The organism is Serratia sp. CoH_134_PS_4, assembly GCF_058190535.1.
Genome location: NZ_JBXWKI010000010.1, coordinates 173,015 through 214,044 on the forward strand (window position 1 = coordinate 173,015; position 41,030 = coordinate 214,044).

Annotated in this window: 34 protein-coding genes and 2 pseudogenes (1 of these 36 cut by a window edge); 23 read left to right on the forward strand and 13 right to left on the reverse strand. The window is 50.4% G+C overall.

The genetic code is table 11. The features are described from left to right. Positions 1-69, forward strand: the final stretch of a protein-coding gene (locus tag AC2FCQ_RS16860; RefSeq protein ID WP_209635153.1) for a hypothetical protein. The gene continues 303 nt to the left of window position 1, outside the view; the window shows 69 of its 372 coding nt (coding positions 304-372); its start codon lies off the left edge, out of view; its stop codon occupies positions 67-69. A gap of 46 nt (positions 70-115) precedes the next feature. After that, a pseudogene (locus tag AC2FCQ_RS16865) lies at positions 116-1,307 on the forward strand (methionine gamma-lyase). 46 nt (positions 1,308-1,353) lie between these two features. Here the strand turns inward: AC2FCQ_RS16865 and AC2FCQ_RS16870 are convergent. The 4 genes from AC2FCQ_RS16870 to AC2FCQ_RS16885 form a co-directional block, all read right to left on the reverse strand. Continuing rightward, entirely contained in the window at positions 1,354-2,748 is a 1,395-nt protein-coding gene (locus AC2FCQ_RS16870) for an amino acid permease (protein ID WP_209635155.1), read from the reverse strand. A gap of 100 nt (positions 2,749-2,848) precedes the next feature. After that, a complete protein-coding gene (gene hutH, locus AC2FCQ_RS16875) occupies positions 2,849-4,384 on the reverse strand; it encodes a histidine ammonia-lyase (protein ID WP_265555775.1) in 1,536 nt (511 codons plus the stop codon). Then, positions 4,381-6,072 (reverse strand): urocanate hydratase, encoded by a 1,692-nt coding sequence (gene hutU / locus AC2FCQ_RS16880; protein WP_037424785.1) that lies wholly within the window; start codon positions 6,070-6,072, stop codon positions 4,381-4,383. Before hutU ends, hutH begins: the two co-directional genes overlap by 4 nt. Positions 6,073-6,556: 484 nt before the next feature. Next, positions 6,557-7,903 (reverse strand): MFS transporter, encoded by a 1,347-nt coding sequence (locus tag AC2FCQ_RS16885; RefSeq protein ID WP_209635160.1) that lies wholly within the window; start codon positions 7,901-7,903, stop codon positions 6,557-6,559. Positions 7,904-8,227: 324 nt separating this feature from the next. On the opposite strand from AC2FCQ_RS16885, the gene queE reads away from it, so the two are divergent. After that, complete coding sequence (gene queE / locus AC2FCQ_RS16890; RefSeq protein WP_209635162.1) at positions 8,228-8,899, forward strand: 7-carboxy-7-deazaguanine synthase QueE; 672 nt, start codon at positions 8,228-8,230, stop codon at positions 8,897-8,899. 139 nt (positions 8,900-9,038) lie between these two features. Here queE and queD read toward each other — a convergent pair whose 3' ends face one another. Then, positions 9,039-9,398, reverse strand: coding sequence for a 6-carboxytetrahydropterin synthase QueD (gene queD / locus AC2FCQ_RS16895; protein WP_490308616.1), 360 nt, complete (start codon positions 9,396-9,398; stop codon positions 9,039-9,041). A 437-nt stretch (positions 9,399-9,835) separates the two neighbouring features. On the opposite strand from queD, the gene cysJ reads away from it, so the two are divergent. The 3 genes from cysJ to AC2FCQ_RS16910 all read left to right on the forward strand — a co-directional run bounded on the left by cysJ (position 9,836) and on the right by AC2FCQ_RS16910 (position 14,204). After that, the gene (gene cysJ, locus AC2FCQ_RS16900; RefSeq protein WP_265555774.1) at positions 9,836-11,635 is read left to right on the forward strand and encodes an NADPH-dependent assimilatory sulfite reductase flavoprotein subunit; all 1,800 of its coding nucleotides are present in this window, start codon (positions 9,836-9,838) and stop codon (positions 11,633-11,635) included. Continuing rightward, positions 11,635-13,350 carry an assimilatory sulfite reductase (NADPH) hemoprotein subunit gene (gene cysI, locus AC2FCQ_RS16905; protein WP_209635167.1) on the forward strand — a complete coding sequence of 572 codons (1,716 nt, stop codon included), beginning with the start codon at positions 11,635-11,637 and terminating at the stop codon, positions 13,348-13,350. The genes cysJ and cysI overlap by 1 nt, the downstream gene beginning before the upstream one ends. A 119-nt stretch (positions 13,351-13,469) precedes the next feature. Next, positions 13,470-14,204 carry a phosphoadenylyl-sulfate reductase gene (locus AC2FCQ_RS16910; RefSeq protein ID WP_265555772.1) on the forward strand — a complete coding sequence of 245 codons (735 nt, stop codon included), beginning with the start codon at positions 13,470-13,472 and terminating at the stop codon, positions 14,202-14,204. Positions 14,205-14,264: 60 nt separating this feature from the next. Here AC2FCQ_RS16910 and AC2FCQ_RS16915 read toward each other — a convergent pair whose 3' ends face one another. Continuing rightward, a complete protein-coding gene (locus AC2FCQ_RS16915) occupies positions 14,265-15,338 on the reverse strand; it encodes an aminopeptidase (RefSeq protein WP_490308615.1) in 1,074 nt (357 codons plus the stop codon). Positions 15,339-15,599: 261 nt separating this feature from the next. Here AC2FCQ_RS16915 and cysG point away from each other — a divergent pair, with 261 nt between their 5' ends. The 5 genes from cysG to AC2FCQ_RS16940 all read left to right on the forward strand — a co-directional run bounded on the left by cysG (position 15,600) and on the right by AC2FCQ_RS16940 (position 20,421). Continuing rightward, positions 15,600-17,030, forward strand: coding sequence for a siroheme synthase CysG (gene cysG, locus AC2FCQ_RS16920; protein ID WP_490308614.1), 1,431 nt, complete (start codon positions 15,600-15,602; stop codon positions 17,028-17,030). A gap of 9 nt (positions 17,031-17,039) precedes the next feature. Continuing rightward, the gene (gene cysD / locus AC2FCQ_RS16925; protein WP_037424720.1) at positions 17,040-17,948 is read left to right on the forward strand and encodes a sulfate adenylyltransferase subunit CysD; all 909 of its coding nucleotides are present in this window, start codon (positions 17,040-17,042) and stop codon (positions 17,946-17,948) included. An 11-nt stretch (positions 17,949-17,959) separates the two neighbouring features. Next, positions 17,960-19,387 carry a sulfate adenylyltransferase subunit CysN gene (gene cysN, locus AC2FCQ_RS16930; RefSeq protein WP_209635175.1) on the forward strand — a complete coding sequence of 476 codons (1,428 nt, stop codon included), beginning with the start codon at positions 17,960-17,962 and terminating at the stop codon, positions 19,385-19,387. 1 nt (position 19,388) lies between these two features. Continuing rightward, a complete protein-coding gene (gene cysC, locus AC2FCQ_RS16935; protein WP_209635178.1) occupies positions 19,389-20,018 on the forward strand; it encodes an adenylyl-sulfate kinase in 630 nt (209 codons plus the stop codon). Positions 20,019-20,103: 85 nt separating this feature from the next. Further along, positions 20,104-20,421: a DUF3561 family protein gene (locus AC2FCQ_RS16940; protein ID WP_037424725.1), complete on the forward strand. Its 318-nt coding sequence runs from the start codon at positions 20,104-20,106 to the stop codon at positions 20,419-20,421. Between the two features lie 53 nt (positions 20,422-20,474). Here AC2FCQ_RS16940 and AC2FCQ_RS16945 read toward each other — a convergent pair whose 3' ends face one another. From AC2FCQ_RS16945 to AC2FCQ_RS16955, 3 genes are all read right to left on the reverse strand, one after another. After that, positions 20,475-21,197 (reverse strand): amino acid ABC transporter ATP-binding protein, encoded by a 723-nt coding sequence (locus AC2FCQ_RS16945; protein WP_209635299.1) that lies wholly within the window; start codon positions 21,195-21,197, stop codon positions 20,475-20,477. After that, the gene (locus AC2FCQ_RS16950) at positions 21,181-21,900 is read right to left on the reverse strand and encodes an amino acid ABC transporter permease (protein WP_209635297.1); all 720 of its coding nucleotides are present in this window, start codon (positions 21,898-21,900) and stop codon (positions 21,181-21,183) included. Before AC2FCQ_RS16950 ends, AC2FCQ_RS16945 begins: the two co-directional genes overlap by 17 nt. Before the next feature lie 215 nt (positions 21,901-22,115). After that, positions 22,116-22,886, reverse strand: a complete 771-nt coding sequence (locus tag AC2FCQ_RS16955) for a basic amino acid ABC transporter substrate-binding protein (RefSeq protein WP_490308613.1) — start codon at positions 22,884-22,886, stop codon at positions 22,116-22,118. 406 nt (positions 22,887-23,292) lie between these two features. On the opposite strand from AC2FCQ_RS16955, the gene ftsB reads away from it, so the two are divergent. Genes ftsB through truD form a run of 4 tightly spaced genes read left to right on the forward strand, consistent with a single transcriptional unit; the run spans position 23,293 to position 25,859 of the window. After that, complete coding sequence (gene ftsB, locus AC2FCQ_RS16960) at positions 23,293-23,613, forward strand: cell division protein FtsB (protein ID WP_037424733.1); 321 nt, start codon at positions 23,293-23,295, stop codon at positions 23,611-23,613. Positions 23,614-23,616: 3 nt separating this feature from the next. Then, positions 23,617-24,324, forward strand: a complete 708-nt coding sequence (gene ispD, locus AC2FCQ_RS16965) for a 2-C-methyl-D-erythritol 4-phosphate cytidylyltransferase (RefSeq protein ID WP_490308612.1) — start codon at positions 23,617-23,619, stop codon at positions 24,322-24,324. Positions 24,325-24,334: 10 nt separating this feature from the next. Beyond that, the gene (ispF, locus tag AC2FCQ_RS16970; protein WP_004950274.1) at positions 24,335-24,808 is read left to right on the forward strand and encodes a 2-C-methyl-D-erythritol 2,4-cyclodiphosphate synthase; all 474 of its coding nucleotides are present in this window, start codon (positions 24,335-24,337) and stop codon (positions 24,806-24,808) included. Between the two features lie 4 nt (positions 24,809-24,812). Continuing rightward, a complete protein-coding gene (gene truD / locus AC2FCQ_RS16975) occupies positions 24,813-25,859 on the forward strand; it encodes a tRNA pseudouridine(13) synthase TruD (RefSeq protein ID WP_209635185.1) in 1,047 nt (348 codons plus the stop codon). 38 nt (positions 25,860-25,897) lie between these two features. Here truD and AC2FCQ_RS16980 read toward each other — a convergent pair whose 3' ends face one another. After that, the gene (locus tag AC2FCQ_RS16980; protein ID WP_209635188.1) at positions 25,898-27,010 is read right to left on the reverse strand and encodes an acyltransferase family protein; all 1,113 of its coding nucleotides are present in this window, start codon (positions 27,008-27,010) and stop codon (positions 25,898-25,900) included. 277 nt (positions 27,011-27,287) lie between these two features. On the opposite strand from AC2FCQ_RS16980, the gene surE reads away from it, so the two are divergent. The 4 genes from surE (at position 27,288) to rpoS (ending at position 31,033) form a co-directional block, all read left to right on the forward strand. Next, positions 27,288-28,049, forward strand: a complete 762-nt coding sequence (surE, locus tag AC2FCQ_RS16985; protein ID WP_209635189.1) for a 5'/3'-nucleotidase SurE — start codon at positions 27,288-27,290, stop codon at positions 28,047-28,049. Continuing rightward, positions 28,043-28,669: a protein-L-isoaspartate(D-aspartate) O-methyltransferase gene (locus AC2FCQ_RS16990; RefSeq protein ID WP_490308611.1), complete on the forward strand. Its 627-nt coding sequence runs from the start codon at positions 28,043-28,045 to the stop codon at positions 28,667-28,669. The genes surE and AC2FCQ_RS16990 overlap by 7 nt, the downstream gene beginning before the upstream one ends. Before the next feature lie 325 nt (positions 28,670-28,994). Then, positions 28,995-29,981, forward strand: a complete 987-nt coding sequence (gene nlpD / locus AC2FCQ_RS16995; RefSeq protein WP_490308610.1) for a murein hydrolase activator NlpD — start codon at positions 28,995-28,997, stop codon at positions 29,979-29,981. A 53-nt stretch (positions 29,982-30,034) separates the two neighbouring features. Further along, complete coding sequence (gene rpoS, locus AC2FCQ_RS17000) at positions 30,035-31,033, forward strand: RNA polymerase sigma factor RpoS (RefSeq protein ID WP_012005280.1); 999 nt, start codon at positions 30,035-30,037, stop codon at positions 31,031-31,033. An 82-nt stretch (positions 31,034-31,115) separates the two neighbouring features. Here rpoS and mutS read toward each other — a convergent pair whose 3' ends face one another. Then, positions 31,116-33,677, reverse strand: coding sequence for a DNA mismatch repair protein MutS (mutS, locus tag AC2FCQ_RS17005; protein ID WP_490308651.1), 2,562 nt, complete (start codon positions 33,675-33,677; stop codon positions 31,116-31,118). 158 nt (positions 33,678-33,835) lie between these two features. Here mutS and AC2FCQ_RS17010 point away from each other — a divergent pair, with 158 nt between their 5' ends. Genes AC2FCQ_RS17010 through AC2FCQ_RS17025 form a run of 4 tightly spaced genes read left to right on the forward strand, consistent with a single transcriptional unit; the run spans position 33,836 to position 39,636 of the window. Continuing rightward, complete coding sequence (locus AC2FCQ_RS17010; RefSeq protein WP_490308609.1) at positions 33,836-35,287, forward strand: tyrosine-type recombinase/integrase; 1,452 nt, start codon at positions 33,836-33,838, stop codon at positions 35,285-35,287. Positions 35,288-35,310: 23 nt separating this feature from the next. Continuing rightward, entirely contained in the window at positions 35,311-35,643 is a 333-nt protein-coding gene (gapS6a, locus tag AC2FCQ_RS17015) for a GapS6a family protein (RefSeq protein ID WP_337279407.1), read from the forward strand. Then, a complete protein-coding gene (gene gapS6b / locus AC2FCQ_RS17020) occupies positions 35,643-39,008 on the forward strand; it encodes a GapS6b family protein (protein WP_490308608.1) in 3,366 nt (1,121 codons plus the stop codon). The genes gapS6a and gapS6b overlap by 1 nt, the downstream gene beginning before the upstream one ends. 19 nt (positions 39,009-39,027) lie before the next feature. Continuing rightward, the gene (locus tag AC2FCQ_RS17025) at positions 39,028-39,636 is read left to right on the forward strand and encodes a hypothetical protein (protein WP_490308607.1); all 609 of its coding nucleotides are present in this window, start codon (positions 39,028-39,030) and stop codon (positions 39,634-39,636) included. Between the two features lie 147 nt (positions 39,637-39,783). Here AC2FCQ_RS17025 and AC2FCQ_RS17030 read toward each other — a convergent pair. Together AC2FCQ_RS17030 and AC2FCQ_RS17035 are read right to left on the reverse strand one after the other, a co-directional pair. Next, a pseudogene (locus tag AC2FCQ_RS17030) lies at positions 39,784-40,097 on the reverse strand (cell wall-binding protein). A gap of 18 nt (positions 40,098-40,115) precedes the next feature. Continuing rightward, positions 40,116-40,394 carry a hypothetical protein gene (locus AC2FCQ_RS17035; RefSeq protein WP_490308606.1) on the reverse strand — a complete coding sequence of 93 codons (279 nt, stop codon included), beginning with the start codon at positions 40,392-40,394 and terminating at the stop codon, positions 40,116-40,118. Positions 40,395-41,030: the final 636 nt, after the last annotated feature.

Consider the following 41,030-nt stretch of genomic DNA (forward strand, 5'->3'; position numbering starts at 1 on the left):
CTGGTGCTGCGCACATTACAAATCATCGGCCAGCGTATAAGCAGCAGCGCACTGCCTACGGATGTTTGATCGCGCTAAGCGTCATTGCTTTCATTCACTCAGATAAGGAGTTGTTATGTCTGCCACCTTCAGGCAAGCCTTTGCAACACGCGCTATCCATCACGGTTACGATCCTCAGCAGTATCTGGGAGCACTTTGTCCTCCGGTGTTTATGAGCTCGACCTTTACCTTTCCGACGGCAGAATATGGCGGTGCTTGCTTTGACGGCAGCGAGCCGGGGTATTTTTATTCACGCATCGCCAACCCGACCCTCAACTTGCTGGAACAGCGAATAGCCAATCTGGAAGGCGGGGAAGCGGCGGTGGCGTTTGCCTCCGGTATGGGGGGCGATTACCGCCTGCTGCTGGACGCTGCTCAATCCGGGTGATGAGCTGATAGTCGATGAGACCATTTACGGTTGTACCTTCAGCTACTTTCATCATGGATTGGCGCGCTACGGCGTAAAAATCACCCATGTCGACCTAACCCGTCCGGAGCGGTTGGCGGCGGCGATAGGTCCACGCACACGCATGGTGTATTGTGAAACGCCAGCCAACCCGAATATGCGTTTGGTCAACATTACCGCGGTGGCTGAGATTGCTCACCGCCACAAGGCGCTGTTACTGGTGGATAACACCTATTGCACGCCGTATCTGCAACGGCCGTTGGAATTGGGGGCGGACATTGTGGTGCATTCGGCCACAAAATACATTGGCGGGCACGGAGATCTGCTGGCCGGGCTGGTGGTGACGCGTCAAGATTTGGCGCAGGATATCCGTTTAGTCGGACTCAAAGACATGAACGGTGCAGTGTTGTCGGCCCAGGACGCCGCATTGCTGCTGCGCGGGTTGAAAACCCTGCCGCTGCGTATGGAACGCCATTGCGATAACGCCCAATGGCTGGCGGAAATGTTGATGCAGCATTCGTCGGTAGAGCGCGTCTATTATCCCGGTCTGGAGGATTTCCCCCAATATGAGTTGGCACAGCGTCAAATGGCTCGGCCGGGCGGCATGCTGGCATTTGAATTAAAAGGCGGTATGGCTGCGGGGATCCGCTTCCTCAATGCGCTGCGTTTGATCTTGCGTGCGGTCAGCCTGGGGGATTGTGAGTCGCTGGCGCAGCATCCTGCCAGCATGACCCACTCGGCCTACAACCCCGAAGAGCGTCAGCGCCATCATATTAGCGACGGACTGATACGTTTATCCGCTGGGCTGGAAGATCTTAATGATCTTCAGGCGGATATCCGTCAGGCCTTGGCGTTGATCTGATGATAAAACCCGCTGATGCGGGTTTTATCATGGTGACATCATGCACTTAGGTGTTTTGTGTTGCAGTAGTGACAGGTGAACCCCCGCCTTTTTTACGCACCCACAACCAGTAAGCCACAGTAAGGAATGCCACCCACACCAGCCCAACGTACAGGGCAATGCGGCTGTCTTCGAAGTAACCGAGCAGGCCGATGACGAACAGCATAAATAGCGTCGCCAGCGCGGGGGCGACTGGCCACCACGGCACTGGGAAGCTCAGCTTACTGACCTCCTGCGGTGACAATGTGCGGCGCATGGCTATCTGCGACAGCAGGATCATCAACCATACCCAGACAGTGGCGAAGGTCGCGATGGAGGCGATGATCATAAATACCTGTTTTGGGATCAGGTAGTTGAGTACCACACCCAGCAGCAGGGCGATTGACATCACCAACACCGTCATCCAAGGCACGCCGCTGGAAGTCAGTTTAGAGAAACTTTTTGGCGCCTGGCCATCCTGTGCCATGCCGTACATCATGCGGCCTGCGCCGAAGATGTCGCTGTTAATGGCGGAAATGGCGGCAGTGATCACCACAACGTTCAGGACGTTGGCGGCAGAGCTAATACCCAGATTGCTGAAGATCTCAACAAACGGGCTGCCGTTTTGGCCGATGCTGTTCCACGGATAGATAGCCATCAGTACCAGCAGCGTCAGTACATAGAACAGCAGAATACGAATCGGCACGGCATTAATCGCCTTTGGTAACACTTTCGCCGGGTCTTTTGCCTCGCTGGCCGTGATACCGATGATTTCAATGCCGCCGAAGGCAAACATCACCACCGCTAGCGATGCGACCACGCCGCCGATGCCGTTAGGCATAAAGCCGCCGTGTTGCCACAGGTTACTGAGGCCGGTGGCATGCTGGGTCTGACCAAAGCCAAACAGCATCACCGCCGCACCACCGACGATCATTGCCACAATCGCTGCGACCTTGATCAACGACAGCCAGAACTCCATTTCGCCGAACACTTTCACACTGCATAGGTTGAGTGCGCCGATAAACATGATAATGCTGAGCACCCAGACCCATTGTGCGACGTCCGGGAACCACAGCCCCATATAGATGCCGAAGGCGGTCACGTCCGCGAGAGCGACGATCACCATTTCGAAGGTATAAGTCCAGCCGGTGAGGAAGCCGGCCAGCGGGCCAAGGTAGTGGCTGGCGTAATGGCCGAATGAACCGGACACCGGTTGATGCACCGCCATTTCACCCAGTGCGCGCATCACCATAAATACGGCTGCACCGCCTACCAGATAGGCCAGTAGCACAGCAGGGCCAGCCAGTTGGATTGCCCCGGCAGAGCCATAGAACAGGCCGGTACCGATGGCTGATCCGAGCGCCATAAAGCGGATATGTCGCGCGTTTAGTCCGCGTCTGAGTTGTGTTTTTTCGTTATGCATGTTGCTTCCCGTCACGTTTTTACGGCAGAGCAGGCACGCGCTATCCGCACCGGGTGGAACGCACCCGGTGGGACAGAACAAACTGCGTGATAGGTTTTATTTATGCTTGGCTAGGCAGCAGTGCTGCAGGCATCAGTGAGGTCAGATGACCGGCTGCCAACAGCAGGCTGGCAGCTTCAATGTCAGGGGCGAAGAAACGGTCCTTGTCGTAGTAACTGACCTGCTCACGTAATACGCGGCGTGCCTGTTCCAGACTTTCGCTGGTTTTCAAGCCTTTGCGCAGATCCAACCCCTGACAGGCAGCCAGCCACTCAACGGCCAGAATGCCGCGAACGTTATCTGCCATTTCCCACAGGCGACGGCCCGCCGCCGGCGCCATAGACACATGATCTTCCTGGTTGGCAGACGTCGGGATACTGTCGACGCTTGCCGGATGCGCCAGCGCTTTGTTCTCGCTGGTCAGCGCCGCGGCGGTAACCTGGGCAATCATAAAGCCGGAGTTTACACCGCCGTTGTCCACCAGGAACGGTGGCAGTTGTGACATGTGTTTATCCATCATCAATGAAATGCGACGTTCGGACAGCGAGCCGATTTCGGCAAATGCCAGCGCCAGATTGTCAGCGGCCATCGCGACAGGTTCGGCATGGAAGTTGCCACCGGACAGCACGTCGCCCTGTTCGGCAAAGACAAGTGGGTTGTCGGACACCGCATTGGCTTCGATTTCCAGCACTTCGGCGGCCTGGCGAATTTGCGTCAGGCAGGCGCCCATAACCTGAGGCTGGCAGCGCAGGGAGTACGGATCCTGCACTTTCTCACAGTTGCGGTGTGAATCAGACACTTCGCTGCGCTCGCCCAGCAAGTGGCGGTAGGCTGATGCGGCGTCGATCTGGCCGCGTTGCCCACGTACGGCATGGATGCGTGCATCAAACGGGCTGCGTGAGCCCAGCGCGGCTTCCACCGTCAGACTGCCGGTGACAGTCGCTGCGGCATACAGATCTTCAACGTCAAACAGGCCACGCAGCGCAAAGGCAGCGGAGACCTGAGTACCGTTCAGCAGCGCCAGGCCTTCTTTTGCTGCCAGCGTCAGCGGCTTCAGGCCCGCTTTAGCCAGCGCTTCAGTGGCAGGTAGCCATTCGCCCTGATAACGCGCCTTGCCTTCGCCCAACAGCACCAGACTCATGTGTGCCAAGGGTGCCAGGTCGCCTGATGCGCCCACGGAACCTTTGAGTGGGATATGCGGATACACTTCGGCATTGACCAGTGCCATCAACGCCTGGATCACTTCCAGACGAATGCCAGAAAAGCCGCGCGACAGGCTATTGATTTTCAGCACCATGATCAGGCGCACCAGATTGTCGTCGGTGGGCGCACCAACGCCGGCGGCGTGGGACAACACAATCGAACGCTGCAAATCTTCCAGATCTTCGCGGGCGATGCGGGTGGATGCCAGCAGGCCAAAACCGGTGTTAATACCGTATGTGGTACGGTTTTCCTCAACAATACGCTCAACGCAGGCAACGCTTTTCTGGATATCTGCGTATGCATTGTCGTCCAGCGTCAGGGTTACCGGGTGTTGATAAATTTCACGCAATTGCGCCAGTGTCAGTTGGCCAGGGCGGATAGTTAGCGCTTTCATGCTTTGTCTCCTTGAGTCGCAGCTACCATCGGCAGGTTCAAACCTTGCTCGCGGGCGCATTCAATGGCGATGTCGTAACCGGCATCGGCATGACGCATCACGCCGGTGGCGGGATCATTGTGCAATACACGGGCGATACGTTCGGCAGCTTCATCGGTGCCGTCGCAAACGATAACCATACCTGAATGCTGTGAGAAGCCCATGCCAACGCCGCCGCCATGGTGCAGAGAAACCCAGGTTGCGCCGCTTGCAGTGTTCAACAGGGCGTTGAGCAATGGCCAGTCAGATACGGCGTCTGAGCCGTCTTTCATCGATTCTGTTTCACGGTTCGGGCTGGCGACGGAGCCAGAGTCCAGATGGTCACGACCAATCACGATAGGTGCTGACAGCTCGCCGCTGCGTACCATCTCGTTGAAAGCCAGACCCAGCTTGGCGCGTTGGCCCAAACCGACCCAGCAAATACGCGCCGGCAGGCCCTGGAAGCTGATACGCTCACGCGCCATATCCAGCCAGCGGTGCAAGTGCTCGTCATCTGGGATCAACTCTTTAACCATCGCGTCGGTTTTGTAGATGTCCTGTGGATCGCCTGACAGCGCAGCCCAGCGGAATGGGCCAATGCCGCGACAGAACAGGGGGCGAATGTAAGCGGGGACGAAGCCCGGGAAATCGAAGGCGTTGTTGACGCCCATTTCTTTCGCCATTTGGCGAATGTTGTTGCCGTAGTCGAAGGTTGGCACGCCCATTTTCTGGAAGGCCAGCATAGCTTCTACATGTTCAGCCATAGATTGTTTGGCGGCGGTGACCACCTGCGCGGGTTCGCTCTGTGCGCGCTGGCGATATTCTTCCCAGCTCCAGCCTTTTGGCAGATAGCCGTTCAGTGGATCGTGGGCGCTGGTCTGATCGGTGACCATATCCGGGCGTACACCGCGGCGTACCAGTTCCGGCAGAATGTCGGCTGCGTTACCGCACAAGGCGATGGAGATGGCTTTCCCTTCGGCTGTGTATTTTTTGATACGGGCCAGTGCGTCGTCCAGATCTGTCGCTTGCTCATCGACATAGCGCGTTTTCAGGCGGAAATCGATGCGGCTCTGCTGGCATTCGATGTTAAGTGAACAGGCTCCGGCCAGCGTAGCCGCCAGCGGTTGTGCCCCCCCCATGCCACCCAAACCCGCAGTCAGCACCCAGCGGCCTTGCAGGCTGCCGTCGTAATGCTGGCGACCTGCTTCTACGAAGGTCTCGTAGGTGCCTTGTACGATGCCTTGGCTACCGATGTAGATCCAGCTCCCTGCGGTCATCTGGCCGTACATCGCCAGACCCTTGGCGTCCAGTTCGTTAAAGTGTTCCCAGGTCGCCCAGTGTGGGACCAGGTTGGAGTTGGCGATCAGCACGCGTGGTGCGTTGCTGTGAGTTTTGAAAACCCCGACGGGTTTGCCGGACTGCACCAGCAATGTTTCGTCATCTTCCAGGGTTTTCAGGGTCGCGACAATTTTGTCGTAGCAGTCCCAGTCACGCGCGGCGCGGCCAATACCGCCGTACACCACCAGCTCATGTGGGTTCTCCGCGACTTCCGGATCGAGGTTGTTCATCAGCATGCGCAACGGCGCTTCGGTCAGCCAGCTTTTTGCATTTAATTTTGTGCCGCGTGGCGCGCGTACATCGACATTGCGAACTTTGTTATTTGCAGTCACAGCATTTTCCTCAAACAGTATCGGTGCAGATCCCATGGTGCGGTGGGGGTAAATCACCACGCCATAACAATGGGTAGGTTTTATTAACATATACTTGTATGTACAAGCATATGCAACACCGACCAGTGGATGACGAAAATGGCATAAGAGAAAGTTATTTGTGTTTTTAATCAATAATATATTTATTTTGTAGGGGGTAAATTCATCAGGAAGGCACGGAAGAACAGTGAGCTATTCAACAAAAATGAATTAAAAATGGGTCAATTTTGAGCGTCAAATCACAATAATTTTACATACCTATTACAAGTTAGGGCGAGCGATAAAAAAGTCCTATCGCTGAAAGCAAAAAGCCCGCCAAATGGCGGGCGTGAGGCCGTTAGCAACCGGTTTTTTTGTTTCGTGTCAGGGGCGCTGCATGCTGCGCCTTGTCGCATAATCCATGAGTTAAATAGGGGTGAAGATGCCCGGCCCTATCGATTTAGCCTTATGCGGTTTTTTCAGCAGGTTGTAACACCGTTCGACGGGTCATTTTGAATACTGTGGCGATAGCCGCGATCAACGCCGGTACGCACAGGAACATCAAAATACTTTGTACTTCCCACTGCATGGCCAGTAGCTGCGCGCCCATCATAGTACCCGCCACGCCGCCAAAGCGACCAATGCCTTGCATCCAGGCAATGCCGGTTGCGCGGCTGTGGGTCGGATAGAAAGTAGCTGCCAGCGTTTGTAAGCCTGACTGTGCGCCATTCATGGTGATGCCCATCAGGAAAATAAAGGTACCCAGTAACACGATATGGCTGTCTTCGGTCGCCATTGCCACAATCAACAGGGCCGTAATGACAAAACCGCTCGACACCACTTTGTGGGCGTTCCAGCGATCCATCAGCCAGCCGGCGACCAGAATGCCGAGGGTACCGCCGAAGGTGAACAGCGATGTCAGGATCGCTGACTGCTCCAACTGATAACCCAGCCCCTGCATCAGGATCGGCATCCAGCTCAGTAGCACGTAATAAATCACCAGGCCCATAAAGTAGGTCAGCCACAGCATCAGCGTACCGGTCAGATAAGGGCGGGTGAACAGCAGCCCGACGCTGGTTTTTGACTGTGCCAGCTTCTCTTCATACAGGTAGAAACGCGATACCTTGTCGAGATCCTGGCTAACAAAGCGTTGGGCGATGCGTTTGATTTTTGCCACATCCTTACCGCGGTTAACCATGTATTTCACCGATTCCGGCAAGAACAGAATTAGCAGCAGGGTCAGTACCAACGGCGCGATGGCCCCCAGAAGTAGCACGCTGTGCCAGCCGTAGGCTGGAATAAGCCATGATGAAATCGCACCGCCACCGGCAGCACCCAGCGGGAAACCGCAGTACATGGTGTTAATCGCCAATGAACGGCAGCGTTGCGGTGCATATTCAGAAATCAGTGTGATGGCGTTCGGCATGGCTGCACCTAGCCCCAAACCGGTTAGAAAGCGCCACAGCGTCAGGCTATTGAGTGAGCCGGCATAGGCAGTCGCCAGGCTCGACAGGCCGAAAAACAGGCAAGAAAACACCAATACGCGTTTGCGACCAATGCGATCTGAAATAGGGCCAGCAACCAATGCGCCAAGGGACAGGCCCAACAGCGCGGCGCTGAGCACGGGGCCGAGATCCTGTTTCACAATGCCCCAGTCTTTGGCGACCGAAGGGGCGATATACCCCATTGCCGCAGTGTCAAAGCCATCAATGGCCAGAATCAGGAATCCCAAAATGATCAAGGTCCAGTGAAACAGCGAGAATTTGCTGTCGTCGATGGCCTGCTGAATATTCAACTCGGTGGAATGAGCCATAGCACCCTCTTAACGCAGATGTGATTGTGATAAATACCTTGCCGGAACTGTTGCCCGGCTTGTGTTTGCTTGTATATACATCTGCATGTCAACGCATTATGTCAAATATATTTATCTTATTTGTTGCATTGGTGTTGTTTTTTGCGAAGCAGCTTACACCGCCGATCGATGAAGGTTTCTCTGTAAGTGAATTAAATGAAGGTCATAACCGGTGAGATATGCTGCCTGCGCTGCTGAGGATAAAATTTAATACAATTTTGCCCGTTTGGTCGCCGGGCCGGAATCTGCGATAATCGCGTTTTACCTTTCCAGATTGAGAAACCGATGCAGTACCCGATTAATGAAATGTTCCAAACCTTGCAGGGCGAAGGCTTTTTCACCGGCGTTCCGGCCATTTTCATTCGCCTGCAGGGCTGCCCGGTAGGATGCAGCTGGTGCGACACCAAACATACCTGGGAAAAGGAAGCCAATCGGGAAGTCGACATGCAGCGGATCTTGGTAAAAACCGAAGAAAGCGACGCCTGGGGCAGTGCCAGTGCCGAACAGCTGCTGGGGGTGATGCGCCAGCAGGGCTATACCGCACGCCATGTAGTGATCACCGGTGGTGAGCCTTGTATTTACGATCTCGTCCCGCTGACCCAATTGCTGGAAGATAACGGCTACGGCTGCCAGATTGAAACCAGCGGCACCCATGAGATCCAATGCTCGGCGAAAACCTGGGTGACGGTTTCCCCCAAAGTGAATATGCGCGGCGGCATGAAGGTGTTGGATCAGGCTTTGCAGCGTGCTGATGAAGTGAAGCACCCAGTGGGACGCGAGCGTGATATTGAAGCTCTGGATGCGCTGCTGGCAACGCTGCACGATGAAAAACCGCGGATTATTGCGTTACAGCCGATCAGTCAAAAGGAAGAGGCGACGCGCCTGTGCATTGAAACCTGTATAGCGCGCAACTGGCGCTTGTCGATGCAGACGCATAAGTATTTGAATATTGCTTAAGAACGGTTAAACCCGATCTCCAAAATAATGGGAGTGGCATCAAGGCAGCCAGCAAACGACGCCCGATGAGCTGACATGCGTCAGTGATTCGGGTGAGTGAGCGCAGCCAACACCGATGCCACTTCAAGTATGAAGGAACTCAGCCTTTATATACGCATCCTGCGGTACAAGTCTCTTTCACCATCACCGCAGTCAGTTCCGGCAACTGGGGTTTGAGCTGCTGCCAGATCCAGGTGGCTAGGACTTCGCTGGTGGGATTTTCCAATCCTGGAATATCGTTCAGATAGTGGTGATCCAAGCGCTCCCAAATCGGGGAGAACACGGCTTTAAGCTCGGCGAAATCCATCACCCAACCGGTGTGAGCATCTACTTCACCGGTCACTTCCAGACGCACCATAAACGAATGCCCGTGCAGACGGCCGCACTTATGGCCCTCCGCTACGTTCGGCAGGCGGTGTGCGGCTTCAAACTGAAAATCTTTAAACAGCGTGGTTGCCATTATTACGGCCTCATTGACTCAAAAACCGCCGAAGTTTACCGGAAACGGAGCTTGCTTGCCATTTATACCGCTTTAGTCTACGGGTCGTGCTGAAAAAGTCGCATTAACACTTTTTTTGTTTGGTCTAAGTCAGACCTATCGATTGGAGTAATGAGCGGTAAATGTGATTCATTCAATAAACGTTAAAAAAAGACGCTTGTTTTCATAGGGATAAAAATCCTTCTTTAACGCTTTAATCGTTATGGCTTACCAGAAAAACAGCTTAGTCATTTTAGTTATTATTTATTGCTATCCCTTATTTAATCGTTGCTAATCTGCTCGGTAACCTTACAAACTCTCCTGATCTTTTCAGGATCGCAGACTGAACGAAAAGACAGCGACTGACACTGGCGAGCACCTGGCTGCATAGGTGCCAAGTATAGGAAATAAGTACCGCAATGACGACTCAGGTTCCTCCAACATCTTTGCTCCCGCTGACGCCCGAACAGCTGGCGCGCCTGCAGGCGACGATTGGTGAATATTCACCAACGCAGCTGGCGTGGCTGTCAGGTTATTTCTGGGGAATGGTTAATCAACAGCCTGGTGCCGTAGCTATTGCGCCGGTGGCTTCTGCCGCCGCCAGTATCACGCTGATTTCCGCGTCGCAGACCGGCAATGCACGCCGTCTGGCCGAACAGTTGCGTGACGATCTGTTGGCTGCCAAATTGAGCGTCACCCTGGTGAATGCCGGGGACTACAAATTCAAGCAAATTGCCCAAGAACGTTTGTTGGTGATCGTCGCCTCCACACAGGGGGAAGGCGAGCCAGCGGAAGAGGCAGTGGCACTGCACAAATTCTTGTTCTCAAAGAAAGCGCCCAAGCTTAACGACACCGCATTTGCGGTATTCGGACTGGGGGATACGTCCTATGAGAACTTCTGCCAATCGGGCAAAGACTTCGACAGCAAACTGGCCGAATTGGGTGCTGAGCGCCTGGTCGAGCGAGTTGACGCCGATGTGGAATATCAGGAACTGGCTACCGCCTGGCGCAAACAGGTTGTGGAAGTACTGAAAGCACGTGCTCCGGCTGAAAATGCGGCACCGGGGGTACTGGCCAGCGGTGCTGTCGATCTGCTTGATAGCAGCCCGTACAGCAAGGAACAGCCACTGACTGCACAATTGGCGGTGAAGCAAAAAATTACGGGCCGTGCGTCCGATAAAGATGTTCGCCATATCGAGATCGACTTGGGTGATTCTGGCCTGCGTTACCGGCCGGGTGATGCTCTGGGTGTGTGGTTCGATAATGACCCCGCGCTGGTCGAGGAATTGGTGCAACTGCTGTGGCTGAAAGGCGACGAACCGGTGGACGTCGAGGGTAAAACGTTGCCGCTTTCGCACGCATTGCGCAGCCATTTTGAACTGACGCAGAACACCACATTGATCGTCGACAAATACGCGGCTCTGTCGCGCGACGAGAAATTGATTGGCCTGCTGGCGGATAAAGCTGCGTTGCAGCATTACGCGCACAACACGCCGATTGTCGACATGGTGCGTCAGGCTCCGGCCGATCTCAACGCCGAACAGTTGATTGGTCTGCTGCGTCCGCTGACGCCGCGCCTGTACTCTATTGCTTCCTCGCAGGCCGAGAACGAAAACGAAGTCCACGTTACCGTGGGCGTGGTGCGTTACGACATCAATGGTCGTGCCCGTGCCGGTGGCGCCTCCAGTTTCCTGGCCGATCGCCTGGAAGAAGACGGCGATGTGCGGGTTTTCATTGAGCATAACGATAACTTCCGTCTGCCGGCTAACCCGGAAACGCCAGTCATCATGATTGGTCCTGGTACTGGCATTGCGCCGTTCCGCGCCTTTATGCAACAACGAGACGCTGACGGTGCCGGTGGCAAGAACTGGTTGTTCTTTGGCAATCCGCACTTTACTGAGGATTTCCTGTATCAGGTCGAATGGCAGCGTTATGTGAAGGATGGCTTACTGACCCGCATTGATCTGGCTTGGTCGCGCGACCAACAACATAAAGTTTACGTACAAGATAAGCTGCGCGAACAGGGCGCAGAGGTGTGGCGCTGGATCCAGGAAGGCGCGCACATTTACGTCTGTGGCGATGCGAACCGCATGGCGAAAGACGTGGAAAACACATTACTGGAACTGGTGGCCGAGCACGGTGGCATGGATACCGAGCTGGCGGATGAATTTTTAAGTGAGCTGCGCCTTGAGCGCCGTTATCAGCGAGATGTTTACTGATGAGTGATAAACACCCGGGGCCTCTGGTGGTTGAAGGCAAATTGGCCGATGCCGAGCGTTTGAAGAAAGAAAGTAACTTCTTACGCGGCACCATCGCTGAAGATTTAAAGGACGGCCTGACCGGCGGTTTTACCGGCGACAACTTCCTGCTGATCCGTTTTCACGGCATGTACCAACAGGATGACCGCGATATTCGCGCCGAACGTGCCGAGCAGAAGCTGGAACCGCGCCACGCGATGATGCTGCGCTGCCGTCTGCCGGGGGGCATTATCTCTCCGCAGCAGTGGCTGGGCATTGATAAGTTCGCACAGGAAAGCACCTTGTACGGCAGCATTCGTATTACTAACCGTCAGACCTTCCAGTTCCATGGCATTGTGAAGGGCAACGTTAAACCGGTTCACCAACTGTTGAGCCGTTTGGGGTTGGACGCGCTGGCGACCGCTAACGACGTTAACCGCAACGTGCTCTGTACCTCTAACCCGGTGGAGTCCGAGCTGCATCAAGAAGCCTACGAGTGGGCGAAGAAGATTTCTGAACACCTGTTACCCCGTACCCGTGCCTATGCGGAAGTATGGCTGGATCAGGAAAAAGTGGCGACAACCGACGAAGAACCGATCCTCGGGGCGACCTATCTGCCGCGCAAGTTCAAAACGACGGTGGTGATCCCGCCGCAAAACGATGTCGATCTGCATGCCAACGACATGAACTTTGTCGCGATCGCCAAACATGGCAAGCTGGTGGGCTTCAACCTACTGGTGGGCGGTGGCCTGTCGATTGAACACGGCAACAAGAAAACCTATGCACGCCAGGCCAGTGAGTTCGGCTATATCCCGTTGGAACATACGTTGGCCGTTGCCGAGGCGGTGGTGACCACCCAACGTGACTGGGGTAACCGTACCGATCGCAAAAATGCCAAAACCAAATACACCCTGGAACGCGTCGGGGTTGATACGTTCCGCGCCGAAGTGGAAAAACGCGCCGGTATCACCTTTGAGCCGATCCGCCCGTATGAATTCACCGGCCGCGGTGATCGTATTGGCTGGGTAAAAGGCATTGATAACCAATGGCACCTGACGCTGTTTATCGAGAACGGTCGCCTGTTGGACTATCCGGGGCGTCCGCTGAAAACCGGCATTGCCGAGATCGCCAGGATCCACAAAGGCGATTTCCGTCTGACCGCTAACCAGAACCTGATCGTTGCCGGCGTGCCGGAAAGCGAGAAGGAGAAGATCGAAGCTGTGGCGCGAGATCATGGTCTGATCGACGATGGTATCAGCGTTCAGCGTCAAAATTCGATGGCCTGTGTCTCCTTCCCGACCTGCCCACTCGCAATGGCAGAGGCGGAGCGCTTCCTGCCGGAGTTTGTTACCAAGGTCGAAGGGATCCTGCATCGGCACGGCGTAGGCGATGAGCATATTGTTTTGCGCATCACCGGTTGCCCGAACGGTTGCGGCCGCGCGCTGCTGGCGGAAATTGGCCTGGTGGGTAAAGCGGTTGGTCGCTATAACCTGCATCTGGGCGGCAATCGGGAAGGCACACGCATTCCGCGCATGTACCGTGAAAATATTAACGAAGAAGAAATTCTGCGAGAGATTGACCAACTGGTGGGCCGCTGGGCCACAGAACGCAAGGCGGGGGAAGGTTTTGGTGACTTCACCATCCGCGCCGGTGTGGTTAAGCCGGTGGTTGATCCGGCGCAGGATTTCTGGGACTGAGTGAGCGAGTTATACCCTAAATACTGGGTGTTGCATCAACCGGGTAAGTGAACGCAACCCACTCAGACGCAACATCAAGTATGACGGGTATAGGATTCAAGAATCAGGAGGCAGACAACATGGCTGAATTCAATCTGGCAGAGCTGAATGCGCTGCCCAAATCTGGGCAAGCATTGGCACTGGCTGTCGTTAATGGTCAGTTGGAAACCCTTTCCGCCGAGCAACGTGTGGAGTGGGCACTGGAGCATCTGCCTGGCGAGTTTGTGCTCTCTTCAAGCTTTGGTATTCAGGCGGCGGTATGCCTGCATTTGGTGACCAAGATCAAACCGGATATTCCCGTGATCCTCACCGATACCGGCTATCTGTTCCCAGAGACCTATCAGTTTATCGATCAGTTGACCGAGAAACTGAAGCTGAATCTACAGGTATTCCGCGCCGAACAATCGCCTGCCTGGCAGGAAGCGCGCTACGGCAAACTGTGGGAGCAGGGCGTCGAGGGCATCGAGAAGTATAACCAGCTCAACAAAGTTGAGCCGATGAACCGTGCGCTGGAAACCCTGGGTGGACAGACTTGGTTTGCAGGTTTGCGCCGGGAACAATCGGGTAGTCGTGCCAACTTGCCGGTGTTAGCCGTACAGCGTGGGGTATTCAAAATTTTGCCGATTATCGACTGGGATAACCGCAAGATTTATCAATACTTGACCGAACACGGCCTGAGTTACCACCCGTTGTGGGAACAAGGTTATCTGTCTGTCGGGGATACTCACACGACGCAGAAATGGGAACCGGGGATGAGCGAGGAAGAAACGCGCTTCTTTGGCCTGAAGCGTGAGTGCGGTTTGCACGAAGGTTAATGCCGTCAGCAACCCGCCAAGGGCTCAGCATGTGCTGGGCCCTTATTGTTTCGGTGGGGGCTATTTTTTCTTTGGCACTTTCACCGGGTGCGCCTGTGCCAGCTCTTTGATCAGCGGCAGCAGGATCTGCACACTCTCGCGACTGCGCTTGTCGATCCGTCCTGGTAAATTACGCTCCAGGTATTGCAGGTTATCGTATTGCGGGCGGTGCCAGCTCATGCCCTGCGGGAAGTGTGGGCTGACGGCACGTTGCTGATAACCGTCTTTATCGCCCAGTGACCAGTTGGTGGCTTCGACGGCCAGCACGGGAATACCGGCTTTATCAAATACGTCCTGATCGGAGCAACAGCCGGTGCCTTTCGGGTGCGCCTTGCTGCCCGGGTTAGTGGCGGCGGCGATACCATAGCGGTGGGCAATGTCCAGCGCGCGATCGCGGCTCTGCTTCGCCATTTTCGGCGGCGTTCTGAGACCTGCATTGAAGTACAGGCGATCGCCTGTAATCAGGCTGTCGAGGTTAATCACTAGCACCGTGTTGCGTTTTTCCTCGGGACTCATGCGCTGCAGATAGTTCTGTGCGCCTTGCGAGCCAATTTCTTCTGCGCTGGTAGCGACAAAGCGCAGACCGTACGCCGTGGGAATATTCTTCAGACGCTCCGCCAACTCCAGCATCACACCGACGCCAGAAGCATTGTCATCGACGCCCTGTAGCGTCAATCCACCGAGGTTGTTATCCAGGTCCGCGTCGCTTTGCGGCGTATAGGTATCAAAATGTGCCACGATCAGAATTTGTTGCGGGCTGCTGCCATTTTTCGCGGCGATCACTGAACTGGCGGTGACGTTATTCCAGTTCTTTTTGCCGTCTTTGCTGGTGTAGATGTAGCGGGTATTGAAACTGCGGATGTCGCTCTGATAGCCCATTTTGCTGAACTGCTGTTTCAGATAGTCTGCGGTGAGCAATTCCGCCGGGCTGCCCGCCATGCGGCCGGGGAAATAGGTGGCAATGTGACGGATCTGGTCAGCGGCAAATTTGCCCATCGGGGCGTCCTTTGCAGACTGAGCGGCAGCCGAAACGCTGAAAACACCGCCGAGCACCGCTACCAGCAGGCCGGTTTTCAGATTAAAACGGGAAAACATACCGAAAAATCCTTCTTTGATATCGGTGAGACCGATTATTTATTGCGGTGTCCAGTATGAGACGCTGCGCGAGATTAAACAATTTCTCCCGCTCTTAAATTTGGTGCAAATGTGCAAACTTCCATCAGGGTTATCACCGCGTAAGCCCTATGCTGCGGCCTATATTCCATAAAGGAACTAGTCATTCCTTTTCGTCATTTCAGAGGCCAAATCTCAGCCCGTATAGTCACACTATCTTCCTGCATATATGAAAAGGCTGTTGTGGACTATCTACCTATATTTGCCGACCTGAAACAACGCCCGGTGTTGGTCGTTGGCGGCGGTGAAGTGGCTGCGCGCAAAGTTGATCTTCTCCTGCGCGCCGGGGCTGAAATACGGATAGTTGCGCAGTCACTCTCGCCAATACTCGAACAATTACGTCAGCAGGGGCATATCCACTGGCTGGGGCAGGCTTTTGCCGCGCAGCAATTGGACGAGGTTTTTCTGGTGATCGCGGCGACTGACGACAGCGCGCTAAATGCGAAGGTATTTGCCGAAGCGGATAAACGCCGGGTGCTGGCAAACGTGGTTGATGATCAGCCGCGTTGCTCGTTTATTTTCCCGTCGATTATTGACCGTTCGCCACTGGTCGTGGCCGTCTCTTCGAGCGGTCAGGCACCCGTACTGGCGCGCATGCTGCGTGAAAAGCTTGAAGCCTTATTGCCTGCCAGCCTGGGGCAGATGGCTGAAGTCGCCGGGCGCTGGCGTGGCCAAGTGAAACACAAGCTGAATGCGATCGGCGAACGCCGTCGTTTTTGGGAGAAAACCTTCAGCGGCCGGTTCTCAACGTTGGTGGCCAGTGGTCAAACCGCAGAGGCTGAGCGGCAGTTGGAGCAAAACTTGCAGGAGTTCGCATTGGGCAGCGAAGGCTCTCAGGGCGAAATTGCGCTGGTAGGGGCTGGCCCCGGCGATGTGGGATTACTGACCCTGCGTGGATTACAGGTGATGCAGCAAGCTGACGTGGTGCTGTATGACCATTTGGTCAGCGATGAGATTTTGGACTTGGTACGGCGTGACGCGGAACGCATCTGCGTGGGCAAACGTGCTGGCGCGCATTCTGTGATTCAGGAAGAAACCAACCGTCTGCTGGTGGAGTTGGCGCAACAGGGCAAACGCGTGGTGCGGTTGAAGGGGGGCGATCCTTTTATCTTTGGCCGTGGTGGTGAAGAGCTGCAGGTGGCTGCCGCCGCGGGTATTCCGTTCCAGGTGGTGCCGGGTGTGACCGCGGCTGCGGGGGCAACGGCCTATGCCGGTATCCCACTGACGCACCGCGATCATGCGCAGAGCGTCACTTTTATTACCGGCCACTGCCGTCCCGACGGCGAGGGGTTGGATTGGGCAGATTTGGCGCGTGCGCGCCAGACACTGGCTATCTACATGGGCACCATGACGGCGGCGGATATCAGCCAACGCCTGATTGCCCACGGTCGCGCAGCCACAACGCCGGTGGCGGTGATCAGCCGCGGTACGCGCGCGGATCAGTGGGTGCAAATCGGCACGCTGCAACAGCTTGAAGAATTAGCTCAACAGGCACCGTTACCGGCGCTGCTGGTGATCGGCGAAGTGGTGGAATTGCATCACCAAATTGCCTGGTTTGGGCATCAACCGAAGGCGGAAGGGGTATCACGCCCAGCCGTCGTGAATTTGGCTTAAGGATCTGTTATGGACGAAAAACGACTCACTCATTTGCGGCAATTGGAGGCGGAGAGTATCCATATCATCCGTGAAGTCGCCGCTGAATTCGGCAACCCGGTGATGCTCTATTCCATCGGCAAAGACTCCTCCGTGATGCTGCACTTGGCGCGTAAGGCTTTTTACCCGGGTACGTTGCCGTTCCCGCTGCTGCATGTGGATACCGGTTGGAAATTCAGTGAAATGTACCAATTCCGTGACCGTACGGCCAAGGAGTACGGTTTCGAGCTGCTGATCCACAAAAACCCGGAAGGCGTGGCGATGGGCATTAACCCGTTCGTTCACGGCAGCGCCAAGCACACCGATATCATGAAGACCGAAGGTCTGAAACAGGCGCTGAACAAATACGGTTTTGACGCTGCCTTTGGCGGTGCTCGTCGTGATGAAGAGAAGTCACGCGCCAAAGAGCGTATTTATTCTTTCCGTGACCGCTTCCACCGTTGGGATCCGAAGAACCAACGTCCGGAGCTGTGGCACAACTATAATGGCCAGATCAACAAAGGCGAGAGCATCCGCGTGTTCCCATTGTCGAACTGGACCGAGCTAGACATCTGGCAATATATTTTCCTGGAAAAGATCGACATCATTCCGCTGTACTTGGCGAAACCGCGCCCGGTGGTTGAGCGTGATGGCATGCTGCTGATGGTGGACGACGATCGTATCGATCTGCAGCCGGGTGAAGTGATCAGTCAGCGTATGGTTCGCTTCCGTACGCTGGGTTGCTGGCCGTTGACCGGTGCGGTGGAGTCGGAGGCGGAAACGTTACCGGAAATCATCGAAGAGATGTTGGTATCCACCACCAGTGAACGCCAGGGACGGATGATCGACCGCGATCAATCCGGCTCGATGGAGCTGAAAAAGCGTCAAGGGTATTTCTAAGGAGCCGCCGGATGAACAACGCAATTGCACAACAAATCGCTGAACAGGGCGGTGTCGAATCCTACCTGCACGCGCAACAACATAAAAGTCTGTTACGGTTCCTGACCTGCGGCAGCGTAGACGACGGAAAAAGTACCTTGATCGGTCGTCTGCTGCACGATACTCGCCAGATCTACGAAGATCAGCTGTCAACGTTGCACAGTGACAGCAAGCGTATCGGTACTCAGGGTGAAAAACTCGATTTGGCGCTGCTGGTAGACGGCCTGCAGGCTGAACGCGAGCAAGGCATCACCATTGATGTTGCCTATCGCTATTTCTCGACCGAAAAGCGCAAATTTATTATTGCCGATACGCCGGGGCATGAGCAGTACACCCGGAATATGGCGACGGGCGCTTCTACCTGCGATTTGGCGATCCTGTTGATCGACGCGCGCAAAGGGGTGCTGGATCAAACTCGTCGACACAGTTTTATCGCAACGCTGTTGGGGATTCGCCATCTGGTGGTTGCGGTCAATAAGATGGACCTGGTGGATTATCAAGAATCGGTATTTGAGCAGTTCAAACAGGATTATCTGAGCTTCGCTGAGCAATTGCCGAACGATCTGGACATCAAGTTTGTCCCGCTTTCAGCGCTGGACGGCGATAATGTGGCTAGCGAAAGTACCCATATGCCTTGGTACAGCGGTCCAACGCTGTTGCAGGTGCTGGAAAGTGTGGATGTGATCAGCGAACGTGAGACGCAGCCTTTGCGCTTCCCGGTGCAATACGTTAATCGTCCGAATCTGGATTTCCGTGGTTACGCGGGGACGTTATCGGCCGGTGTCGTACGTGTGGGCCAACGTGTGAAGGTTCTGCCGTCTGGCGTTGAATCTACCGTTGCGCGCATTGTCACCTTTGACGGTGACTTGCAGGAGGCCGTGCCGGGTGAGGCAATTACCCTGGTGCTGAAAGATGAAGTGGACATCAGCCGTGGTGATTTACTGGTGGATGCCGGGGAAACGCTGCAAGCGGTGCAAAGCGCGTTGGTCGACGTGGTGTGGATGGCTGAGAAACCGTTGTTACCGGGTCAAAGCTATGACATCAAGGTGGCGGGTAAGAAGACGCGTGCCCGCGTTGAAGGCATTCGCCACCAAGTCGAAATCAACTCACTGGCACAGCATCAGGCGGACACATTGCCGCTGAATGGCATTGGTCTGGTGGAGCTGATCTTCGATGAACCGCTCGTACTGGACAACTATCAGCGCAACCATGTCACTGGCGGACTGATCTTTATCGATCGTTTGAGTAACGTCACGGTCGGTGCCGGGTTGATCCGCGAAGCTTTGCAAGACGTTCAGGCATCGACCGGGGATTTCAGCGCGTTTGAGCTGGAGCTGAATGCGCTGGTGCGTAAGCATTTCCCACATTGGGGTGCACGTGACCTGATCGGGGGCAAATAGCGTGACCGAGTCTCAACAACGGCCAACCGGGCCGGATGATGACAATGTGGTTTGGCATCCGCATGCAGTAATGCGTGCGGATCGCGAAGCGCGTAAGGGTCATAAAGGTGTGGTGTTGTGGTTTACCGGGTTATCTGGTTCGGGTAAGTCCACCGTGGCGGGGGCGTTGGAACAGGCGCTACATGCCCTTGGCATCAACACTTATCTCCTGGACGGTGACAATGTGCGCCACGGTCTGTGTCGCGATCTGGGCTTCTCCGACGATGACCGACGCGAGAATATTCGTCGGGTGGGCGAAGTGTCCAAGTTGATGGTAGATGCAGGGCTGGTGGTACTCACCGCGTTCATTTCACCGCACCGTACCGAAAGGCAGATGGTACGCGAATTACTCGATGAAAATCGTTTTATCGAAGTGTTTGTCGACACGCCTCTGGCGATTTGTGAGGCACGTGATCCAAAAGGATTGTACAAAAAAGCCCGTGCCGGTGAGCTGAGAAATTTCACCGGAATTGACGCGGTTTATGAGGCACCGGAACGGCCGGATATTCATCTTGATGGCCAACAATTGGTAACAAATTTGATTGCGCAATTGTTAGACGTACTGCGTGGTCGGGCTATTATCAAACCCTGAATTCAGAAAAGCGTGTGGCGTTTTTGCGTCATACGCTTTTTACGCTAAGCCCGCCGAAGAGCGTGCCGAATAACCAGGGATCACTATGCAAAATGTCTCGCCAATCTTGATTGACTCAAACCAGGAGAAAGAGGAACCCTCTTATTCTTTCCTGGGCGGCGTCTGCGGCTTTGTTTTCTACTGGCTGGCGTTCGCGGTGCCGTTTTTGGTCTACGGCTCTAACACACTCTTCTTCCTGCTCTATACCTGGCCGTTCTTCCTGGCCCTGATGCCGGTTTCGGTACTGATAGGCATTACACTTAGCATGCTGCTGCGTGGACGCTTGATCCTGACGTTGCTGCTGACGGGGACTATTGTGCTTTGTCTGTTCTGGCTGGTATTCAGTTTTTTGACCGGCTGGTGACAGAGTCAGGCGCAGTCTCCTGCGCCCGACGCATTGCAAAGCCGTGCTGAAGGTTACAAAACTTTGCTTAGAAAAGCCTGAGTTCTTGGGTTGGCAGGGTGACTGAAAATCTGCTGTGGTGTCCCTTCTTCCTGAATGATCCCTTGATCAATAAACAATACCCGATCGGCCACTTCACGGGCGAAGCCCATTTCATGGGTTACCACCACCATGGTCATACCTTCGTGCGCCAATGATTTCATTACCGCCAGCACTTCGCCAACCAGCTCGGGATCGAGCGCTGAGGTGGGCTCGTCGAACAGCATGATTTTCGGCTCCATCGCTAGCGCACGAGCAATGGCCACGCGCTGTTGCTGACCACCTGACAGACTATTGGGATAGGCGTCAATCTTGTCCAGCAGGCCCACCTTGCGGAGCAAGGCTTCGGCACGCAGGATGGCGTCTGCGCGTGACAACTTTTTCACGCCCATCGGCGCCATGATGATGTTTTCCAACACCGTCATATGCGGGAACAGGTTAAAACGCTGAAACACCATGCCGACGCTTTCACGCATTTTATTGAGATCGGTTTTCTGGCTGTGTATGGCAAAGCCGTTGACCATAATCTCACCGCCAGAAAGCGTCTCCAGCGCATTGATGCAGCGCAGGAAAGTGCTTTTACCCGATCCTGATGGGCCTATGACGCAGATCACTTCGTTTGCCGCGATCTCGCAGGAGATACCTCGCAGCACATGGCTATCGCCAAATTGTTTTTGCAGGTTATGTACGCGAATCACTTTTCCCAAACCTCTTTTCCATGTGTTGCACCATCAGCGAAAGCAGGAAGGTGAGGACCCAATAGACCAATGAAATTGTCAGATAGGGTTCCCAGTAGGTGGCATAAGCTCCCGAAACGGTACGGGCTGCATAGGCCAGGTCTGCAAGGCCGATGGCGGAGGCCAATGAGGAATCCTTGACGATGGCAATGGCGTTATTGCCCAGCGGAGGCAACATGCGACGGAATGCCTGTGGCAAGATCACTTTGCGCATGGTTTTGCCGTAGCTCATGCCCAGTGAGCGCGACGCTTCCATCTGCCCACGATCGATTGACTGAATGCCTGCACGGAAGATTTCCGAGACGTAAGCGCCAGCATTGAGCGTAATCGCCACGACGCAGGAAAGAAACGCGCCGTAATCTGAGCGCAGTGCGCGGGCGAAGTCGCTGCTCATCAGGCCGCTGGTGACCAGCAGGCCGTCACGGGGATTGATAAACAACGGCACCAATGCGAAGTGCACCACCATAATCTGCACAAACAGTGGCGTACCGCGAAAGGCGCTGATGTAAATGCGCACGGGCCATTGTACGCCGTAATGCAAGATAGGTTTCCAGATGCCGTGCGGCGCTTGCGCCAGACGACCTAGCCCGAGGATCAGACCCCAGGTGGTACCCAGTATCACGCAGATAATGGTGCATTTGATGGTCATCCAGGCGCCTTCCATAAACAATGGGGCATACTCTTGGATAATCTCCCAACGGAAATTCACTTTCTCGTTCCTTTTTTAGCGAGTTCAGGCTACTGCGCGTCGCCATATTGAGATTGGGCAGTGATCGCCATCCTCATGGACTGCATGTCCACTCCGGTGGCTGTGCACTGCCCGCACCCGCTATGGCTAGCTCGTTACGCCTGCCGATCGGCAGGTTGGCATCCGTTGGTTCACTCGACGGGCAGCGTAGGGACGTTGCTGTCAAACCAGGTCTGGTAGATTTTGGCGTAGGTCCCGTCAGCAACGATCTTCTTCAGACCGGCGTTAATCTTACCGCGCAGTTCGTCGTTGCCTTTGGCGACGGCGATACCGAAATATTGGCGTTCGAATTTTGCGTCGGACACCAATTTGAATTCTTTATCCGGGTGGGTCTTGATGTAGAACTTGGCTACCCCGACGTCGCCGACCGCGGCGCCAATACCGTCTTCATACAATTCCTGTAACATCAGCGGCGTATTGTCGAAACGCTTAATGGCGGTGCTGTTCTTGCCCAGCGTGTCGGACACCACAATGTCGCCGGTACTGGAGTTCACAACGCCGACCTTCAAGGTTTTGAGTGCAGCGATAGAATCCACGGTGGACTCTTTGGGTACGACAATAGCCTGTTCAGCCGGGAAATAAGGTGCGGAAAAGTCGACCATTTGCTTACGTTTGTCGGTAATGGTGATACCCGAAATAATGATGTCACGATCGCCGGAGTTTAGCGTGGCAAAGATGCCTTCCCACGGCGTATTTACCAGCTTGACTTGAAAGCCCTCTGCGTTGGCCACCGCCTTGATAATATCAATATCAAAACCTTCCAGCTGTTTGCTGCTGTTTTCAAACTCGAAGGGACGATAGGTGCCGCCGGAGCCGACGACATAAGTCGGTTCAGCCGCCAGGACTGACGCCGACAGGGTGGCGGCCAGACAGGCGCCAATCAGAACTAGGTGTTTTAACATCGATATCCCCGGTAATTAAATGTCGTGCTTGAAGTTTATTTATGCACTATTGGTGCATAAAAATAATCTTTAATGAATAAAAATACAACTCCTACCTGATGATGGATTTTTTAATGGTGTTAAATATGCAATTTCTGTTGGTGTTTGGAAGAAGCGTTGGTCAAATGTGGAATCAGCCAGTTTTTCTTACTGCATAACGGGGAAATTGCTAAATGAGAGCGTGCTGCTTTATCTGGTAGGTTTACGAATGGGCGAAAGTGCTTTTTTTTGCCGCTTTCGGCTCGAATTTAGGTTATAAACTGAGGAAATTCTCATCCTACTCTGAATTTGGCGGTGAAATGCCGTTCCCAGTGTGGAGTCCAACGAAAAGTTGTGGGATGATTAGGCGGTTTTTCAGGGGGCGGAGATGGGAAAACTTACGCTGTTATTGCTGGCATTGCTCGGTTGGTTACAGTATTCACTGTGGCTGGGCAAAAATGGTGTTCACGATTATGTGCGGGTCAATGATGACGTTGCGCTCCAACAGGGCAGCAATGCAAAATTGAAAGCGCGTAACGATCAGCTGTTCGCCGAAATCGACGATTTGAACGGCGGTCAGGAAGCGATCGAAGAGCGTGCGCGCAATGAACTGAGCATGATTAAGCCCGGTGAGACTTTCTATCGTTTGGTTCCTGATCAATCCAGACGCAACGCGGCGTCCTCCTCGCAAAATAACCTACAAAAGTAACGCATGAATCACTCCGCAGGAACCTTTCCATCGGTGATTGCCGTCCTGCCCGCTGCCGGTATTGGCAGCCGTATGCAGGCGGATTGCCCGAAGCAGTATTTAACGATCGGCCATCAAACCATTCTCGAACACGCGATCCATGCATTGTTGCGGCATCCGCGTATTCCTCAGGTGATTGTCGCGATCGGCCCTGATGACCAGCAGTTCCGCCAGTTACCCATAGCAAAAGATCCTCGTGTGCGGGTGACCATCGGCGGTCAACAACGCGCTGATTCGGTAATGGCCGGGCTACAACTGGCCGGCGACGCTAAATGGGTTCTGGTGCACGACGCGGCTCGGCCATGTCTGCATGCAGACGATCTTGAACGTCTGCTGGCGATTACTGAGCACAGCGATGTGGGCGGGATTTTGGCTGCGCCGGTGCGTGATACCATGAAGCGCGCCGAAGCGGGTCGCAACGCAATTTCACATACCGTTGATCGTCAGGACCTGTGGCATGCATTGACACCACAGCTATTTCCATTGGCGTTGCTTAAACTCTGTTTGCAGCGGGCGCTGGATGAAGGTGCAACAGTCACTGATGAAGCCTCAGCCCTAGAGCATTGCGGCTATCATCCGCTGTTGGTGACCGGGCGTTCGGACAACATTAAAGTCACGCGACCAGAAGATTTGGCGCTGGCAGCATTTTATTTAACTCAGTTGGACAATTAAGGAGCGCATCATGCGTATCGGTCACGGTTTTGACGTACATAAATTTGGTGGCGAAGGGCCGCTGGTGATCGGTGGTGTTCGTATCCCTTATGAGAAAGGTTTGCTGGCCCATTCCGACGGTGATGTAGCGCTGCATGCAGCGACCGATGCCTTGTTGGGTGCGGCGGCGCTGGGGGATATTGGTAAACTGTTCCCGGATACCGACCCCGCTTTCAAAGGTGCCGACAGCCGTGAGCTGCTGCGCGAAGCCTGGAAGCGTATCCGTGCGAAAGGCTATCGTCTGGGGAATTTGGACATTACCATTATTGCTCAGGCACCTAAAATGGCGCCGCATATCCCGCAAATGCGTATTTTCCTGGCGGAAGACCTGCAGTGCCATATGGACGATGTCAACGTTAAGGCCACCACTACCGAACAGCTCGGTTTTACCGGACGCGGTGAGGGCATTGCCTGCGAAGCGGTTGCCTTGTTGATCAAGGAATAACTGCATGGATATGGCTAACTTGACCTGGCTCCACGGCCAGCCGCAGAGCACTGGCGTGCTGAAAGCCAACCCGGAAGATTTCGTGGTGGTGGAAGACCTGGGCTTTGAGCCGGACGGGGAAGGCGAACATGTGTTGGTGAACATCCGTAAAAATGGATGTAACACTCAGTTTGTCGCAGATTACCTGGCGCGTTTTGCGGGTATTCATGCCCGCTCTGTCAGCTATGCCGGTCTGAAAGATCGCCATGCCGTGACCGAGCAGTGGTTCTGTCTGCATCTACCGGGGAAAGAAACTCCCGATTTCACCCAGTTCTCACTGGAAGGCTGCGAAGTTCTGGCCAGTGCCCGCCATCTACGCAAAATGCGCATCGGCACGCTGAAAGGCAATGCCTTCACGTTAGTGCTGCGCCATATTTCCGATCGCCAGGATGTTGAATCTCGCCTGCAGGCGATTGCGGCCGGTGGCGTCCCAAACTACTTTGGCAGCCAGCGTTTTGGCCGTGGCGGAAATAACCTGGTGATGGCACGGCGTTGGGCGAAGGATGAGATCCGGGTAAAAGAACGCAGTAAACGCAGCTTTTATCTGTCCGCCAGTCGTAGTGCACTGTTTAACCTGATTGCAAGTCGACGTTTGGCTAATCAGCAGCAACACACTGTGCTTGAAGGCGATGCCTTGCAGCTCAGCGGCCGTGGTAGCTGGTTTGTTGCCAAAGCGGACGAGCTGGATACTTTACAGCAACGGCTTGATGCCGGTGAATTGCTGATTACGGCTCCCCTGCCGGGTGACGGCGAACCAGGCACTGCCGGGGAGGCGTTGAGTTTTGAACAGCAATGCCTGCTGGAACAACCTGAACTGATGGCGCTATTAACGCGCGAGCGCGTTGATCCGGCACGCCGTGCGCTGTTGTTACAGCCAAAAAATATGCAGTGGGACTGGTGGGACGATGCCACCGTTGAACTGCGTTTTTGGCTACCTGCCGGCAGTTTCGCCACCAGCGTGGTGCGCGAAATTATGCGGCAGGACAACAGTGATACGGACATTAGCGAGTAATAAGAAACCTGCGAAAGCAGGTTTTTTTATCAGATACCTTAGCGTTGATTGGCTAATTTTTTTTCTGCATTTAATTTTATCTCTTTCACATTGGCTTGCGATTGTTCGGAGAAACGCTTTTTTAACCATTCATAACAGGGCTTCTCAAAGAAGCGATGAGTGAGTTGTGATAAGAATAATGTCAACGCAACAAAAACGACGAATTTTATTCCGAATGGTAAGTTTAGTGGGGAGAGTATCGCTCCCATGATCAAAATAATAGGAGTATGTATAAGGTAAACAGAGTAGCTGATATCACCGAGCCAAGCTGGAATTCGACTACTGATAATCTGATGGAACCACGAACTTAGTGTTGCCAAGCTTAAAATGAGTAACGCGATAAGTGGAATCGGTAAGAAGCTAAGTTTTCCAATCGGAGTCTTTTGATAAACTAAGTATACAACGGTTGCGAAAAGAATGACGTCAAGGCAACCAATGATAGATTTCTGTATGTGGGTAAGTCCTACTGGCCTCATTCCTTGGGCCATTCTACAAACTGCGATCCCCAGTGTGACGCCGGCGATGCATCTAACAAAGCCTGAGGTGACAATACCGTACATCATTTCATGAGCGACCATCAGTGAACCGAATGATGTATATAAAACGGTGTAACACATTAAGGAAATAAATAGCAGAAGGTTGGTTTTTACACGACGGATACACCAAGGAACCAAAAATACGGAAACCCAAAACTCGACTGAGATTGACCAGCTAGGATCATTCCAGTTCCAGTTGTTGACAAAACCCATATTCTGCAGAAGAAAAATATTTGCAATGCCAGAAATAAATGGCTCGTCAAAGGGAAAACCTCGTTGGGTCAGCAGATAAATGATACCAACGATAATCATAGTGGCAATATGCAGCGGGTACATCCGTGCGAAGCGATAGAAGATAAACTTTCTATCACTCATTAAGCCTGATGATAAGGCTTGGCCATAAACATGTGACAAAACAAAACCCGAAAGAATAAAAAAGAAATCAACGGATATATACGCATTTTGGAAGGGATAGTCATTCCACCCATATTGACTACCAAAAAAATGGCTTAGCGCGACAGTTAACGCAAACACACCACGTAAACCATCTAAATATTTTAGTCTTGTTATTGGCATTGAGGAGAGAAACCTTGAAGTTATTGAATTACGATTTTACTTGAGTGCGACCGTATTGTCAGGTTTTCGTAAGGATTGCGTGATGATCTTCAGATATTCTCTGTGGGCAGGGTTGCAGCATTGGGGGGCTTTTCCCTTGGTGACTGGACATGCCGGGGGGAGTAAACATAATATCTGCTGGTTAAGCGCCTCCTTTTAGGCACTTTCTACCAAGTATTTACATGCTGGGCCGCGTTGCAAGGGGTCTGGTTGAGAGATAAAAAGAAGATAACCTCATATGCGGATATTGCTGAGTAATGACGACGGCGTGACCGCCCCAGGCATTCAGGTGCTGGCGGCGGCACTGCGTGAGTTCGCCGAAGTACAAGTTGTAGCGCCCGATCGTAACCGCAGCGGTTCTTCCAATGCGTTGACGCTGGAATCCCCATTGCGCACCCTGACGATGCCCAATGGGGATATTGCCGTACAGCAAGGGACGCCGACCGATTGCGTGTATCTGGGCGTGAATGCTCTGATGCAACCCGCGCCGGATATCGTGGTTTCTGGTATCAACGCCGGCCCTAATTTGGGTGATGATGTTATTTATTCCGGTACTGTTGCCGCCGCCATGGAAGGACGCCATTTGGGTTTACCGGCGCTGGCGGTGTCGCTGAACGGCCACCAGCATTATGCTACTGCCGCAGTGATTACCTGCCGGATACTGCGAGCGCTACAGCGTGAGCCGTTACGTACCGGTAAAATTCTGAATATCAACGTGCCTGATTTACCCTTGGAACAGATCAAGGGAATTCGCGTGACACGCTGCGGTAGCCGACACCCTGCCGACAAAGTGTTCTGCCAGCAGGATCCACGTGGGCAAAACCTCTATTGGATTGGGCCACCGGGTGATAAGTTTGATGCCGGGCCGGACACGGACTTCGCTGCGGTTGAGCAGGGTTACGTGGCAATCACACCATTGCAGGTGGATTTAACCGCCTATACGGCCCAAGACGTGGTAAAAACGTGGTTAACCAAAGCAGGGGTTGGCGGGGAATGGTGAACAAGCGTATGCAAACATTGCTGACGCAGCTGCGTCAACAAGGGATCCGGGACGAGCGGTTGCTGCAGGCGATCGAGGCGGTGCCGCGCGAACGTTTTGTTGATGAAGCACTTGAACACAAAGCCTATGAGAATACTGCGTTGCCCATCGGGTCTGGCCAAACGATCTCCCAGCCTTATATGGTCGCACGGATGACCGAACTCCTGAACCTGACACCCACGTCAAGGGTGTTGGAGATAGGTACCGGCTCTGGCTATCAAACCGCTATTTTGGCGCATCTGGTGCAACATGTTTGCTCCGTTGAACGCATCAAAGGGTTGCAATGGCAGGCCAAACGCCGCCTGAAGCAACTTGATCTTCACAATGTTTCAACTCGTCACGGTGATGGCTGGCAGGGCTGGGCATCTCGTGGTCCGTTTGATGCCATTATTGTCACTGCCGCGCCGCCGGAAATCCCCCCCGCGTTGATGGAGCAGTTAGATGACGGCGGCATTCTGGTATTGCCAGTGGGTGAGCAGTCTCAAATCCTCAAGCGCATTCAACGGCAAGGGGGCGAGTTTGTCGTCGATATCGTCGAAGCCGTGCGCTTTGTACCCTTGGTTAAGGGTGAGTTAGCCTAGCGATTGTCTGAATTTTCGACAGGATACGAAATCTGTTGCACTTTCATCACCTCTGGTTAAGGTTTTACCGTTTCAATAAAACTAATTTTCAATACAATTGCCTTTCTGCGTAGTTGTCTTATGGTGCAGCACCGCTAATGTGGTTAGCATTGGCGCGCTGTTTTGAGGCTCGGGCATGAAATTTCCTGACGTTCAGGGATCGGCCGCGGGCACCTTTCATGGTAGAAACTGAGAGAATGGTAAAAGCTCAGCTACGATGTAAAGGGTATTTTGGATATATCGCTGATATTGCTGTCATGGGGGAAGCATGAGCACGGGAAGCCCAATGATTACATTACGCCGGGTTGCGGTGTGTACGATGGTAAGTTTGTGGTTGGCGGGTTGTACAAACAACGCGTCGACATCGGCCCCTATCAGTAGTGTGGACGGTGGCGGATCTGCCGCATCCAACAATGCCGGTGTGCCGGTGAGCTCTGAAGGCCATATTGTTTACAACCGCAGTTACACGTCGATTCCCAAAGGGAGCTACAGCGGTAATACCTATACGGTTAAGCGCGGAGACACGCTGTTTTATATCGCCTGGATCACCGGTAACGACTACCGTGACCTGGCTCAGCGCAATAATATTCCTGAACCATACAGCCTGAATGTGGGTCAAAACATTCAGCTTGGTAATGGTTCTGCCAACGGAAACGGCGGCATGTTGGCGGCAACAGACGCGACCAGCGGCGGTGTTCCTAAGCCGCCATCGAGCACTCAGATACAAACTGCAACGGTTGATTCTCAATCAACTAACGCGTATTCTGATAACTCGGGTAAACAGAATGTAGGTAAGATGTTACCTGCAGCAGGCGCAGTGGCGGTAACTACCGCAACAGCCCCTGTTACCGCACCGGTCGTTGCTCCACCAGTGAGCAGCACCGTCAGCAATAGTGCCCCAGTAAGTACCTGGAGATGGCCTACTGACGGTAAGATTATTGATAACTTTTCCTCATCAGAAGGTGGGAATAAAGGAGTCGATATCGCCGGGTCCCGTGGGCAGCCGATTCTCGCTACCGCCGATGGTCGTGTAGTGTATGCAGGCAACGCTTTACGGGGTTACGGTAATCTAATCATCATTAAACACAATGATGATTACCTGAGCGCCTACGCTCACAACGACACAATGCTGGTCCGGGAACAACAAGAAGTGAAGGCGGGTCAAAAAATAGCCACCATGGGTAGCACCGGAACCAGTTCAGTACGTTTGCATTTTGAAATTCGTTACAAGGGGAAATCCGTAAACCCGCTGCGTTATCTTCCGCAGCGATAGATTGGGCAGAATACGCTGTATTCTGCTCGCGGTATCACGGGTAGGAGCAGCATATGAGCCAAAATACGCTGAAAGTTAACGAGTTACATGATGATGCGGATTTCGACGAGAACGCAACGGAAGCGGAATCATTCGACGAAAAAGCACTGGTTGAAGAAGAGGCCAGTGAGAGTGATCTAGCGGAAGAAGAGTTGTTGTCACAAGGCGTGACCCAACGCGTATTGGATGCGACGCAGCTCTATCTTGGCGAAATCGGCTATTCTCCGCTGCTGACCGCAGAGGAAGAAGTTTATTTTGCGCGGCGTGCACTGCGCGGTGACGTGCCGTCCCGCCGCCGAATGATTGAAAGTAACCTGCGGTTGGTGGTGAAAATCGCCCGCCGTTACAGCAATCGCGGCCTGGCGCTGCTGGATCTGATTGAAGAGGGTAACCTCGGTCTGATCCGCGCAGTGGAAAAGTTTGACCCAGAACGTGGTTTCCGTTTCTCGACTTACGCAACCTGGTGGATCCGGCAGACGATTGAACGGGCGATCATGAACCAAACCCGTACCATCCGCTTGCCTATCCACATTGTCAAAGAACTGAATGTCTATCTGCGCACCGCGCGCGAACTTTCTCATAAACTGGATCATGAACCGAGCGCAGAAGAGATTGCAGAGCAACTCGACAAGCCGGTCGATGATGTCAGCCGTATGCTGCGTCTGAACGAACGTATCACTTCTGTTGATACGCCGTTGGGCGGGGATTCAGAGAAAGCGTTGCTGGACATTTTGGCGGACGAAAAAGACAACGGACCGGAAGACACCACACAAGACGATGACATGAAGCAGAGCATCGTTAAGTGGCTGTTCGAACTGAACGCTAAACAGCGTGAAGTGCTGGCACGTCGTTTTGGTCTGTTGGGCTACGAAGCGGCAACGCTCGAAGATGTAGGTCGTGAGATTGGCCTGACTCGTGAGCGTGTACGTCAGATCCAGGTTGAAGGTTTGCGTCGCCTGCGTGAAATTCTGCAGATGCAGGGCCTGAGTATTGAGGCACTGTTCCGCGAGTAACGCTGGAAGGTGAATCGCATTAAAATAAAAACGGTGAGCATAATGCTCACCGTTTTTTTATGCCCGCAAAATGATACGCGGGTTAGACCATACCTTTCAGGCGGTAAATCCACTCCAGCGCCTGGCGTGGCGACAGCGAATCCGGATCCAGCGCCTCGAGCGCTTCGACTGCCGGTGAGCTTTCCTCATTTAGCAGCGTCATCTGGGTCGCGTCAACGGTGCCGCTGGCTGTATGGCTTGAGATAGCTTCCAGCTCACGTAACTTCTGCCGTGCACGTTTGATTACCTCACGTGGCACACCGGCCAGTGCGGCCACAGCCAAACCATAACTCTTGCTGGCTGCACCGTCCTGTACGCTGTGCATAAAGGCGATAGTGTCGCCATGTTCCAGCGCATCCAGGTGTACGTTAACCACGCCTTCCATTTTCTCCGGCAGGGTCGTCAGCTCAAAGTAATGGGTGGCGAACAGCGTCATGGCTTTAATGCGGTTGGCCAGGTTTTCGGCACAGGCCCAAGCCAGGGATAAACCGTCGTAGGTTGACGTACCGCGGCCAATTTCATCCATCAATACCAGGCTGTTTTCAGTGGCGTTATGCAGGATATTGGCTGTTTCAGTCATCTCCACCATAAAGGTAGAGCGGCCGGAGGCCAGGTCATCCGCGGCACCAACGCGCGTAAAGATGCGGTCAACCGGGCCGATAACGGCCTTACTCGCCGGCACGTAGCTGCCGATATGTGCCATCAACACGATCAGCGCTGTTTGTCGCATATAGGTGCTTTTACCCCCCATATTAGGACCAGTGATGATCAACATACGACGCTGAGGCGACAGAGACAGTGGGTTGGAAATAAAGGGCTCGCTCAGTACCTGTTCGACTACCGGGTGGCGGCCTTCGGTGATGCGAACTCCCGGCTGTTCACTCATGGTCGGGCAGGCGTAATTCAGTGTTTCTGCACGTTCGGCCAGGTTAGCCAGTACGTCCAGTTCGGCCAGTGCCCCGGCGCTTTGCTGCAATTCACCTAAATGTGGTAGCAGCAAATCGAACAGCTCTTCGTATAACCCTTTTTCGATCGCCAGTGCTTTCCCTTTCGACGTGAGAACCTTGTCTTCATACTCTTTCAGTTCGGGAATAATGTAGCGTTCGGCGTTTTTCAACGTCTGTCGGCGCACGTAGTGGATTGGCACCAGATGGCTTTGCCCGCGGCTAACCTGGATGTAATAGCCATGTACGCCATTGAAGCCGACCTTCAGCGTATCCAACCCCAGCTTTTCACGTTCGCGAATTTCAAGACGGTCGAGGTAGTCGCTGGCACCATCGGCCAGGGCGCGCCACTCGTCCAGCTCGCTGTTGTAGCCGGGCGCGATAACACCACCGTCACGTACCAGAACCGGTGGGGCTTCAACCACGGCACGTTCCAGCAAATCCTGCAGTTCATCAAACTGACCGACTTGTGATAGCAAGTGCTGTACATGCGGGGTATCCACACCCTTCAGCAGTGCGTGGATATCCGGCAACTGCTGGAAAGCGTGGCGCATCCGTGCCAGGTCACGAGGGCGGGCGCTGCGCAGAGCCAGACGAGCCAATATACGTTCCAGATCGCCAACTTGTCGCAGAGAAGGCTGAAGGTCGGCATAGATATCCTGCAGTGCGCCAATCGCCTGTTGGCGATTATTCAGCACCTTGATATCGCGAGTGGGCATATGCAACCAACGCTTGAGCATACGGCTGCCCATCGCGGTCACACTGCAATCGAGGATTGCCGCAAGCGTATTTTCAGTGCCGCCGGACAAGCTCTGGGTGAGTTCAAGGTTACGCCGTGTGGCGGCATCCATGATAATGCCGTCCTGCTGGCGTTCCATGGTGATGCCTCGAATATGGGGTAATGAGGTGCGTTGGGTATCTTTAACGTACTGCAACAGACAGCCGGCGGCTCGCAGTGCCTGATGGGCTTGATCAACGCCGAAGCCGGTGAGATCGCGGGTGCCGAACTGCAGGTTAAGCTGCTGGCGTGCGGTTTCGGGTTCAAATTCCCACAGTGGGCGGCGGCGTAGGCCGTGGCGCTGTTCAATCAGCGACATTTGTTCAAAGGTTTCAGGGTAAAGCAATTCGGCGGGATTCGTGCGCTGCAATTCTGCCGCCATGGTTTCGATATCTGCCGGTTCGGCAACCCGGAAACGGCCGGAGCTGATATCTAGCGTGGCGTAGCCAAAGCCGCGTGCGTCCTGCCAGATGGCGGCCAGCAGGTTATCCTGACGCTCTTGTAACAGCGCTTCGTCGGTGATGGTGCCTGGGGTGACGATACGCACGACTTTACGCTCAACCGGGCCTTTACTCGTGGCGGGATCGCCGATTTGCTCACACAGGGCGACAGATTCACCGAGCTGCACCAGTTTGGCCAGATAGTTCTCTACCGCATGGTGCGGTACACCAGCCATTGGGATAGGTTCGCCTGCTGAGGCGCCGCGTTTGGTCAGCGAAATATCCAACAGCTGAGAAGCGCGCTTGGCGTCATCGTAAAACAGCTCGTAAAAGTCACCCATGCGATAGAACAACAGGATTTCAGGGTGTTCGGCCTTGAGGCGCAGGTACTGCTGCATCATAGGCGTATGGCTAGAGAAGTCCTTATCAATGACATCATTCATGTTGATTTTACTCATTTTTCATTCTTTCAAGTGCTCATGTGGCCCTAGATAAATATCGTTTAAACGCACATAAACCAATTAGTTTGTAGCTCACTTGTAGCCTGGAGTGTAATAGGTTACTTTCTAATCATCCATGGGCTACAAAAAATGGTGATACTTTGAAAACAACTCTCAGTCAGTCTTTTATTCTCAACAAGTTAAGCATCAGTGTGAAGCCTACTCTTAACGATGCAGGAAAAGTCGTTTTCGAAGCTAACCCTGACCAAAAACCTTACATAGTCTTTGATGATCACAGGGAATCTCCTGTGGGATTCGGTGTTAAGGTGAGTTTGACGAAAAAAACCTATGTAATCCAGCGAAGAGTGTCTTCCGGTAATCGTAGTGTGACTGATGGTAAGAAACCAAGTTCTGTGCTGAAAGTAAAAGTTGGCAATGTTTCTGATTTTCCGAGTATTGATCAAGCTCGTGAAGCAGCCCGGCAGTTGGTTCAGACAATGATCGCAACAAAGAGAAACCCTAACAAAATTAAACGAGAAGCAGATGTTTCTGAACTCACTATGAGTGAAGTGTTTGCTCAATATCGTCAACATCTGTTAGGAAGATCGAAACCAGCTAAACAGAACACACTTAATGTGCTGAACAAAGCAGAGAAGAGGCTTTCCGAGTGGTCTGGTCTGAGAGTTAAAGATCTTTCTGGTAATGAGATCCTTCGTAAGTTTGATGAAATTGCAAGCAGAGCCAGGACAGCAGCGGAACAGACCTTCCGGTGGGCAAATGTTGCTGTCAGACATGCAATCGATATCGAATCGAGTAATGCCCAGACACAACAACGGCAACCATCGCTGTCATACAATCCATTTTCAATACTGAAAGTGCAGAAGAAGTTCAGGACTCGTTCTGAGCTTGAAGACAGCTACAAAGCGAAAGGTGTCAGAAATCCGCTTTCGCCAAAAGATACTCTTGGACGATTTTTAACAGTATTGTACAACAAGAGAAGCTTCAACCGGCTTGGGTGCGACTATCTACTACTGACAGTCCTGTTAGGTGCCAGGAAAGGAGAAACAGCTTCTTTGTGTTGGAGAGAAGCTTTAACCAGTGAAGAAGCTAAAACGACAAGCTATGTAGATCTTGAAAATCGGCTCATTCGATTCTACGACACTAAGAACAGAAATGATCACGAGCTTCCGATTTGTGATGCAGTCAAAATTATTCTGGAAGATAGAAGGGACATAGTGAACGATACGATATCCCAAAAGGATAAACAGAAGTGGGTTTTTCCAGCCCGCTCTTCACGAAACAAAGTGGGTCATTACTCGGACAGCAAAAGTTTGAGAGAGTACCTTTGTGCAGAAGCAGGTATTGTCAAACTTGGTATGCACGATCTTCGCAGGACTTTTGGCCGTGTTGCTGAGGAACTTGTTACATATGCTGTTGTAAAGAGGCTACTCAATCACCGAAACACAACTGATCCGACTGAGAGATATGCCGTTCCTGACGAAGATCGAGTCTTTGATGCGTTACAAAAGATTGAGTTGCATATCTTGAAAAGTAGCCCTAAGTTGTATAATGATATTCTTGCATCAGCTAAATACCCACCCCTAAACGAGTAAACAAACCACGCGAGGACTAAATTATGGGACCTATTACCACAGCAATAGTTTCAAGGGCTATCTATGATTTATTGCTGGCTGGAATATCTTTCACAAAAGATAATATTAAAAAGAAACTAACTGAATTTATTACAAGTGATGAAAATGCTGAACTTTTAGCAGAAAAAATAGAAAAATTAAATGTTAATGATGATATGAGTGAAAAAGCTATTGAAAAACATTTAAAAGCCAGCCCGGAAGTGATGAATGTACTTGAAAATATCCCTAACGCATCAATAGTCTCAATAAAACAAACACACTATGGGACAGGTGATAATGTTGGAAGAGATAAAATCATTAATGGGAAGAATGAGTGATGGAAAGTTTGAATCAGGCACATTATGGAAAAGGAGATAATGTTGCTCGTGATAAAAATTTATTTATTGAGAATTATAACACTTTCATTAATTCAACAGTGCCAGAAGACCTTAGAGAACCTGTTAAAAAAATATTAAGTGATATATCCAATAGGAAAATAGTGGATGCAAAAACAAAAATTGATTTAATTTTATCTATTAAAAATCAAACAAAAGAAATTAATGATCTTTTTGTACTGCTGAGAATAAAGGCTGATTTAGTAGAAGACGCGAATTCTCATGTGGATTTTTCCGTTCTTAATGATATAGCTTTATCATCCAATAATGAAATGATAAAAGATCTATCACTATCTTTATTATTAAGACTTGAATTTAACAAGTTTGGCAAAGATAGAATGATAGAGAGGTATAATGCAACAGATGTTAAAGGCCCTTTTAGTAGGGCTTTGTTGTTTGAGTTAACACTAAGTGAAGAAGTTTTGCAGGAGAGAGCCTCAACAGGGAAGCATGGTTTAACCGAAGAGGAATTGATTGGTCTGATCTCAGGTTTGTTCAGAGTCAAAAGTTTCGAGACTGCATTAGATGTAGCTACTTTCTTAGTGGACTATTTCCCAAGTTATAATTCAAGAGTTATACATTTGTTCGCAAGAGGTATGTTACTTAATCAAGACATAGTTGGTGACGATTACTGGCTGTTATCACAAAAAGAAAAAGATCGAATTTCGAACCAAATAGAAGAAACACTCAAATTATATACTGAGAGCGAAGGAAGTGATCTTAGGCTTTTTAATGTAATTGTTCCCTGTTATTTGTTTACGAAAGAATCAGACGAACGATTGAGAGATATATGCATAAAGAATATAGAATCCGTTGACAAGATAGACCATGAGTTCGCTAATGATTTTCGTGTATTACACCTTAATGATCAAGGGCAAGAAAACCATCCAATTAATATTATTAAAAAATGTCGGAATGATAATGCTTATAAGGATAGTGTAATTAAAGGAGTTCTATCTAATAATTTTATTTCGTTATCAGACTTTATCCTTGTGAGAGGACTGATAGAAGATACCAGTTTAATTGATTGGATCGATAAAGGCGGCTCATTACAAACGGATACAGGAAAGTTGAGTGAGCTTTTCTCAAAGTTGAAACTATATTTATACATCGAGAAAAATGATGTAAGCAGAAGAAATAGTAAGATAGTAGATGATATTATTGAGGAGATCGTTAATTATGACAATAATGATTTTAAATCAATAAATTCAGCATTTATATATAATATTTCAGAGGATTTGAGAGATATTGAGAGAAATGAACAGTTATGCGTAATAATGGGGAAATATTTCGATAGTAAACATTCCTACTGGTGTTCTCCAATTGTCTATCAATATCTTATTGGATTATTCGAAACAGGTTTGTATCAAGCATTTAGTTCTCTTTATGATATTGTTGATAACAAAGATAAACCTATATCAATACATACAATGGCATTATCTATCTATTTCTCCCACAATGAAATGGAAAAGGCATTGTCGTTAATTGAAGAACATAATACGAATCAGGATCTTGATTTTATAAGGTTAAAACTCCATTTCTTTGAAAAAGTTGGAGATTTTTCAGCGGTAGAAGAAGTTGTAAATAATATTGATTATAAAAAATTTAATGAACCAACTAATAGTCTGCTAGGATTAAGTGATAAAATTATATCGCTGGGATATACAAACTTTGGTCATGATTTAGCTATTAAATTTTTTTTGGATTCTCCAGAAAAAAACTATATGTTTGTATCGCATATTTGTACGCAGATTATGAGGTCAAAGAAAAGTAATCAAGAGTTTATTCCTTCTGAGGATGTGGATGGTGTGGTTTGTGGTGTTCACTATAATGATACAGGTAAAGATTTAACAAAGCTTATTGTTGTTGATACTTCTCTGAATAGTAATTATTTTATTAGTAGTGATTCGCCAGTCGCAAAAGAATTGCTAAATAGCGAGTTAAATGAAGTAAAAAAACTGGGCATGAAAAGGCTAACTTTGAAAGAAAAAATGCCTGCATATGTAGCTGTATTTCGGTTAGCTTACGAAATTAGAAATGAATCAAATGATGGGTCAGACATTTTTCAATCTATAAGTTTGCCTGACGACCCAGAAGAGATGATAAAAGTTATAAAAGATATTTTACCTAAAACTGAACAAAATAATGATATATATATAAATGAAAATTTCCCTGTAAATTTTAAAATGGAAATGATTGCTAAAAACGATCCCGTCAAAGCAGCAATGATTAGCCTTACGGATATAAAAATAAAAATAAAAGATTTTGAATCTGGAGGTGAAGATATTGAGAATAACATAGCAACGGATATTTTCACAATATGTTATATTTGCATGAACTCATTTGTGGATTATTTCGTTGATAAAGATATTCACTTTTTATTAATAGAAGAAGACGTAAAAGCAATCAAGAATTGGTTGGAGATAGTAAAAGAAGATGAATACAAAACGATAGCTATTAATGAAAATGGAAGTATTCATATAAACACATCTGATACTATTAAGAGCTATCACGGAGATTTCATTGAAAATCTTGACAGCATTCAAAAACAAATAAAAGTATATCATCCAAAGATTGGTGATATGCCTAATGAACTGATAAAACTACGCGGAGTAGTAGGAGATAATTATTTAAAAAATATTTATTCGTGTTTAACTAACAATACGCCATATTTTACTGCCGATTTGATTTCATGCATTTTCTTCAATAAAGCTTTAAATATTAAGTTTGTCGATTTCCACAAGTATATCCATGAAGCGGCCCGACATATCTCTTATACCGTTCGAGAAAAGGGTATAATATTGCATAGTGTGGGAATGTATCCTTATCCTCTATCATTGGACGATATTTATAGTTTAGCGTATTCAAAAAATGATGAGACAGGATATTTTTTAGGTGAGTTAATTAAAAAATATTCTGGAAGATTTAATGAGCAAATTGATTTATATGCTCTTATGAGTCATTTGTTTTTTAGATATCTCCAAAAAAGCTATACAGTAAATCAAATATTCAATGGGGAAATTGGTGGTATAGATTTTTCCTTTATAAATGCATATGGTGTAAAAATAGATAGAGTTTTTTATATTTGTTGTCATGCTATTATTAAAATAAAGAATGGATTAACATGCGAAGAAAACTTAGCAAGATTTTTATCATTTCTGCTATGTGAGTTCACACCAAATCCTAAGTTTTATAATTTTATTTCTTTTCTTGCTTATAATTTTGTATCAGGGCATTTTCTTAGTATAAAAAAAATAAACGAGTGCTTGAACGAATTGTTAATAATTAAACAATCAACTCAAAATTAAATTAGTGAGTGGAGGAAGTATGCCAACAGTTGACACCCTAAGGGACTTCACAGAAGCTTGGAAATTATTTGGGGAACTGCCGGATGATACAGCATTAAATGTTGAACTTACTGCTCTATATCTTGGAGTAAGTGTTAAGACTCTCGCTCGCTATCGCCAAAATGGTGATGGGCCTCCTTACATTCAATACCCAACAGGTAACAGCAAAGCTCGAAATCAACGAGTAAATTATTTACTTCGTGATTTAAAAATTTGGAGAGATGGGCATAAAGTCGTAAGCACGATGCAGGCAGCACAAGTTCGGGGACTCACTTTTAATTCGCTAATTGATTTTACACTGCCACAACCATTCTGGCATCTTGATAAAGACATAGATTCAGATAACAAAAATAAAATATTGTCACATGCCCTTAGGACACCTGAGGAGCGATTTAAAATTTACTTGGAAGAAGAGCATGTAAATATCATTTGGCTCTCAATTGAAGAAGCTTTGCTTTTAGGCTGGACAGATTTAAATGAAAGGCAAGTATTCAATGATTTGTTTGTTAATTTTTTAAATAATTTGATACAGCTTTCTACTTCCGCACAAGAAAATCTAATATTGAGTAATGTATTAAAAAATAATTGAGTTATAAAATGGCTGATAGATGATATCGGCCATTTTATTTATTTCAAATGAATTTGAAATCTAGGTTTTATTGATTGTATAACAATCGTATCAGGTTATAGAAAAGTCCCATAGTCGGGGCTAACTGAGACTGCATGATATCATTTATTACTGGACTTCTTTCCAGATACCATCTGATTTCACCAGCTTAACGGGTTTAGTTTGTTTCATGTTGCTAATAGAAGCATCTACTATGCAAGTATAAACATTGTTGGCTTCTTCTGAACAGCTAACTTTCTTCACATAATCGATTTTAAAAAGATCTTTATCTGGAATACTTGAGTTCAGAGCTTTCATACTTGATTTGATCTATCTACAACACTTTTGAAAACATTATAGATATCGTTTTGACTGGGTTCGCTATTACAAGCGGTAAGAAGAAAAGTAGACAGAATGATTGTAAAAATAGCATATGTTTTCATTTTAAATCCCTTTTGCTCTTAATGTTGGTGTGTGAAAACTGCTCTGTGTGCAAATTTTTTACGAATATACAATCTTGTAGAAATCATTAATACCAACAAAATAACGATAGCTACTAAAAAACTTTGACTTATATAAAGTATGACGTAAGCAATACCTAATAAAATAAATCCTATTAGCAGGGATACAAAAGGGGAAACTTCTCCATATGTAATAGATGAGTGGCATCCTGTGCAGATGCGAACACCAAGTTCGCTTTCTTTAAAGCAGAACGGGCACTTTATTGTTTCGTTTTTCATATTAACTCCATTTTTCAATAGGTTCCTGTATTGCAACTTGTCAGGGTCTTAACAGGAATTCTCGATGGATGGCTGGTTAAAGTAAAATCACTTGTACCGATCGATGATTGCATGTTGATAGGTTTTGTCTATCATAATTTATTTATTGATCTGTAATAACGATCAATAATTTCTTGACTAAATAGGGATTGACGAAATGTAGATTGGTTTTTCTTACAGTAAAGCAGTGCAATAGACTGTTTATAAAAAAAATTTATCATATTATCTATATGATATGCAGTGGATTTCTTGGAGAAACTTGCGAGGGGTTTGTAAAGGATGTTTTTACCATTGTATTTGTGAAGCTCTATAAATCATCTTAGAAATGGAATCAGTGAGATTCCTTATCTGTTTAACCACATTTTTGAAGGATCTTTCCTACGATTTCGTATCGTTTGTCTTCTCTGAGTAGTAGTTCGAATTCAGCAAGTTTTTCACTTATGCTTTTCCTGGTGTGGCCGGAGCAGTAATATCTTTTACAGGAGCGGGTGGTCTTTCTTTGGTAGGTATACGCTTATAGTGGCTTTGTTGAATAAATCGAACTTTTGCTGAGTTGAAGGATCAGATCACGTATCTTCCCGACAACGCAGACCGTTC

Bases quoted from the DNA above. Each gene is read 5' to 3' on its own strand.
- AC2FCQ_RS16870 (WP_209635155.1), bottom strand. From the start codon at position 2,748: ATGCATAACGAAAAAACACAACTCAGACGCGGACTAAACGCGCGACAT.
- hutH (WP_265555775.1), bottom strand. From the start codon at position 4,384: ATGAAAGCGCTAACTATCCGCCCTGGCCAACTGACACTGGCGCAATTG.
- AC2FCQ_RS16885 (WP_209635160.1), bottom strand. From the start codon at position 7,903: ATGGCTCATTCCACCGAGTTGAATATTCAGCAGGCCATCGACGACAGC.
- queE (WP_209635162.1), top strand. From the start codon at position 8,228: ATGCAGTACCCGATTAATGAAATGTTCCAAACCTTGCAGGGCGAAGGC.
- queD (WP_490308616.1), bottom strand. From the start codon at position 9,398: ATGGCAACCACGCTGTTTAAAGATTTTCAGTTTGAAGCCGCACACCGC.
- cysJ (WP_265555774.1), top strand. From the start codon at position 9,836: ATGACGACTCAGGTTCCTCCAACATCTTTGCTCCCGCTGACGCCCGAA.
- cysI (WP_209635167.1), top strand. From the start codon at position 11,635: ATGAGTGATAAACACCCGGGGCCTCTGGTGGTTGAAGGCAAATTGGCC.
- AC2FCQ_RS16910 (WP_265555772.1), top strand. From the start codon at position 13,470: ATGGCTGAATTCAATCTGGCAGAGCTGAATGCGCTGCCCAAATCTGGG.
- AC2FCQ_RS16915 (WP_490308615.1), bottom strand. From the start codon at position 15,338: ATGTTTTCCCGTTTTAATCTGAAAACCGGCCTGCTGGTAGCGGTGCTC.
- cysD (WP_037424720.1), top strand. From the start codon at position 17,040: ATGGACGAAAAACGACTCACTCATTTGCGGCAATTGGAGGCGGAGAGT.
- cysN (WP_209635175.1), top strand. From the start codon at position 17,960: ATGAACAACGCAATTGCACAACAAATCGCTGAACAGGGCGGTGTCGAA.
- AC2FCQ_RS16940 (WP_037424725.1), top strand. From the start codon at position 20,104: ATGCAAAATGTCTCGCCAATCTTGATTGACTCAAACCAGGAGAAAGAG.
- AC2FCQ_RS16950 (WP_209635297.1), bottom strand. From the start codon at position 21,900: ATGGAAGGCGCCTGGATGACCATCAAATGCACCATTATCTGCGTGATA.
- AC2FCQ_RS16955 (WP_490308613.1), bottom strand. From the start codon at position 22,886: ATGTTAAAACACCTAGTTCTGATTGGCGCCTGTCTGGCCGCCACCCTG.
- ftsB (WP_037424733.1), top strand. From the start codon at position 23,293: ATGGGAAAACTTACGCTGTTATTGCTGGCATTGCTCGGTTGGTTACAG.
- ispD (WP_490308612.1), top strand. From the start codon at position 23,617: ATGAATCACTCCGCAGGAACCTTTCCATCGGTGATTGCCGTCCTGCCC.
- ispF (WP_004950274.1), top strand. From the start codon at position 24,335: ATGCGTATCGGTCACGGTTTTGACGTACATAAATTTGGTGGCGAAGGG.
- truD (WP_209635185.1), top strand. From the start codon at position 24,813: ATGGATATGGCTAACTTGACCTGGCTCCACGGCCAGCCGCAGAGCACT.
- AC2FCQ_RS16980 (WP_209635188.1), bottom strand. From the start codon at position 27,010: ATGCCAATAACAAGACTAAAATATTTAGATGGTTTACGTGGTGTGTTT.
- surE (WP_209635189.1), top strand. From the start codon at position 27,288: ATGCGGATATTGCTGAGTAATGACGACGGCGTGACCGCCCCAGGCATT.
- AC2FCQ_RS16990 (WP_490308611.1), top strand. From the start codon at position 28,043: ATGGTGAACAAGCGTATGCAAACATTGCTGACGCAGCTGCGTCAACAA.
- nlpD (WP_490308610.1), top strand. From the start codon at position 28,995: ATGATTACATTACGCCGGGTTGCGGTGTGTACGATGGTAAGTTTGTGG.
- rpoS (WP_012005280.1), top strand. From the start codon at position 30,035: ATGAGCCAAAATACGCTGAAAGTTAACGAGTTACATGATGATGCGGAT.
- mutS (WP_490308651.1), bottom strand. From the start codon at position 33,677: ATGAATGATGTCATTGATAAGGACTTCTCTAGCCATACGCCTATGATG.
- gapS6a (WP_337279407.1), top strand. From the start codon at position 35,311: ATGGGACCTATTACCACAGCAATAGTTTCAAGGGCTATCTATGATTTA.
- gapS6b (WP_490308608.1), top strand. From the start codon at position 35,643: ATGGAAAGTTTGAATCAGGCACATTATGGAAAAGGAGATAATGTTGCT.
- AC2FCQ_RS17025 (WP_490308607.1), top strand. From the start codon at position 39,028: ATGCCAACAGTTGACACCCTAAGGGACTTCACAGAAGCTTGGAAATTA.
- AC2FCQ_RS17035 (WP_490308606.1), bottom strand. From the start codon at position 40,394: ATGAAAAACGAAACAATAAAGTGCCCGTTCTGCTTTAAAGAAAGCGAA.